55 protein-coding genes (2 of these 55 running past the window's edge) are annotated in these 56,854 nt (G+C 68.9%); 17 read left to right on the forward strand and 38 right to left on the reverse strand.

The window, feature by feature from the left end; genetic code table 11:
* The 3 genes from ACLJOO_RS14275 to ACLJOO_RS14285 form a co-directional block, all read right to left on the reverse strand.
* On the reverse strand, window positions 1-594 hold the 5' portion of the coding sequence (locus ACLJOO_RS14275) for an MBL fold metallo-hydrolase (RefSeq protein WP_410787530.1). It extends 168 nt beyond the left edge of the window; 594 of the gene's 762 nt are visible here — the first part of the coding sequence; the start codon lies at window positions 592-594; the stop codon falls past the left edge of the window.
* Window positions 595-615: 21 nt separating this feature from the next.
* Window positions 616-2,721, reverse strand: coding sequence for an alkaline phosphatase family protein (locus tag ACLJOO_RS14280; protein ID WP_410787532.1), 2,106 nt, complete (start codon window positions 2,719-2,721; stop codon window positions 616-618).
* Between the two features lie 68 nt (window positions 2,722-2,789).
* Window positions 2,790-4,088, reverse strand: coding sequence for a family 43 glycosylhydrolase (locus tag ACLJOO_RS14285; protein WP_410787534.1), 1,299 nt, complete (start codon window positions 4,086-4,088; stop codon window positions 2,790-2,792).
* A 214-nt stretch (window positions 4,089-4,302) separates the two neighbouring features.
* Here ACLJOO_RS14285 and dacB point away from each other — a divergent pair, with 214 nt between their 5' ends.
* The 5 genes from dacB (at window position 4,303) to ACLJOO_RS14310 (ending at window position 10,064) form a co-directional block, all read left to right on the forward strand.
* Window positions 4,303-5,790: a D-alanyl-D-alanine carboxypeptidase/D-alanyl-D-alanine-endopeptidase gene (gene dacB / locus ACLJOO_RS14290; protein ID WP_410787536.1), complete on the forward strand. Its 1,488-nt coding sequence runs from the start codon at window positions 4,303-4,305 to the stop codon at window positions 5,788-5,790.
* A 40-nt stretch (window positions 5,791-5,830) separates the two neighbouring features.
* The gene (locus ACLJOO_RS14295) at window positions 5,831-6,784 is read left to right on the forward strand and encodes a GNAT family N-acetyltransferase (RefSeq protein ID WP_410787538.1); all 954 of its coding nucleotides are present in this window, start codon (window positions 5,831-5,833) and stop codon (window positions 6,782-6,784) included.
* Between the two features lie 29 nt (window positions 6,785-6,813).
* Window positions 6,814-7,800: a GNAT family N-acetyltransferase gene (locus ACLJOO_RS14300; RefSeq protein WP_410787540.1), complete on the forward strand. Its 987-nt coding sequence runs from the start codon at window positions 6,814-6,816 to the stop codon at window positions 7,798-7,800.
* A 417-nt stretch (window positions 7,801-8,217) separates the two neighbouring features.
* The gene (locus ACLJOO_RS14305; protein WP_410787542.1) at window positions 8,218-8,805 is read left to right on the forward strand and encodes an ArsR/SmtB family transcription factor; all 588 of its coding nucleotides are present in this window, start codon (window positions 8,218-8,220) and stop codon (window positions 8,803-8,805) included.
* A gap of 2 nt (window positions 8,806-8,807) precedes the next feature.
* Window positions 8,808-10,064: an MFS transporter gene (locus ACLJOO_RS14310; protein WP_410787544.1), complete on the forward strand. Its 1,257-nt coding sequence runs from the start codon at window positions 8,808-8,810 to the stop codon at window positions 10,062-10,064.
* On the opposite strand, the gene ACLJOO_RS14315 is transcribed toward ACLJOO_RS14310, so the two are convergent.
* Both ACLJOO_RS14315 and ACLJOO_RS14320 read right to left on the reverse strand, forming a co-directional pair.
* Window positions 10,061-11,650: an MDR family MFS transporter gene (locus tag ACLJOO_RS14315; RefSeq protein ID WP_410787545.1), complete on the reverse strand. Its 1,590-nt coding sequence runs from the start codon at window positions 11,648-11,650 to the stop codon at window positions 10,061-10,063. The genes ACLJOO_RS14310 and ACLJOO_RS14315 overlap by 4 nt on opposite strands.
* Window positions 11,650-12,156, reverse strand: a complete 507-nt coding sequence (locus ACLJOO_RS14320) for a MarR family winged helix-turn-helix transcriptional regulator (protein ID WP_410787546.1) — start codon at window positions 12,154-12,156, stop codon at window positions 11,650-11,652. The genes ACLJOO_RS14315 and ACLJOO_RS14320 overlap by 1 nt, the downstream gene beginning before the upstream one ends.
* A 175-nt stretch (window positions 12,157-12,331) precedes the next feature.
* Here ACLJOO_RS14320 and ACLJOO_RS14325 point away from each other — a divergent pair, with 175 nt between their 5' ends.
* From ACLJOO_RS14325 to ACLJOO_RS14335, 3 genes are read left to right on the forward strand one after another with little or no spacing between them, the layout of a single operon-like run.
* Entirely contained in the window at window positions 12,332-13,942 is a 1,611-nt protein-coding gene (locus tag ACLJOO_RS14325; RefSeq protein WP_410787547.1) for an AAA family ATPase, read from the forward strand.
* Between the two features lie 6 nt (window positions 13,943-13,948).
* Entirely contained in the window at window positions 13,949-15,292 is a 1,344-nt protein-coding gene (locus ACLJOO_RS14330) for an O-antigen ligase family protein (RefSeq protein ID WP_410787549.1), read from the forward strand.
* On the forward strand, window positions 15,289-16,812 hold the full coding sequence (locus ACLJOO_RS14335) for a right-handed parallel beta-helix repeat-containing protein (protein ID WP_410787550.1): 1,524 nt from the start codon (window positions 15,289-15,291) through the stop codon (window positions 16,810-16,812). Before ACLJOO_RS14330 ends, ACLJOO_RS14335 begins: the two co-directional genes overlap by 4 nt.
* Window positions 16,813-16,814: 2 nt before the next feature.
* Here ACLJOO_RS14335 and ACLJOO_RS14340 read toward each other — a convergent pair whose 3' ends face one another.
* From ACLJOO_RS14340 to priA, 7 genes are all read right to left on the reverse strand, one after another.
* A complete protein-coding gene (locus ACLJOO_RS14340; protein ID WP_410787551.1) occupies window positions 16,815-17,303 on the reverse strand; it encodes a MarR family winged helix-turn-helix transcriptional regulator in 489 nt (162 codons plus the stop codon).
* Window positions 17,300-18,061, reverse strand: coding sequence for an imidazole glycerol phosphate synthase subunit HisF (gene hisF / locus ACLJOO_RS14345; RefSeq protein WP_410787552.1), 762 nt, complete (start codon window positions 18,059-18,061; stop codon window positions 17,300-17,302). The genes ACLJOO_RS14340 and hisF overlap by 4 nt, the downstream gene beginning before the upstream one ends.
* A 36-nt stretch (window positions 18,062-18,097) precedes the next feature.
* Window positions 18,098-19,030 carry a lysophospholipid acyltransferase family protein gene (locus tag ACLJOO_RS14350; protein ID WP_410787554.1) on the reverse strand — a complete coding sequence of 311 codons (933 nt, stop codon included), beginning with the start codon at window positions 19,028-19,030 and terminating at the stop codon, window positions 18,098-18,100.
* A complete protein-coding gene (locus ACLJOO_RS14355) occupies window positions 19,030-20,583 on the reverse strand; it encodes a lactate racemase domain-containing protein (protein WP_410787556.1) in 1,554 nt (517 codons plus the stop codon). Before ACLJOO_RS14355 ends, ACLJOO_RS14350 begins: the two co-directional genes overlap by 1 nt.
* Window positions 20,584-20,644: 61 nt before the next feature.
* Window positions 20,645-21,844, reverse strand: coding sequence for a zinc-dependent alcohol dehydrogenase (locus ACLJOO_RS14360; protein WP_410787557.1), 1,200 nt, complete (start codon window positions 21,842-21,844; stop codon window positions 20,645-20,647).
* Window positions 21,841-24,129 (reverse strand): HAD-IB family hydrolase, encoded by a 2,289-nt coding sequence (locus tag ACLJOO_RS14365; protein WP_410787559.1) that lies wholly within the window; start codon window positions 24,127-24,129, stop codon window positions 21,841-21,843. Before ACLJOO_RS14365 ends, ACLJOO_RS14360 begins: the two co-directional genes overlap by 4 nt.
* A complete protein-coding gene (gene priA, locus ACLJOO_RS14370) occupies window positions 24,126-24,863 on the reverse strand; it encodes a bifunctional 1-(5-phosphoribosyl)-5-((5-phosphoribosylamino)methylideneamino)imidazole-4-carboxamide isomerase/phosphoribosylanthranilate isomerase PriA (RefSeq protein ID WP_410787560.1) in 738 nt (245 codons plus the stop codon). Before priA ends, ACLJOO_RS14365 begins: the two co-directional genes overlap by 4 nt.
* Before the next feature lie 120 nt (window positions 24,864-24,983).
* Between priA and ACLJOO_RS14375 the strand changes: the two genes are divergently transcribed.
* Entirely contained in the window at window positions 24,984-26,117 is a 1,134-nt protein-coding gene (locus ACLJOO_RS14375; RefSeq protein ID WP_410787561.1) for a cytochrome P450, read from the forward strand.
* Here the strand turns inward: ACLJOO_RS14375 and ACLJOO_RS14380 are convergent.
* The 3 genes from ACLJOO_RS14380 to ACLJOO_RS14390 are packed head-to-tail and all read right to left on the reverse strand — an operon-like array spanning window position 26,101 to window position 28,132.
* Window positions 26,101-26,859 (reverse strand): class I SAM-dependent methyltransferase, encoded by a 759-nt coding sequence (locus tag ACLJOO_RS14380; RefSeq protein WP_410787562.1) that lies wholly within the window; start codon window positions 26,857-26,859, stop codon window positions 26,101-26,103. The genes ACLJOO_RS14375 and ACLJOO_RS14380 overlap by 17 nt on opposite strands.
* Before the next feature lie 9 nt (window positions 26,860-26,868).
* Window positions 26,869-27,315 carry a hypothetical protein gene (locus tag ACLJOO_RS14385; protein ID WP_410787563.1) on the reverse strand — a complete coding sequence of 149 codons (447 nt, stop codon included), beginning with the start codon at window positions 27,313-27,315 and terminating at the stop codon, window positions 26,869-26,871.
* 40 nt (window positions 27,316-27,355) lie between these two features.
* On the reverse strand, window positions 27,356-28,132 hold the full coding sequence (locus ACLJOO_RS14390; RefSeq protein WP_130379594.1) for a sulfite exporter TauE/SafE family protein: 777 nt from the start codon (window positions 28,130-28,132) through the stop codon (window positions 27,356-27,358).
* Between the two features lie 105 nt (window positions 28,133-28,237).
* Between ACLJOO_RS14390 and ACLJOO_RS14395 the strand changes: the two genes are divergently transcribed.
* Genes ACLJOO_RS14395 through ACLJOO_RS14405 form a run of 3 tightly spaced genes read left to right on the forward strand, consistent with a single transcriptional unit; the run spans window position 28,238 to window position 30,657 of the window.
* Window positions 28,238-29,038: a GNAT family N-acetyltransferase gene (locus ACLJOO_RS14395; RefSeq protein ID WP_410787564.1), complete on the forward strand. Its 801-nt coding sequence runs from the start codon at window positions 28,238-28,240 to the stop codon at window positions 29,036-29,038.
* Window positions 29,039-29,062: 24 nt separating this feature from the next.
* The gene (locus tag ACLJOO_RS14400; protein WP_410787565.1) at window positions 29,063-29,449 is read left to right on the forward strand and encodes a YciI family protein; all 387 of its coding nucleotides are present in this window, start codon (window positions 29,063-29,065) and stop codon (window positions 29,447-29,449) included.
* Window positions 29,446-30,657, forward strand: coding sequence for an RNA polymerase sigma factor (locus ACLJOO_RS14405; protein ID WP_410787566.1), 1,212 nt, complete (start codon window positions 29,446-29,448; stop codon window positions 30,655-30,657). Before ACLJOO_RS14400 ends, ACLJOO_RS14405 begins: the two co-directional genes overlap by 4 nt.
* On the opposite strand, the gene ACLJOO_RS14410 is transcribed toward ACLJOO_RS14405, so the two are convergent.
* The 8 genes from ACLJOO_RS14410 to ACLJOO_RS14445 form a co-directional block, all read right to left on the reverse strand.
* Window positions 30,621-31,997 (reverse strand): FAD-binding oxidoreductase, encoded by a 1,377-nt coding sequence (locus ACLJOO_RS14410; RefSeq protein ID WP_410787567.1) that lies wholly within the window; start codon window positions 31,995-31,997, stop codon window positions 30,621-30,623. The genes ACLJOO_RS14405 and ACLJOO_RS14410 overlap by 37 nt on opposite strands.
* Before the next feature lie 149 nt (window positions 31,998-32,146).
* On the reverse strand, window positions 32,147-33,910 hold the full coding sequence (locus ACLJOO_RS14415) for a proline--tRNA ligase (RefSeq protein ID WP_410787569.1): 1,764 nt from the start codon (window positions 33,908-33,910) through the stop codon (window positions 32,147-32,149).
* 147 nt (window positions 33,911-34,057) lie between these two features.
* Window positions 34,058-35,335 (reverse strand): M14 family zinc carboxypeptidase, encoded by a 1,278-nt coding sequence (locus tag ACLJOO_RS14420; RefSeq protein WP_410787570.1) that lies wholly within the window; start codon window positions 35,333-35,335, stop codon window positions 34,058-34,060.
* 43 nt (window positions 35,336-35,378) lie between these two features.
* Complete coding sequence (locus ACLJOO_RS14425) at window positions 35,379-36,203, reverse strand: GNAT family N-acetyltransferase (protein WP_410787571.1); 825 nt, start codon at window positions 36,201-36,203, stop codon at window positions 35,379-35,381.
* 106 nt (window positions 36,204-36,309) lie between these two features.
* Window positions 36,310-37,578: an MFS transporter gene (locus ACLJOO_RS14430; RefSeq protein ID WP_410787572.1), complete on the reverse strand. Its 1,269-nt coding sequence runs from the start codon at window positions 37,576-37,578 to the stop codon at window positions 36,310-36,312.
* An 18-nt stretch (window positions 37,579-37,596) separates the two neighbouring features.
* On the reverse strand, window positions 37,597-38,079 hold the full coding sequence (locus ACLJOO_RS14435) for a GNAT family N-acetyltransferase (RefSeq protein WP_410787574.1): 483 nt from the start codon (window positions 38,077-38,079) through the stop codon (window positions 37,597-37,599).
* Complete coding sequence (locus tag ACLJOO_RS14440) at window positions 38,076-38,711, reverse strand: VOC family protein (RefSeq protein WP_410787575.1); 636 nt, start codon at window positions 38,709-38,711, stop codon at window positions 38,076-38,078. Before ACLJOO_RS14440 ends, ACLJOO_RS14435 begins: the two co-directional genes overlap by 4 nt.
* Window positions 38,708-38,872 carry a CopG family transcriptional regulator gene (locus ACLJOO_RS14445; RefSeq protein WP_410787576.1) on the reverse strand — a complete coding sequence of 55 codons (165 nt, stop codon included), beginning with the start codon at window positions 38,870-38,872 and terminating at the stop codon, window positions 38,708-38,710. Before ACLJOO_RS14445 ends, ACLJOO_RS14440 begins: the two co-directional genes overlap by 4 nt.
* A gap of 55 nt (window positions 38,873-38,927) precedes the next feature.
* Between ACLJOO_RS14445 and ACLJOO_RS14450 the strand changes: the two genes are divergently transcribed.
* Complete coding sequence (locus ACLJOO_RS14450; protein WP_410787577.1) at window positions 38,928-39,290, forward strand: VOC family protein; 363 nt, start codon at window positions 38,928-38,930, stop codon at window positions 39,288-39,290.
* Window positions 39,291-39,381: 91 nt separating this feature from the next.
* Here the strand turns inward: ACLJOO_RS14450 and trxA are convergent, their stop codons facing one another.
* The 10 genes from trxA to ACLJOO_RS14500 all read right to left on the reverse strand — a co-directional run bounded on the left by trxA (window position 39,382) and on the right by ACLJOO_RS14500 (window position 48,051).
* The gene (gene trxA / locus ACLJOO_RS14455; RefSeq protein WP_410787578.1) at window positions 39,382-39,717 is read right to left on the reverse strand and encodes a thioredoxin; all 336 of its coding nucleotides are present in this window, start codon (window positions 39,715-39,717) and stop codon (window positions 39,382-39,384) included.
* A complete protein-coding gene (locus tag ACLJOO_RS14460; protein WP_410787579.1) occupies window positions 39,692-40,078 on the reverse strand; it encodes a MerR family transcriptional regulator in 387 nt (128 codons plus the stop codon). Before ACLJOO_RS14460 ends, trxA begins: the two co-directional genes overlap by 26 nt.
* A 72-nt stretch (window positions 40,079-40,150) precedes the next feature.
* Window positions 40,151-41,785, reverse strand: coding sequence for a thiamine pyrophosphate-binding protein (locus tag ACLJOO_RS14465; RefSeq protein ID WP_410787580.1), 1,635 nt, complete (start codon window positions 41,783-41,785; stop codon window positions 40,151-40,153).
* On the reverse strand, window positions 41,782-42,567 hold the full coding sequence (locus tag ACLJOO_RS14470) for a cyclase family protein (RefSeq protein ID WP_410787582.1): 786 nt from the start codon (window positions 42,565-42,567) through the stop codon (window positions 41,782-41,784). The genes ACLJOO_RS14465 and ACLJOO_RS14470 overlap by 4 nt, the downstream gene beginning before the upstream one ends.
* Window positions 42,568-42,639: 72 nt before the next feature.
* Complete coding sequence (locus ACLJOO_RS14475; protein WP_410787583.1) at window positions 42,640-43,188, reverse strand: nucleosidase; 549 nt, start codon at window positions 43,186-43,188, stop codon at window positions 42,640-42,642.
* Window positions 43,185-43,475: a type II toxin-antitoxin system VapB family antitoxin gene (locus ACLJOO_RS14480; protein WP_410787584.1), complete on the reverse strand. Its 291-nt coding sequence runs from the start codon at window positions 43,473-43,475 to the stop codon at window positions 43,185-43,187. Before ACLJOO_RS14480 ends, ACLJOO_RS14475 begins: the two co-directional genes overlap by 4 nt.
* A gap of 53 nt (window positions 43,476-43,528) precedes the next feature.
* Window positions 43,529-44,677, reverse strand: a complete 1,149-nt coding sequence (gene ispG / locus ACLJOO_RS14485) for a flavodoxin-dependent (E)-4-hydroxy-3-methylbut-2-enyl-diphosphate synthase (protein ID WP_410787586.1) — start codon at window positions 44,675-44,677, stop codon at window positions 43,529-43,531.
* 6 nt (window positions 44,678-44,683) lie between these two features.
* Window positions 44,684-45,991, reverse strand: a complete 1,308-nt coding sequence (locus ACLJOO_RS14490; RefSeq protein ID WP_410787587.1) for a M50 family metallopeptidase — start codon at window positions 45,989-45,991, stop codon at window positions 44,684-44,686.
* Entirely contained in the window at window positions 45,988-47,199 is a 1,212-nt protein-coding gene (gene dxr / locus ACLJOO_RS14495; protein WP_410787588.1) for a 1-deoxy-D-xylulose-5-phosphate reductoisomerase, read from the reverse strand. The genes ACLJOO_RS14490 and dxr overlap by 4 nt, the downstream gene beginning before the upstream one ends.
* 18 nt (window positions 47,200-47,217) lie before the next feature.
* Window positions 47,218-48,051: an FHA domain-containing protein gene (locus tag ACLJOO_RS14500; RefSeq protein WP_410787589.1), complete on the reverse strand. Its 834-nt coding sequence runs from the start codon at window positions 48,049-48,051 to the stop codon at window positions 47,218-47,220.
* An 80-nt stretch (window positions 48,052-48,131) separates the two neighbouring features.
* Between ACLJOO_RS14500 and ACLJOO_RS14505 the strand changes: the two genes are divergently transcribed.
* The 3 genes from ACLJOO_RS14505 to ACLJOO_RS14515 are packed head-to-tail and all read left to right on the forward strand — an operon-like array spanning window position 48,132 to window position 50,615.
* Window positions 48,132-48,824, forward strand: coding sequence for a type 1 glutamine amidotransferase (locus tag ACLJOO_RS14505; protein ID WP_410787590.1), 693 nt, complete (start codon window positions 48,132-48,134; stop codon window positions 48,822-48,824).
* Window positions 48,825-48,845: 21 nt separating this feature from the next.
* The gene (locus ACLJOO_RS14510; protein WP_410787591.1) at window positions 48,846-49,430 is read left to right on the forward strand and encodes a DUF1707 domain-containing protein; all 585 of its coding nucleotides are present in this window, start codon (window positions 48,846-48,848) and stop codon (window positions 49,428-49,430) included.
* A gap of 9 nt (window positions 49,431-49,439) precedes the next feature.
* Window positions 49,440-50,615, forward strand: coding sequence for an acyl-CoA dehydrogenase family protein (locus ACLJOO_RS14515; protein WP_410787592.1), 1,176 nt, complete (start codon window positions 49,440-49,442; stop codon window positions 50,613-50,615).
* A gap of 95 nt (window positions 50,616-50,710) precedes the next feature.
* Here ACLJOO_RS14515 and rny read toward each other — a convergent pair whose 3' ends face one another.
* The 4 genes from rny to ACLJOO_RS14535 form a co-directional block, all read right to left on the reverse strand.
* A complete protein-coding gene (gene rny / locus ACLJOO_RS14520; RefSeq protein WP_410787593.1) occupies window positions 50,711-52,417 on the reverse strand; it encodes a ribonuclease Y in 1,707 nt (568 codons plus the stop codon).
* Between the two features lie 687 nt (window positions 52,418-53,104).
* Window positions 53,105-53,527, reverse strand: a complete 423-nt coding sequence (locus ACLJOO_RS14525) for an Rv0909 family putative TA system antitoxin (protein ID WP_410787594.1) — start codon at window positions 53,525-53,527, stop codon at window positions 53,105-53,107.
* A 215-nt stretch (window positions 53,528-53,742) separates the two neighbouring features.
* The gene (locus ACLJOO_RS14530; protein ID WP_410788674.1) at window positions 53,743-54,420 is read right to left on the reverse strand and encodes an alkaline phosphatase family protein; all 678 of its coding nucleotides are present in this window, start codon (window positions 54,418-54,420) and stop codon (window positions 53,743-53,745) included.
* Window positions 54,421-54,437: 17 nt separating this feature from the next.
* Window positions 54,438-55,349, reverse strand: a complete 912-nt coding sequence (locus tag ACLJOO_RS14535; protein ID WP_410787595.1) for a regulatory protein RecX — start codon at window positions 55,347-55,349, stop codon at window positions 54,438-54,440.
* Window positions 55,350-55,698: 349 nt separating this feature from the next.
* On the opposite strand from ACLJOO_RS14535, the gene ACLJOO_RS14540 reads away from it, so the two are divergent.
* Window positions 55,699-55,860: a hypothetical protein gene (locus ACLJOO_RS14540; RefSeq protein WP_410787596.1), complete on the forward strand. Its 162-nt coding sequence runs from the start codon at window positions 55,699-55,701 to the stop codon at window positions 55,858-55,860.
* A gap of 720 nt (window positions 55,861-56,580) precedes the next feature.
* On the opposite strand, the gene recA is transcribed toward ACLJOO_RS14540, so the two are convergent.
* Window positions 56,581-56,854: the 3' end of a recombinase RecA gene (gene recA / locus ACLJOO_RS14545; RefSeq protein ID WP_410787598.1), read on the reverse strand. It continues 800 nt past the right edge of the window; only the last 274 of its 1,074 coding nucleotides appear in the window; its start codon lies beyond the right edge, outside the window; the stop codon is at window positions 56,581-56,583.

Raw genomic sequence — 56,854 nt, forward strand, 5'->3', positions numbered from 1 at the left:
CGCCGTCGACGCACCGACCCGCCGCACCGCCTCGGCGGCGCGGAGCGGGTCCAGATGCCCCGGCCCGAGCGACGGTCCCCATCCGCCCACGGGCACCAGCGCGAGATCGATCGCACCGGTCTCGGCCGCGAGGTCGTCGTACAGGTCGGTGTCCCCCGCGAACCAGACACTCGGCGAGCCGTCGACCCGGTACCCGAGCGGCTGCGCGGCGTACGACGACCACGGCAGCCGCCGCTCGTCGTGATGGGCCGTGACGGCGGTGATCTCGAGCGACCCGATCCGGACCTGATTGCCGGGAGCAACCTCGATGCAGCGGTCCGAGTACGCCGGCCCGCGGTCGGCGTGGATGAGCTTGGCCGCACCGCGTGGCACGATCAGCGCGGCGTCCGGCGCGACGAACGGCAGCGATGTGAGATGCAGGTGGTCGGCATGTAGATGCGAGATCAGGACCGCGTCGCACTGCCCCGCTTCGACGGCCGGCGTCGGGCCGCGGCGGCGCCGCAGGTGCGCGATCCGCGACGTCAGCACCGGGTCGGTCAGGAGCCGCGTGCCGTTCGCCTCGATCGTGGTGGTGGCGTGCCCCCACCATGTCACTCGCACGTCACTCGCACGCTTTCAGGCCTCCACCTTCGACTCGACCGGAAGGTCCTTGCGCTGCCCCAGCTTCTCCAGCCAGTCGATCAGCACTTCGTGGACCGCGTCGGAGCCTACGGGAGGCTCGTGCAGCACCCAGCGACTCGGGTGCACCAGGACCGCCTCGGTCTGCCAGCCGCCGATCCCGCCGTGGCATCCGACCAGCTCCTCGAACGCGGCCACCTCGTGCGTGTACTCGTCCATCCGGCTCACCACGACCAGGTCACCGTTGTGCGGCATCTCCGCCTGGCGCAGCAACGACGGCGCCGCAAGTTCGCCGTACGCCGCGAGCGGGTCCTCGCCCTCCACCCGGCCGGAACGCAGTACGTGGACCCCGGACCGCCCGATCGCGACCGGTCCCTCGGCGAGCGAGTCGACCACGACGAACCCGATCCCGGGATGGGTCGCGAGGCCCGGGATCAGCTTCGGGTGCAGCAGCTCGATCTCCTCCAGCGGGACCCGGCCGGGCGTCGTCGCGAGGTAGATCAGCGCCAGGTTGCCGGACGCGGTGACGACCATCTGCTCGTCCGCGGCGACCGGCGGCTCGCAGTCCTTCGGGCCCAGCTCGACCTCGCCGCTGCGGGCCTTGGCGTGTAATGCCTTCCGGGTGACGGTCCCGGCCACGCTGCGGCGCATGCTCAGCTCGGTGAGGAACGCGTTCACCGGGCCCCAGCCCTCGGACTTGCCGACCGCCGCGACCGGCTCCTTGGTGGTGTCGACGAGGTCGTCGACCACCTCGGCGAGCGTCCGGCCGTAGCGCTGCAGGAACGTCGAGCCCTGACTCTGGCCGTGGTCGGACAGCACGACGATCTCGTACGAATGCGGGAGGATCTCGATGATCCGTTGCAGCGCGCCGAGCACCCGGTCGAGACCCTCGAGGGTCTGCAGCGACTCCGGGCGGGTCGGGCCGGCGTGGTGCGCGACCTCGTCGTAGTCGACGAAGTCGCAGTAGATGACCGGCGTACCCTTCACCAGCTCGTCGGTGATCAGCGAGACGTTCAGGTCGCGGAGCAGGACGTTGCTGATCGCCCGCAGGAAGATGTACGACCCACCGCGCTTGACCCGCGGAACCAGGTGCCGGACCCGCTGTCGCCTGGCCTGGTGCAACTCCTTCACCATCTCGGCCACACACAGCACCAGGCCGCGCGCGGCGCCCTGCGGGCTGGTGAAGAACCGGACGTACCCGCGGCTGCGGCTGTCCGGCAGGGCGGCCCGGCTGAACACCAGCTCGCACCTGTCCGCGTCGCCGGACCAGTTGTTGCTGATGCTGACGCCGCCGTCCGCGAGCAGGCCGCGACCGGTGGACATCCGCGCCTCGATCTCCGCAGCGTCCCGGCCGCGGTTGGTGACCATCACCCGGCCGGTCTCCTTCTCGTACCACCGGAACGCCGGGATGTGCCGCGAGCCTCCGTGCAGGATCCCGGCCTGGCTGGCCGGGGTGGTGGCCGGTACGCCGGTGTGCCAGGCGAGCATCGAGTGCTTGCCGTCCCGGATCCAGCCGCCGAGGTTCGGCAGGTTGCCGGCCAGGACCATCCAGTTCAGCAGCGGCGCGGACAGGCCGTCGATCTGGACGATCAGCATCCCGGTCTTCGGCGCGGGCTGGATCCGCCGGGCGCGCCGGTGCACGACCCGCATCACCTCCGCGACGTACGCGTCGTCACTGCCCGCGTACGCGACCCAGCCGACGAAGGCGCTCACCGACGACATCACGATCGAGACCAGCAGCGGCGCCTCGACGCCGCCGTGCAGGTTCACGCCGGGATCGACGGTGATCGCGAGGTAGACGACTCCGAACTGCGACAGCAGGCCGCCGACCAGGACGCCGAGCGAGCCGATCAGCACCGCGATCCCGGCCAGGAACCAGCGCATCAGCACCGAGAACACCGCCAGCAGGACGACCAGCCGGAGGATCGGCAGCCGGCCGTCGCTACTGATCTGCGGCAGCGTCCAGAACGTGATCACCAGCGAGCTCAGTGACAGCAGGCCGCCGACGAACATCGCCTGCAGGCCGCGTCCGGTGCGGCGCAGGTCGAGCCACACCGGACGTCCTCGCCGGTTCTTCGACACCTGTTCTGGTGGTTTCGCCATCGCCTGCTTCTTGCTCCCCGTTCCATCTCGCCATGCCAGTACGAGAGTACGGGGTCGTGCAGACGGATTTACTGCACCTCGAGGTAGTCAACCTCTGTGTACAGGTCGCCCTTCGTCAGCCGGATCGTGTTCCAGCCGGCGTTCAGCGTGACGGAGACCGAACTCTGCTGCCAGTTGTCCCAGCCGGTGACCGGATAACTGACCGACCCGGCGTTGTTGCCGTTGACAACGAGACCGTGGCTCGCGGTGGACGCCGAACCGTTGGCGTACCCGACATGCAGCGTGTAGCCGCCCGCAACCGGCGCGAACACCGTGTTCTCCACCCACGAGTCGGCGTAGTCGATGTACGCCACCACCTTCCCGTCGGACGCGCCGGCCGCATTGGACCGTACGACGCAGTGGTTCAGCGTGCCGCGCTCCGCCTCGTACCGGACCCGGCTCCCGCGCACCACCGGGTAGTCGTTGGCATACCCGATGTCAGCGACGTACAGGTGCCGTCCGCCGTTCACCCAGCCGTGGACGAACACCTTGTCCCCGACGACGTCCGCGCCACCCGGCCCGCAGACGTGGCTGTCGAACGTCGCCGTCGTCATCAACGGCCGGTACGCCGTGGTCCACGGCCCGCTCAGACTCGTCGAGGTCGCGTACGACGTCAGGTAGTTGCAGTCGTTGTAGCCGCCGCCCGAGAAGAACAGGACGTACTGACTGCCGCGCTGAACGAGATCCGGCGCCTCGATCACGCCGCTCGACGTGAGCATCGCGGTGTTGCCGCCGACGAGGGTCTGACCGTTGTTCGCCGTCCGGATCAGCCAGAGCGTCGACGGCTGGCTGATCGCGTTGCCGTCGTTCTTCCAGACCAGGTACCGGGTGCCGTCGTTCGCCACGAACGTGTTCGCGTCGATCGCGCCGCCCAGGTCGAGCGGGCAGATCAACGGCGCCGTACCGACCGGCTGGAACGGGCCGAGCGGATTCGTGGCGGTGGCCACGCCGATGCACTGGCGACCCGAGGCTTTGTGCCAGGCGGTGTAGGTCAGGGTGTAGGTGCCGCCGGAGTTCGGGTAGACGTCCGGCGCCCAGGTACGGCCGGGCTGGGCCCAGGCATTGGAGGGGCCGCCGGGCATCGCGTCGCCGCGGACCGTCCACGGGCCGTTCGCGCTCGGCGCGGTCGCGACCGGGAGGGTGCCGCGGCTGCCGTTGGTCGCGTACGCGTACCAGGTGCCGTTCTGCTCGAAGACGTCCGGATCGGGGAAGTTCTCGCCGATCATCTCGCTCGGGAAGACCGCCGCCGTGGTCGCGGCGTGGACCGCGGGCGACAGGAAGGCGGAGAGGCTGAAGACGGCCAGCACGGCCGCCAGAAGTCGTCTCATGGGTGACTCCTCAGGTGGGGGCGGATACCTGTGAATCTCACTTTTACATCGATTCACCTGAAACGCGAGACCTCAATCCCTGGACCTGAGGGAATGCGAGGTGGAGACTCCCGCTAGTTGGTTTCCGCCTGGGTTGAGGGAGGGTCTCGTGAGTCGTTTACCGAGAGGGATGATCGCTGCGGTTGCCGCAGTGGCAGCCGCAGTGGGTGGAGTCGTGACACAGTCCGTCGCCGCGCCCACCGCCGTACAGACAACGGCTTTGCAGCAGCGGCTGGACGGTCTGCTGAACGACAGCCGGTACGACGGATCGCAGGTCGCGCTCGTGGTCCGCGACGCGACGACCGGCGAGACGCTGTACGACCGGAACGGCGCCCAGCGGATGCTGCCCGCGTCGAACACCAAGCTGTTCAGCTCGACCGCCGCGATGCACGTCCTCGGCCCGTCGTACCGCTTCCACACCGACGTACTCGCCGGCGCACCCGTCCGCGGTGGGCAACTGCTCGGCAACCTCTATCTCAAGGGGTACGGCGACCCGACCGCACTCGAGTCGGACTACGCGGCGCTGGCGAAGCAGCTCAAGACAGCCGGCGTACGGCGGGTGTACGGCGACCTGATCGCGGACGACACGTACTTCGACCACGTCCGCCTCGGCGACAGCTGGGCCTGGGACGACGAGCCGTTCTACTACAACGCCCAGATCTCCGCGCTCACGCTCGCCCCGGACACCGACTACGACTCCGGTACGGCGATCGTCGAGAGCCGCCCCGGTGCGGCCGCCGGCGCGCCGGTCAAGCTCGATCTGGTCCCGGCGAACGGTGTGATCAAGCTGGTCAACACGGCGACGACCGGCGCCGCGGGCTCGTCGAACACGCTGACCATCGAGCGTGACCACGGCACCAATATCGTCCGCGTGACAGGCTCGGTACCGCTCGGTGCTTCGACAGGTGAGGAGTGGGTGACCGTCTGGGAGCCCGAGCTGTACGCGGCCGACGTGTTCCGGCGCGCGCTGTCCGCCCAGGGAATCTCGGTCAGCGGCCGGATCAAGAACGCGGCCACCCCGGCGAGCGCGACGCGCCTGGCGCGGGACGAGTCGATGACGGTCGGCGAGCTGATGACGCCGTTCCTCAAACTCTCGAACAACATGCACGCCGAGACGCTGGTCAAGGCGATGGGCGCGGTCGTCGACGCGGACGGCAGCTGGCCGGCCGGGCTGGGCGTGGTCACCGACTACGCGAAGAGCATCGGCGTCGACACCAGCCGGATCCGCCTGTCCGACGGCTCCGGCCTGTCGCGCAAGGTGAACGTGACGGCCAACTCGATCACCGACATACTGATCGGTGCGCAGAAGGAGTCGTGGTGGAAGCAGTGGTACGACGCGCTGCCGATCGCGGGCAACCCGGAACGGTTCGTTGGCGGCACGCTGCGCAGCCGGATGCAGAACACACCGGCCGCCAACAACCTGCACGGCAAGACCGGCTCGCTCACCGGCGTCACCTCGCTGTCCGGGTACGTGACGAACAAGGACGGCCGCAAGCTGGTGTTCTCGATGATCAGCAACAACTACCTGGTCAGCCCGCGCTCGATCGAGGACGCGGTCGGCGTGACGCTCGCCTCCTGGTCCGACACGGCACCGCCTGCCGCTGCTTCGACTCTGCGGACCGCCCAGACCACGTGTGAGCTGGAGTGGGACAAGGCCTGTTAAAACCTTGGACAGTACGGCGGTCGTTCATCACCATGTGGGAATGACCGCCGTACTGCCTTCGTCGTACACCGTCCGCCCGCCACGGCTGGAGGACGCGCAGGCGGTCCTCGAGCTGGTCTCCGACTACAACACCTCGGTGGTCGGTTTCGCCGACTACACCCTGGACGACGCACAGGACGAGCTCTCCGAGCCCGGGTTCGACCCGGCGACCGACGGCTGGTTGGTGTTCGACGACGGCCGGCTGGTCGGGTACGGCTCGATCTTCGGCAAGGGCGATCATCACCAGCTCGACCTCGATGTCGTCACCACCGACCCCGTCGTGGAGCGTTTCCTGCTCGACCGGGTCGAGGCTCGCGCGGCCGAGCTCGCCGCGCAGCACGGGCACCCGGCGGTGCAGGTCGACATCGTCAACTACCAGGCCGACAAGGCCCGGGAGGAACGGCTGGCCGGGTACGGGTTCGAGCGCGGCACGATCTTCCACCGGATGCGGATCGACCACGACGGGACGGTGCCGGCGCCCGCGGTTCCGGCCGGTGTCACGGTACGGCGGGGCGCGCCGGACGAGGCGAGCCGCCGGGCGGCGCACGACGTACTGAATGCCAGCTTCGCGGGGCAGTTCGGGTTCTCGCCGCGCTCGTACGAGGAATGGCACGCTTCGCTGGAGAACTTCTCGGGGTTCGACTGGTCCCAGCAGACGGTGCTCGAACTGGACGGCGCGGTGGTCGCGATGCGGCTGTCCAACGACCAGTTCGTCGAGGACGAGAACTGCGGCTACATCGGCCGGCTCGGCGTCCTCGAGAAGGCTCGCGGGAAGGGCCTCGCGAAGTTCCTGCTCCGCGACCAGTTCGCGCTCGACGCGGCCGCCGGGCGGACCGGCACCATCCTGCACGTCGACACCAACAACCCGACACCCGCGCTCGGCGTGTACCTGTCGGTCGGCATGCAGCCGGTGCTCGTGATGGAGGTCTGGCGCCGCCCGGTCACCGCCGCGTGAACCTGCCAGCGGGTCACACCGTTCGTCCAATGGCCCTGACGGACGCCGAGCTAATCGCGAAGCGGTCTGCGAGCTATGCCTCGGCGCTACTCGGTTTCCCGAAACACAGCCCGGAGGACGTCGCCAACTACCTGCGAGATCCCGGGATCAACCTCGCAAGCGACGCCTGGGTGGTGCTCGACCCAGACGGCGCCTTCGCCGGCTCGGCCACAGCGGTCCCCATCACCGGCGGCACCCACCTGAACGTCGACATCCTCAGCACGAATCCGATCGTCCTCGACTGGCTACTAACGCAAGCGGAACACCGCGCCCGCGCCGTCGCGGCGGAGCGATCGCAGGCCCGCGCCGTCGGCCCAGAGGCGGGGCGATCTCAGACGCGCGAGGTCGACCAAGAGGCGAGGGCTGTGGGCGACGAGGTTGTGGTGAGGGTTGGGGTGATTCGACAGGATCGGGTGCTGCCGGGTGTTCTCGCGGCACACGGGTTCACGGTTGGTACGTCGACGCATCGGATGCGGATCACCTTCGACGGCCCGGTGCCGGCACCCGCCGTACCGGAGGGCGTCGTCGTACGGCGCGGCGCCCCGGACGAAGCGATCCGCCGGGCGGCGCACAGCGTACTGATGAAGGCTTTCGCGGACCAGCCCGGAACGCTGCCGCGGCCATTCGAGGACTGGGCCGCGTCGCGGGAGAGCCGGTCGACGTTCGACTGGTCGCAGGTAACGGTCGTCGAGGTCGACGGCCGGGCAGTCGGGATGACCGAGTGCAACCACAACTTCGTCACCACCGACAACTGCGGCTACGTCGGACGACTCGCCGTCATACCGTCCGCCCGCGGCCGCGGCCTGGCCAAGTTCCTGCTCCGGAACGCATTCGCAACCGACGCCGCCGCCGGCCGCACCGGCACCATCCTGCACGTAGACGCAGCCAACCCAACCCCAGCCGTAGCCCTCTACACACGTGCCGGCATGCACCCAGACCTAACCAGCGACATCTGGACCAAGACCATCCACCCCTGACCCGCGCAATCCCCTCACACACGGGGCGAGATATCCCTCGGCGTTAGGGCTTCTCCCCTCGCATGCCAACGGAGAACTCCCAACACGAGGGGATATCCGCCTCCCCGATCCGCTGACCCGGCATCCCGCCGCCGGAACGAGTGGTGGGTGGTGCCGTACCGCCTTACGCGCCGAGCCGGCGGCGACCGGGCGCCGCCGATGTGCACTCTCGACAGGTAGAGCACCCCGAGACACCGTACACATCCGAGGCCGACACGCTCAGGTGCACTACCCCGCCGCCCGATACCACCTGTCCAAATGCACACAGATCCGGGAGAGCCAGATATCCCGTCTCGTACTCGGGGGCGCGGCTGATCAATCCCTTCTGCCCCGACGTTGGGATTGCCTTCGGGAGATCTGAGAGATTACTCTCGAAACATGTCTCTCAGGAATCCGTACGGCGATTTCGAGATCACCGACCCGCAGGCGATGCGGGCGCTGGCTCACCCGGTCCGGCTTGCCGCCCTCAGCTATCTGCAGAAGAACGGGCCGGCGACGGCGACGCAGTTGTCCGAGCACGTCGGGGCCTCCCCCTCGGTGACCAGTTGGCACCTGAGGCACCTCGCGGGCTTCGGTCTGGTCGTCGACGGCCCGCCGCCGAGCGGGTCGGACCGGCGGCAGCGTTGGTGGAACGCGGTCGCCCGTGGGTTCCGGTACGAGATGCCGGACACCCCAGAAGGCGCCGAGGCCGGCCGGCTGCTCCGGACCGAACTGATGAACCAGGCGCTCGAGGCTGCTCAGCAATGGCTGGTCGAGACCGAGCCGCACCTCGACCCCGAGTGGAGCCGGCTGGCGGGTTCGGCGAACACCCTGCTCGCGCTCACGCCCGCCGAGGCCGAAGCACTCGAGTCCGCGATCGAGCAACTGATGGCGCCGTACATCCAGCGTCGCGACGCGGGCGAGACCCCCGCCGACGCCCACCCGGTGCGGTACCTGCGCATCTCCTTGCCTGAAGCAACGGAGTGACCATGAAGACGCTGCCCGCCACCAGCCTTTGGCGCGACCAACGGTTCCGGACGTTCTGGTCCGCGCAGACCGTCTCCGAGTTCGGCGATCGGATCACCGAGCTCGCGCTGCCGTTGATCGCCGTCACGATGCTCAACGCCTCCCCCAGCCAGGTCGGTTTCCTGACGGCAGCGGTCTGGCTGCCGAACCTCGCGTCGCTGTTCATCGGCACCTGGGTCGACCATCGCCGCGACAAACGCCCGCTGATGATCGCCGCCGACCTGGCCCGGACGATCCTGCTGCTGACCTTGCCGGTGGCCTACTGGTTCGACCTGCTGGCCCTCAGCCACCTGTACGTGATCGCGATCCTCGCCGGCACGGCACATGTCGTGTTCGGTACGGCGTACGCCTCGTTCTTCGTGCGGATCGTGGATCGGGAGCAGTTCCTCGAGGCGAACAGCAAACTGTCCGCGACCCGGTCGATCTCGTTCATGGGCGGACCGGCCGTTGGCGGTCTGCTGGTGCAGTGGCTGACCGCGCCGGTTGCGATCGTCGTCGACGCGCTGACGTTCGTGTTCTCGGCCATTCAGATCAGCCGATTGAAGGTCGAGCCGGGCGCATCTGAGGAGTCGAGCGAGCCGTTGCTCCGGCGGGCGGCCGCGGGGATGCGGTACGTGCTCAAGCATCCGTACCTCAGCCGCAGCCTGGGCTGCGCGACCACGGTGAACTTCTTCAACCTGATGAGCATGGCGCTGCTCGTGCTGTTCGCGAGCCGCATTCTCGGGTTGTCCGCGGGGGTCATCGGCGTGGCGTTCGGCATCGGCGCGTCCGGCGGCCTGCTCGGCGCGGTCACCGCGTCACCGCTCAGCCGCCGGTTCGGCGCCGGTCCGGTGATCGCGGCCGGCGCGATCATCTTCCCGGGCTCGATCGCGATCGCCGCGCTCGCAGACGGGCCGACGTGGCTCAAGGCGGTCGCGCTCGCGGGGGCCGAGTTCATCGGGGCGTTCGCGGTGATGTGCTTCGACGTACCGCTCAACTCGCTGCAGGCAGCGGTCGTCCACGACCACATGCGGAGCCGCGTCGCGGGCGCGTTCAGCAGTATCAACTACGGCATCAGGCCGCTCGGCGCGGTCGTCGGAGGATTCCTCGGCACCTGGATCGGTGTCCGAGAAACCCTCCTCGTCTCCGCCGCCGGCGGCCTACTCGCCGTCCTGTGGCTGATCGGCTCCCCGATCATCCGCACCCGCGAACTGACTGGCCTCGAGCCACCGGACCTCTAGTCCTCGACGAGCTCCTCGACCGGGTCGACCTTGTTGACGGTCGTGCGGAGGGGGACCTCCTTGATGAAGATGACCGCGAGCAGGCTGACCACCGCGCAGGCGGCGGCGATCAGGAAGATCCTCCCGGTGGCGTCGCCGTACGCGTGCCGGACCAGCTCCGCCAGCTGCGGCGGCAGGTGGTTGACGTCCAGAAGACTCGTGCCGGAACCACCCTCCTGCAGCTTGCGCGCCGCTTCGGCGCCGTTCGGGCCGGAGAGCACGCCGGCGATGATCAGGTCCTTCACGCGGGCCGCGAGTACCGCACCGAGAGCCGAGACGCCGACCGCGCCACCCAGGCTGCGGAAGAAGGCGACGGTCGCGGAGGACGCGCCGATCTGCGTGACGTCGACGGTGTTCTGTACGGCGAGCACCAGGTTCTGCATCGTCATCCCCATGCCGAGGCCCATCGCGAGCATGCCGAGCCCGACGAACCAGTACGGCGAGGTGTGGTCGATCGTGCCGAGGATCAGCAGACCACCGAGCAGCAGTACGCCGCCGGACACCAGGTACCGCTTCCACTTGCCGTAGCGGGTGATCAGCTGACCGGAGCCCGCCGAGCCGACGAACGAACCGAGCATCATCGGGATCGTCAGCAGGCCGGCCTCGGTCGGGCTGTAACCGCGGGCGATCTGGAAGTACTGACCGAGGAACAGCGCGCTGCCGAACATCGCGACACCGACCGCGAGGCTGGCGACGATCGCCAGCGCCGTGGTCCGCTCCCGGACGACCTTCAGCGGGACCAGCGGCTCGGCCACCCGGTTCTCCACCACGACGGCGAGGAAACCGAACAGCAAGGTGCCGCCGACGAACAGCGCGGACTGCCAGGACATCCAGGCGAAGTCCGAGCCGGCGAAGGTGACCCAGAGCAGCGGCAGGCTCGCCGTGATGCTGATCAGCACCGCGCCGAGGTAGTCGATGCGGACCTCACGCTTCAGCACCGGAAGGTGCAGGTACTTCTGCAGGATCACCAGGCTGACCACGGCCAGCGGGACGCAGACGTAGAAACACCAGCGCCAGCCGAGCCACGAGGTGTCGACGATGACGCCGCCGATGAGCGGGCCGCTGACGGTCGCGACCGCCATCACGGCGCCCATGTACCCGGAGTACCGGCCCCGCGACCGGGGTGGGATCGCGGCGCCGATGATGGCCTGGGCGAGCGCCATCAGACCGCCCATCGCGAGGCCCTGCAGCACCCGGGCGCCGATCAGGAATGTCACGTTGTGGGACAGACCGGCCAGCGCCGACCCGATCACGAAGATCGAGATCGCGAGCTGGACCAGCAGTTTCTTGCTCATCAGGTCCGAGAGCTTGCCCCAGATCGGGGTGGACACCGTGGTGGCCAGCAGGCTCGCGGTGAGGACCCAGGTGTACTGCGTCTGGGAGCCCTCGAGGTCGGCGATGATCGTCGGCAATGCGTTGCTGACGATCGTCGAGCTCAGCATTGCCGTGAACAGCGCGGCGAGCAGGCCGATCAGGATCTCGAGGATCTCGCGGTGGGTGAGTTCCGGCGCACTGGGCAGTTGGCGCCGGGTCTCGGTGACAGTCATCAGTCTCCAGTCTTGGGTGATCGCCTCACGACCCTGTTGGCCTCGGTGATCGCGTGGGCGACGCGCTGCATGGTGGCAGCGGCCGCGACCATCGCGTCGTCGTCGAGGTCCGCAAGGGCGGTTCTCAGTTGCCGGGTGTAGGACGAATAGAGCGCCTCGAGCTGGGCCTTGCCCTGGGACGAGAGGCTGACCAGCCCCACGCGGGCATCGGCCGGGTCAGGCCGACGGCTCACCAGTCCGTCGGCCTCCAGCGCGGTCAGCTGCCGGCTCACCACCGACGCGTCGACGCCGAGCTTGCCGGCGATCTCGCCGCCGCGCTGCTCGCCGTCCTTCATCAGCACCTTGAGCACACTCGCGTCGGAACGGCGCAGCCCGCCGTCGCCGGCCAGGTGCCGGTGCTCGATACACCGCACGGCGCGCACCAGTGAACTGACTCCTTCGAGCAGCTCCTGCGCGGCCGCATCCCGCTCTACCCCCGGGACGAGGGGTTGCTGAGCTAGTTGCATAACCCAACTATATACTAAAATGGTTGGTTTCCACAACCATATGCCGATCGTGTGGACCCGAGCTCACGCACAGCGAGACCGATGTGCCCCCGCCGGAACGGGGATACCATCTCGGAAGGGGGCGCACTCCGCTGCGGCGGTGCACCAAGGTCCAGTGGGCGACTGAGGTGAGGCCATGACGGCCACCACAAGTGAACAGGCGCGATTCGAGCCGACTGTCTTCGGGGCGGTGCGCCGGTACCCGGTCATGGTGCTGACGATCACGGTCCTCTGCATCGCGGCAGCGGTCGGATACATGCAGGCCTCCCCCGCGGTCTACGGAGCCGAGGCGACCGTCACGGTACCGCAGAGCTTGCTGACCCAGGATGATGCCGGCGAGCAGTACTTCGACAGCCAGGTCCTGCTCCTTCGGTCGCCACAGGTCGCCGAGCTCGCCGCCCGGATCGCCAACGCGACCCTGAACCAGAACCTGCTGTCCCTCCACGACTTCGCGGGCGAGAACAAGTCGCTGGAGATCACTCCGCCGCAGCAGGTCGCGCCGGGCGGTTTCGGTTCCAGCATCGTCACTGTGGCGTTCCGGTCGACGGACCCCAAGGTGGCTCAGGTCGGCGTCAACGCGGCCCTCCAGGCCTTCGACGAGGTGCGCGCGGCCGGCATCGTGGCTCAGGGCGAGGACGAGGTCGCCGCGATCGAACGAGCCATCCTCGACGCCCGGACGAGAGGCCAGCAGACCGACCTGCTGAAGCAGCGCACCCAGACCCTGGTCAACCTCCAGCTCGACCTCGCCACGCATCCTGCCATCGCCTGGGCGGCTGAACCGCTCGTCCCGCTCAACAACAGCTGGAAGAAATCCGCCGCCCTCGGACTGATCGCCGGATTCCTCCTGGGGGCCGGCCTGGCGTACGCGCGAGCCGCCCGGCACCGGTGCATCTACGACCGCCTGGACCCGGTGGCGATCTACGACGCTCCGCTGATCGGTGAGATCCCACCGACCCCGACGAACCGCGTCCTGCCCGGCCGAACGCTGCCGATGGCAGCCGATCCGCTCTCCCAGGTGGCCGAGGCCTTCCGGTTCACTGCGGGTTCGGTCGAGCGGATCCGCGCCGACCGCGCCGACCGGCTGGCCGTCGCGTTCGTCTCGGCGGGTACCGCCGCAGACCGCAGCTCGGTCGTGGCCAATGTCGCGCTCGCGATCGCTGAGAGTGGTACGCCGGTGCTGGCTGTCGATGCCGACACCCGCCGGGCCGTCCTGACCGGCCTCCTACTCCCCGGCAGTCCACCCGCCGAGGGCTTCGAGCAGGTGGTGGCCGGCCAGCGCAACATGGCCGACTGCATCGAGTCCAGCCCTTTCAACTCGGACGTCACGGTACTCCCGGCCGGCCCCGCCCGGGCGCAACGGACGACGGGTGCGGCGTACTCGGAGGCGGTGGAGAAGCTGATCACCGAGGCCAAGGCATCGTTCGACGTGGTACTGATCGACAGTCCGGCCGTGCTGACGGTGGCGAACGCGGTCGAGCTGGTGCGCGACTCGGATGCGGCCGTCGTCGTACTCGGTGCGGGTGACTCGGTGCAGGACCATGTCAGCGTGGTGCAACGACTGGACCAGGTCGATTCCGGCGTCGTCGGCTACGTCTATCGGCGACCGCCCCGCGGGCCGAGGTTCCTCCGCGAGATGTGGAAGCTGGCCGCCGGCCCGGCCCGTCCGCCGTCCGGCTCGCCGTCGCCCGCCTTCGGGTTCGCGTCCGTCAAGGAGCAACGGTCATCGGCCCGACTGCCACGGGGTTGATGCGGAATGTCGTCGTACCTGTTCGTGATGTACGGCCGTCTGCTCGCGTTCCTGCTGGCCGGCTACCTGTTCTTCGACCGGGCCTTCGCCTACCTTCACCTGCCAGGAAGCCCGGTGTTCATCGCGGAGATGGTGCTCGGGGTCGGCGTTCTGGCCGCGGTCATGTCGACCCGGTACCTCAAGGTGCCGATCCGGGACGAGCCCATCTTCGCGCTGCTGCTCGCGTTCGCTGTCTGGGGTCTGATCCGGACGCTGCCCGGCGTCGGCACCTACGGGCTGGACGCCGTACGGGATGCCGCGCTCTGGTACTACTGCCTCTTCACCTTCTTCGCCGCGGCCGCGCTCGCCCGGTCTCCGGAACTCCTCGACCGGATGATCGACGGGCTGAACCGGCTGACTCCCTGGCTGCTGCTGTGGCTGCCGCTCGCCATCGTGCTGATACCACTGGCTCCGAGTGTGCCCAAGGTGCCTTTCTCCGACGTGTCGGTCCTGTCGCACAAAGTCGGGAGCGCGACCATTGCGGCATTGCTGGCGCTCGGAGGTCTGTGGTTGCTCCCCTGGACCCGCAGCCATCGCAGCCGCGCTTGGTGGAGTGTGCTGGCCCTCGTGGCCATCGCGCTCGCCGCCACCCAGAACCGCGGCGGGCTGCTCGGTGCGCTGGCCGGCGGGGCGGTGGGACTGGCTTTCCTGCACAACCGGCTGGCCCTCGCCGCCCGGTTCGTCCTCATCATCGCGATCGGCCTCGGCCTGGCGTCGCTGCTGTCGCTGAGCGTGCCGGTCGCCGGGCTCCAGGGCCGGGACTATTCGGCGTCCCAGCTGATCGCCAACATCGCAAGCCTCGGCGGCCAGGACTCACCCGGCAACCTGGGCGGCACCGTCGAAGGCCGTGAACAGCTGTGGACACGGATCCTCGCCAAACAACGGGCGGACCACCATCTCGTCGACGGCTCCGGCTTCGGTCAGAACCTGGCGGCCGAGGTCGGCGTCCTGGACGAGGGCAAGGACACCTTGCGGAGCCCGCACAACTCACACCTGCACATCATGGCCAGGTTGGGACTCGTGGGCATCGGGCTGTGGATCGCGCTGTGGGCGGGCTGGTACTGGCGGCTGGTCGCCGGCTGCAGGCGTCTGGCACGGGAAGGTTCACACGTCCGCCGCCAGGTGGCGGTGCTCTCGATGATGGTCACCACGACGGTGCTGGTGTCGTGCTTCTTCGATCCCCAGCTGGAAGGCGCCCAGGTCGCGGCGCTGCTGTGGACCGCGTTCGGCATCGGCGTTGCGGTCACCACGGTCCGCCCCTGGTTCCCTGGTACGACGGACGCGCCCGCGCAGTCGGAGCAGCGACGGTGACGAGGTGGCGTCTGCTCGGGACCGGCAGCCTGCTGGTCCTGGCGTTGCTGCTGATCTCGTTGTCCTGGCACGGCGCCGGTGAGTCGACCGACCCGCCTCCCGCGAGCGGCATCGGCCCGACCGGTCCCGTCGGGCCGGTCGACAGGTCCTGTGAAGGAGTCTCGATCGCACCGGGCAACGACATCCAGTCCGTCATCGATGGGCACCCGCCCGGTACGACGTACTGCCTCTCCCCCGGCACCTACCGCATCGAGCAACCGCTGCGACCGAAGGAAGGCGATGCGCTGATCGGTCACCGGGGCGCCGTCATCAGTGGATCGAAGGTGCTGACCGACTGGCGGAAGAACGCCCATGGGTGGTCGGCGATCGGATTCCTGCCCACCGCACCGGGCGAGCACGGTGAGTGTCAGCCGGACGTTCCGACCTGCGCGTACGCCGAGGACGTCTTCGCCGACAAGCGGCGGCTGTCCCGGGTGGCGTCCTTGGACGCAGTGACTGCCGGAACAGTCCACGCCGACTACAGCTCGAACACGATCACGATCGGAGACGATCCTCAGCGCCACCTCGTCGAGCAGGCGCTCGCTCCCAGCCTGGTCAGCTCGACGGCGGACAACGTCACCGTGGCGAACCTCGTCCTCGAGGAGGCCGCCAACGAGGCCCAGACCGCCGCAGTCGAGAGCCGTCAGCCGCACGACGCCGGAACCAGCTGGCGAATCACCGCCAACGAAGTGCGCTTGCATCACGGCGTCGGCCTGGGGATCTCCGACGGAGCCGTTGTCACCGGCAACTATCTTCATCATCAGGGTCAGCTCGGGTACGGCGCGTGGGGCGCCGGATCGGTGATCCGCGACAACGAGATCGCGTTCAACGGTGTGGCCGGCTACTCGTGGGCCTGGGAGGCCGGTGGCGGCAAGAGCTGGCAGACCGAGCGACAGACGATCACGCACAACTACGTCCACGACAACCATGGCCCGGGGCTGTGGGACGACGGTGGCACCATCGACACCGAGTACTCCGCCAACCGAATCACCGGCAACTGGGGTGCCGGCATCCAGCACGAGCTCAGCTACGACGCCACGATCAAGGACAACGAGATCTCGGGCAACGGCGTACGCCACAAGGGGTGGGCCTGGGATGCCGGCATCCAGATCCAGTCGTCGGGCGGGACGCGGCTGATCGAGATCGCCGGGAACGCCGTGAGCGACAACGCCAACGGCATCGTGCTGATCGACAGCGGTCACCGGGTCGACGAGTCGCCGGCGCCGCACGGGCCGCATCTTGTGCGCAATGTGTGGGTCCATGACAATCGCGTCCGCATGGCCGCTGGGCAGACCACCGGGGCGGTGCAGGACATCGGGGACACTGCGGTGTTCAGCCGTAACCACAACCGGTTCGAGGGCAATACCTACTCGGTGCCGTCGCTCACCGAGCCGCAGTTCGCGTGGAACGACGGCGAGCTCGACTGGGGTGAGTGGCGCGGCCTGGGCAACGACGCCGACGGCCGGGCCGACCGCCGCTGACGCTAGCTCAGATCGTCGTTGAGGCGGGCCAGGAGGCGGCCGAGATCGGCGAGGTCGGTGGGGTTCCAGCGGTCGAGGATCGCGCGGAACTCGGTCTGGCGTTGGGTGCGCATGGCCTCGTAGCGCTCGGCGCCGGTGGTGGTCAGGCGGAGCAGGCGGGCGCGGCCGTCGTCGGGGTCGCCGACACGTTCGATCAGGCCGAGGGTCTCGAGCTGGGTGATGCCGCGGCTGACGGTGGACTTGTCGAGGCCGAGTACCTGGGCGACGTCGGAGGCGCGGACGCCGGCATTGCCACCGGTGCCCATCTCGATCTGGGAGATCAGCGCGTAGCCGGCCGCGTCCATTTCCGGGTGCACACGACGGGCCAGCCGCAGGGAGGCCGACCGTGACCGTCGGAACAGCGCCGACAACTCCTGCTCGATCGCCGCAACCATCTGCTCCGACCGCTCAGCTTGCTGGTTCGGTTGGTCGATCTCGGCGGGGGTGCTCACCGGACCACGATCCCGGCGTCGCGGAGGGCCTGCTTCACGTCGGCGATCCGGAAGTCGCCGAAGTGGAACACGCTCGCGGCGAGTACGGCGTCCGCGCCGGCCTGGACCGCGGGCGGGAAGTGTTCCGGCGCTCCCGCTCCCCCGCTGGCGATCAGGGGTACGTCGACCACCGCGCGGACCGCCTTGATCAGCTCGAGGTCGAACCCCTGCTTGGTCCCGTCGGCGTCCATCGAGTTCAGCAGGATCTCCCCCGCGCCCAGCTCACAGCCGCGCTGCGCCCACTCGATCGCGTCCAGCCCGGCCGATTTCCGGCCGCCGTGCGTGGTGACCTCGAACCCACTCGGCTGCTCCGCGGCCCGTCGTACGTCGAGGGACAGCACCAGCACCTGGTTGCCGAACCGGTGCGCGATCTCGTGGATCACGTCCGGCCGTGCGATCGCGCCGGTGTTGATCCCGACCTTGTCCGCACCGGCCCGCAGCAGCCGGTCCACGTCACCCACCTCGCGCACCCCGCCGCCGACGGTCAGCGGGATGAACACCTGCTCGGCAGTACGCCGGACCACGTCGTACGTCGTCTCGCGCGATCCCGACGACGCCGTGATGTCGAGGAAGGTCAGCTCGTCCGCACCCTCCGCGTCGTACACCTGCGCCATCTCGACCGGATCCCCGGCGTCCCGCAGATCCGCGAAGTTGACGCCCTTCACCACCCGCCCGGCATCAACGTCCAGACAGGGAATCACCCGCACAGCAAGACTCACGCGGCAAGCCTAGCGTTCACCCCGAACCGGCCCCGGCTACTTCCAGGCGCGGCGGCGGTTGTCGGTGGATTTCATGGGGCGGGTGGACTCCCAGACGCGGCGCCAGCGGGCTGCTTCGGGGCCGGTTTGGGAGGGGGAGGCGCCGATGGCGGCGCGGCGGCGGGACTCGTACCAGGTGGTGGACTCCTCGTCGAGGAGGGCCGAGACGGCGGCCGCGATCCGAGGTGCGAAGTCCCGGGCGCTCTCACCCTCAGCGGGCTTCAGCGGGTCGCCGTACCGGACGTGCACCGCAGGGCGGCCGGGGATCGGCCAGCCGCGGCCGCGCGGCATCGCGGCGAAGGAGCCCTTGATGCCGACCGGGATCACCGGTACGTCGTGCTCGACGGCCAGGTACGCCGCGCCCATCCGGAACCGCTGGATCCAGCCGTCCGGCGAGCGTGTGCCTTCCGGGAAGACGACGACGTTCCAGCCGTCGGCGAGCAGGTCGCCCGGCGTGGAGCTCATCTTGCCGCCGCGGCGCTCGATCGGGAACGTGTTGAACACGATCGCCGAACCGGCCGCCCGCCACCAGGTGTCGAAGAAGTAGTCCGCCGCGGCCGCGAAGGCCGTCTTGCGGCGCATCGCGTCCGGCAGCGACAGCAGCAGCAACGGGGTGTCGAGGTGCGACGAGTGGTTCGCCACGATGATCGCCGGGCCGTCGAGCTTGAGCAGCGAGTCCAGGCCGCTGACCCGCGGGCTGACCTCGAAGTTCAGGACGGCGTTCAGCGGACCCTTCTGGAGCAGGTCGCGGATCGCGATCGCGGCCGGCGTCCGGGCCCACTTGGTCGGGAAGACCGTGGACTCCTTCGGGATCACGTACGGCTCGGCGGACCGCGGCACCTGCGGCCGCCGGCCCCACCGCCACCCACGGGCGACCTGACGAACGTCGCGCGCGGTGTCCTTGCCGAACTTCACCAGACTGGTGCCCATCAGCGCACGTCCGCGAGCAGGTGCGGCGGGTTGTGCAGGTACGTGATCGACGGCGACCGGCCGACCGAGTGGCTGACCATCTCGAGCGCGTCCTGCAGCGTCGACGCGGACCGGAAGCCCATCCGCTCGACGGTCTTGCGGTTCGCGCCGACCCAGACGATGTCACCGCAGTGGTCCAGGGCGTGGGAGATCCAGTACCACATGTAGAACGGGTGTACGCCGTGGTACGCGTACGACGTCCGGTACAGGTGGATGTACCACGGGTCCTCGGCGTACTGCTTCTCGAACTTCGCCTCGATCGTCGCCGGGTCGGTCGACTCCGACAGCACTTCCTCGAAGAAGTCGACGTACGACGGGTGGTGCAGCTGGCTGAACTCGTAGTCCACCGGGTGGTACAGGATCACCGCGCCGTCCTTGCGGACGACCGGGTTGCCCCGGTACGAGTTGAAGTAGTAGCCCAGGCCCATGCAGGCGGCCAGGATCGGGTTCATCACCGAGTTCACGTTGTAGGGGCCGATGAACGGCACGCCCATGATCGCAACGTCGGACTGGCCCTGCACCTCGACCATGTGCTGGCGGTGCACGTTCTCCAGCGTCTTGTCGTGCACCGGCTCGATCTTGCCGGCGTGCACCCCGGTCAGCCCGTAGTTGGAGCGGGTGTCGGTGAAGATCTTGTGCCGCAGCTTGGCCGGCGCGGCGGCGAGCCCGCGCTTGGCAGCCAGGAAGGATCCCTGGTCCTTGATCGACCACTCCCACTCGCGCTTCTGCAGGAACTCCAGCGGACCGCCGAAGATGTCGTTGTTCAGCGTGGTCTCGATCTGGAAGACCTTGACGTGCTGGGTCAGGATCTCGCCCATCCGCCAGGCCGAGTGGTGCATCTTCGAGGCCTTGTGGTCCATGAAGGACCGGGAGTGGATCATCGTGTGGCTGTTGTGGTGGTGCTTCAGCGACTTGTACGACGCCAGTCCGATCGACGTCGACTTGTGGCCGCCGTCCATCGCCACCAGGTTCACGTTCACGTAGACCAGCAGGTCGGACTCGGCCGCCCGCTTGGAGATCTCGACGTCCTCGCCGTGCTTGGTCTGGCCCAGGTGGGTCAGGTTCGCGGTGTCCTCGGCGTCGAAGTTGTAGAGCTTGCCGTCCGGGAAGAACGACCGGAAGACCCGCTCGCCGACGATGTCGCGCAGTTCGTTCGGGGTGAGCCGGCGGTGCAGCGCGTTCGCCGAGATCAGCTCGACGTCGTCGACCCCCGCGTCGGCGGCCATCGTCAGGACGGCCTCGATGATCCGCTGCCGGATGTCCGGCTTCTTCATCGGCGGCAGCGGGATCGAGATGTCGTCGAACGCGATCGTCAGCCGCATCCCGGCGTGCAGCAGCTCCGGCAGCGGCTCGGACTCGAGCGGGTGCAGCAGCGCATTCTGGATCGCCTCCTCGACGTCCCGCACCGGCGGCAGCGCCTCCGGCGGGTACACCACCCGGGTACCGAGCGGGAACCGCTCCAGCAGGAAGCCCTCACCGTTGTGCACGAGCAGCGGCGGGGTCCGGTCGTCCACCTCAAGCACAAAACCTGGCCGAGACATGTTCAGAACCTCTCTCGTCGTACGTTCAGCGCCCTCATGAGGCCCTCACATCGAATGCGACCTTGACCGTGCCGAGTCGGCCGGCCGAATGCGCGTGGTCCAACGCCTCGCGCCAGCGGTAGAGCGGGTAGCGGGCGCCGACAATCCCGTCCAGCGGGGCCCGGCCGGCGAGTTCCAGCGCGGTCTCGAACGCCGGGCGGCCGTTCGGCTCCTCCCGCGCGGACGCGTACGTGCCGGTGACCTCGAGCTCGCGGAACCACACCGGCGACAGGTCGGCACCGCTGGCCGGCATCCCGGACAGCACCACCCGACCGCCGGCCTTGGTGACCCGAAGCACGGTGTCGATCGAGTCCTTGCTGCCGACCGCGTCGACGGCGACGTCGACACCGCCGAGCAGGAACTCGCCGCCGCTGAAGTCCTGCTTCAGCCGGAACGCACCGGTCGACCGCCGTACGCCGCGGAACACCTCGTCCGGCGCCACCACATCGCTGGCCCCGAACGCGCGCGCCAGCTCCCGCTGCTTCGCGTGCTTGGCGACCACCGTGATCCGTCCGGCCTGCGTCAGCTCGCGCAGAGCGAGCGTCGCGAACAGCCCGACCGCGCCGGCGCCGCTGACCAGCACCGACTGTCCCGGCTCGACCTTGGCCCGCAGCGCGGCGTGTACCGCACCCGCCAGCGGCTCGACCAGTACGGCGCGCTCGTCGGACATTCCGTCCGGTACGGCGTACAGCTGGCTGCGATGCGCGACCATCAGGTTGCCCCAGCCGCCGCCCGTGTCCCGGCAGAACCCGGTCTGCAGGCCCGGCGCGACATGGCCGACGGTGATCCGGTCGCACCTGTTGGTGTTTCCGGACGCGCAGCCCTCGCATGGCTCGACGCCGCGCGCCGCGCAGGTCAGGACGCTGTCCATGACCACGCGGGTGCCCTTCGGCAGGTCCTCGCAGTCGTCGAGCAGCTCGCCGACGATCTCGTGACCGGGGACGAACGGCATCGACACGACCGCGGAGAAGTACAGCTTCGTGGAGCCGGTCACCATGCCGAGGTCCGAGCCGCAGATGCCGGACAGGATCGGCCGGATCCGCGCCCAGCCCTCCCGCTCGGCCTTCGGCTCGTTGATGGTGACGAGGCGCAGCGGCGCGGCCGGTCCGGTCAGGATGCCGGGGATGCGGCCGCCGACCGCCTTGGCCGCCAGGTACTTGGCCGGCGACCGGTACATCTCGAGAGCGAGCATCATCGTGCATTCACCCCAGGAAGCTCGAGACGGGACGACGTGGACGGGGTCTTCCAGTCGACGATCTGCCAGCGCGCTGCCCGGGCAGCCCGGAACAGCGACACGTCCGGCGAGACCGCGACCGGGTTGCCGACCACCGACAGCATCGGCAGGTCCGAGTGGCTGTCGGCGTAGGCGTACGACTTGGACAGGTCGATGTTCGTCTGCCGCGCGTGGTGCTTGAGCCACGCGGCCCGCGACTCACCGACCAGCGGCGGACCGGACAGGAAGCCGGTGCAGCGGCCGCGGTCGTCGACGGCCAGCTCGGCGGCGACGATCTCGTCGAACAACGGCTCCAGCGGACGGGTCAGCGGCCGGACGGCGCCGGTGATCAGGATCGTCTTGTGCCCCGCGGCGCGGTGCTCGCGAATCCGTCGTACGGCGGCGCCGCTCAACCGTTCGAGCACGTGCTCGGCGAGGATCTCGTCGACGATCTGGTTCAGCTCCTCCAGATCCGCACCGGCGTACCGGCGGTAGATCGTCCGGAGGAACGTGCCGCGGTCCTTGCGCTCGGCGGCGATCAGCTTCGGGAGCTTGCGGAGCATCGCGCCGATCTCGCCGGCCCGCTGCGGGCCGTCCAGCTCGGGCAGCCGCATCCACAGGTAGGTCTCGATCACGTTCGACGACAGCAGCGTGCCGTCCATGTCGAACGCCGCGACCACCTTCGCCTCGGACGGCTCGACCTTCTTCAGTACGCCGGCGGACTCGGCGAGCGCCTTGTTCCGCTTCTTCCGGACGACGTCCAGTCGGCGCATCGACTCGGTGACGCTCGGGCAGTGCAGCTCCTGCAGGTAGTACTGCCAGTCGACGACCGCGGTGTCGCAGGCGAACTTCTCCTTGTCGTCGCCTTCGAGCGCATTGTGCAGCGCGAGCACGTTGTCGTCGATGAACTGCAGCTCCGCCTGCGCGTACTCGGAGTACAGGTCCATGTAGCGGCGCAGGAAGTCGAGGCGGCGCTTCTGGACGTCGAGCTCGCGGGCGTACTTCCGGGTCCGCTCGCCCCGCGGGATGGTGGTGATGATCTTGTCGGCGATCTTGTGCGCGCGCTCGCCGTACCGGAGCATCGTCTCGACCGAGTCGCCGCCTGGGAACTTCCACACCGGCAGCCGGACCGCGCCGCGCTCACCGAGGTCGAACGGGTGCTTGGAGAAGTACGCGCGGACGCCGGCGTACAGCTGCTCGAACGTCAGCGGGTTCCGGGAGCCGGAGCCGATGTGGTAGTACTCCGGCTTGCTCAGCTCGGGTTCGGTCGCCATCACCGCGCAGATCGCGCCGACGACGTGGTCGACCGGGATGATCTCGATCACCGAGTCCGGCGACGCCGGGAACTCGGGCAGCTCGCCGCGGCCGTACGCCAGGATCAGCGGCTCGGCCATCTTGAAGCCCTCGATCCAGCCCGGGTGCGGGCTCTGGAGCGCGGACTCGATGATGGCCGGCCGGACGATCGACGTCGGCAGCTTGCCGGAGAACTCCTCCACCACGCGCTCGCCGAGCGCCTTGGTGAACGTGTAGCAGTCGGTCCAGCCGAGGCTGCGGGCGCGCTCGGTGCCGGTCTCGACCAGCCGCTTCGCGACCCATTCGGTACGCCGTCGCTCGGTGTCGGCCGCGGCCGTCAGGTGACCGGCGCGCCGGTGCAGCTTCTCGGCCTCCTTGCGGAACTTGGCCAGCATCGGCGCGGACCGGGACTGCTCCTCGATCCGGGCCTTCATCGCCATCCCGGCCTCGGCCTCGGTCCGCCAGTCGACGAAGTGGTCGACCGAGGCCTCCGGGATCGCGCCGCGACGGCGGCCGGCCGTGTAGGCGGTGGAGATGTGCACGTAGTGGACCGGCTTACCGGTCTCCACGATCCGCTCCAGCAGGCTCTTGGTGCCGAGCACGTTGGTCGTGAACGCCTCGTGGATCGGCGGGTCGAAGCTCACGTCGCCGGCGCAGTGCACGACGATGTCGAGATCCTTCGGCAGCTCCGGTACGTCGGCCAGGTCGCCGTCGATCACCTGGATCCGGGCGGCCGACAGCGCCTCGGCGTCGGCGTACTCCGTGCCCTCGCCGTAGAACGGCTTGAAGATGTCCTTCTTCAGCAGCTGCGCCATCCGGTCGGTGCCGGTCAGCGAGCCCTTCGGGCGGATGATCGCGGCCACGGTGGTGCCGGGGAGCTCGCCGATGATCCGGTGCAGCAGCGCCTCACCGACGAATCCGGTGACGCCGGTGACCAGGACCTTCTTGTCCTTGAGCTTGTCGGCCAGACTCACTTGTCGCCTCCACGCGTGAGCTCGAGTGCCTCGGTCAGGGTGAACGCACCGGCGTACAGCGCCTTGCCGACGATCACGCCTTCCACGCCGTCCGGGACGAGCGTGCTCAGAGCCTTGAGATCGTCGAGGCTCGAGACGCCGCCGGAGGCGATGATCGGCTTGTCGGTGCGTGCGCACAGGTCGCGGTACAGGTCCAGGTTCGGCCCCTGGAGCATGCCGTCCTTGGTGACGTCGGTGACCACGTAGCGCTCGCAGCCGGCCGTCTCCAGCCGGGCGAGCACCTCGTACAGGTCGCCGCCTTCCTTGGTCCAGCCGCGGGCGGCCAGCGTGCGGCCGCGGACGTCCAGTCCGATCGCGACGCGGTCGCCGTACTGCTGGATGATCCGGTCGCACCACTCCGGGTCCTCGAGCGCGGCGGTGCCGATGTTGACCCGTCGGGCGCCGGTCTGCAGCGCGGCTTCGAGGGAGTCGTCGTCGCGGATGCCGCCGGACAGTTCGACCTGTACGTCGAGCTTGCCGGTCACCTCGGCGAGCAGCTCACGGTTGCTGCCGCGACCGAACGCCGCGTCCAGGTCGACCAGGTGGATCCACTCCGCACCCGCGTCCTGCCACGCCATCGCCGCCGCCAGCGGGTCGCCGTACGACGTCTCACTGCCGGCCTCGCCCTGCACCAGCCGAACCGCCTGACCGTCCGCCACATCGACGGCAGGCAGCAGCACCAGGTTCTCAGACATGGCCACACCCTAGAGGGCCTTGCTGAAGGATTCGTAACCCGGACGCCTCCTGAGTCGTTTGAATCCGATCTGTTTCAGCAATACCAGTATAGTCAGTGGTCTTATCACTAGGCTGGTCGGGTGGCGACCGTCGAAGAGCTCGAGACCGATCCGCATCCGACCCTCGCGCAGATCCGGCCGATCGGGTGGATCGAGGCGTTGAACAGTTGGGTCGTCACCTCCCGCGCGCTCGCGCTGACCGTCCTACGCGATCCGGACACGTTCACGGTCGACGATCCGCGGTTCTCCACAGCCCAGGTTGTCGGCCCGTCGATGCTGTCCCTGGACGGCAACCCGCACAAAGCACACCGCGACCCCTTCGAGTCCCCGTTCGGCCTGGCGGAAACCCGCCGCCGCTTCACCGGCCCGGTCCAGCAGACCGTCGACGAACTGATGGCCGCCGCGTCGCACTCCCCCGGCGCCACGCGCCCTTCTGCGGACCTTCGCACGGCGCTTGCCGGTCCGTTGTCTGTTGCGGTGGTTGCGTTGTCGCTTGGGTTGCCACCGGCGTCGGCCTCGACGGTGCTCGAGTGGTACACGGCGATCTCCGAATCCGTGACCGGTGTCTCGGCCGGACATCCGGTGACCGGCGAGGGTGCGGCGGCCTTCGCCGAGCTGCACAAACATGTTGCCGCGGGCATCGACTCGGCGGACTCGCTGATCGCGGCGGCCGCGCACGCCGGGCTCGGCGTGGACGAGGTGGTCGCCAACGCCGCCGTACTCATGTTCGGCGGGATCGAGACCACCGAGGGCATGATCACCAACGCGCTCTGGCATCTTCTGACGCATCGCGACCAGCTGGACCTGGTGCTGGCCGACCCGTCGCTGCTGCCGAACGCGATGGAGGAGTCACTCCGCCTCGAACCGGCCGCGGCAGTCGTCGACCGCTACGCCACCCGCGACATCGAACTCGCAGGCCGGGAGATCCGGCGCGGCGACATGGTCACCGTGTCATTGGCGGGTGCCGGTCGTGATCCCGAGGTGTTCGAGTCGCCGGACGATTTCGACGTACGCCGGGCCAACGCCCGTCGCCACCTCGCCTTCGCGAGCGGACCGCACATCTGTCTCGGCATGCACCTGACCCGCCTGGAAACGCTCGTCGCACTCGAAGCCGTTCTGAAACTGCCCGGTCTTCAACTGGCCGAGGACTCGCCTCCGCCGCGCGGGCTGGTCTTCCGCAAACCGTCGGCGCTCCGGGTCAGCTGGGCCGCGTGAGCACCAGCATCGTCGCGGAGTAGACCGGCATCGCCCGATCCGGATCCCGTTCCGCGTCCTCGGCGAACCTGGCGAACCCGGACTCGATCTCGTCCGCCGGCAGATGCTCGAACGTCGACAGCGCGCGATGACTGAGCCGCTCGTACCGCTCCCGCAGCGTGCGTGGCTCCTCGGCGGTGAGCTGTACGACGTCGCCGCCCGGCGTCAGCCCGGCCTCGACCGCGAGCGCCTGCGCCGCGGACAGCGAGATGTACATGCGCGCGTCGACCTCCCGCGCGGACGGGAAGTACTCGTACCAGAACAGGTCCGGCATCAGGTCCGCGAACTGCGTGCGCAGCAGCGCCACTCCCCCGGGCCGCAGCACCCGGCGTACCTCACGAAGTCCCTGCAGCGGATCCGGGAAGTGATGGAACGACAGGAACATCAACACCGCGTCGACCGATGCCTCAGGCAACGGAATGTCCTCGGCGGCGCCCTTCAGGTACGTCACACCCGGATGCGGCGCCTGCTCGGCCGCCGCACGCATCCGGTCCGACGGCTCCACGCCGTACACCTGGCCCTGGAACTGCGCGGCCAGACCCGGGGTGAGCCGACCGGTCCCGCTGCCCAGGTCGAGGACGTCCAACGGGCGCCGCTCCGGGAGGTACGTCGCGAACGCGCTGGTCCAACGCTCTACCTCAGCGGGCGACATCCCCCGACCCGCGACGTACACACTGCCCATCCGACCGTTGTAGTCGACCATGCTCAGAGGTTATCCGCCTTGGCCGAGCATCACCGCGAAGGACAAGAGTGCCGCTAGCAGTGCTAGGACTGCGGCGGCGTACGCCAGGATGGTCGTGGACCGCGCCAGCGTCGGGCTGCTGGTCTGGCGCCGTGCCTCCTCGCGGACCGCGTGGGCACAGCGCACCGCTGCGATGCCGACCAGCAGGCCCGGTATGGGTTGAAGAAGGAAACTGGGGGCCTCGAACGACGGATCCGAGGACAACAGGTCGTACATCGTCGTGAAGCCGCCCCAGATGGCCAGCGGCGTCGACAATGCGAGCAGAACGGCAGCCGGGGCAGCCGGCACCCAAAGCGGTCCGTCGGGCGTCGACGCACCCACCGACGGGCGGCGACGGCGGGTCGCGGCGAGCACCGCCGCGAGGCCGAGTGCGACCAACCCGATGAACGTCCACAGCGCGACGTTGTCCCGTTGCACGGTCCCCACCTCCCCCGCCATCTACGGTACAGACGCAGGCTCAGGCGAAGAAGACGTCGTACGCGAGGCGCAGGATCAGCGCCGAGACCACGACCAGGAAGATCACCCGGACGAACTTGCTGCCGCGCGCGACCGCCGTCCGGGCGCCGAGCAGGCCGCCGAGCATGTTGGCGGCCCCCATGATCAGGCCGAGCCTCCACAGCGGCGCGCCGTTCAGCGCGAACACCGCGATCGCGCCCAGGTTCGTGGCCACGTTGGCGATCTTGGCCTTCGCGCTCGCCTGCAGGAAGTTGTACCCGAGCAGACCGACCAGCGCGAAGATCAGGAACGACCCGGTTCCCGGTCCGACCGCACCGTCGTAGAAGCCGATCAGTACGCCGACGCCGCTCGCCGCGAGGTAGTGGTCGCGGCCGTCGAAGCGCAGCGCGGTGCGGGCGCCGAGGGACGGCTTCATCGCGGTGTAGATCGCGACCGCGACGAGCAGCACCAGGACGATCGGCTTGAACCACGACATCGGGATCCTGGTCGCCACCAGGGCACCGGCCGCGGCGCCGAGGCCGGCCAGGATCGCCATCGGGAGCACGGTTTTACGGTCCGGACGCACCTTCACACCGAACGTGACCGCACTGGTCGCCGTACCGAACAACGACGAGATCTTGTTGGTGGACAGGATCTGCGCCGGCGACGCGTTCGGCAGGCCGAGCAGCATCGCGGGCAGTTGCAGCAACCCGCCACCGCCGACCACGGCATCGATCCAGCCGGCCGCGAAGGCGGCGATCACCAGGAACAGCAACGTCAGCAACGAGACATCAGGCACAGCGGCAATTCCTCACGCCCCGATGATCCGGTAAGGGCGTAGTACGGCTCAACCCTTACACCGTCGAGTGAGAGACAAACCACGTCCGCGATGCGACAGTGAGCCATGGCGTCCTCGATCCTGCCGCCGGAGGGTGAGACCCTCGCCACCGGTTGGGAGCCGGACCTCGCGCCGGCCGATTCGCTGATTCGCCAGGCAGTGCTCGTGCACGCGTCCTGGGCGGTCGATGCCGCTCGCCGGGCGGGCAAGCCTTGGTACGAGAGCGACACGTGGGCCGGCGGGTTCGTCGGTGAGCGCGGTGCGTTGACGAACTGGGTCGTGCCGAAGCAGCCCGTCGATCCGGCCGGGATCGTCGCCGAGGTCACGCGGGAGCTGCCCGGCGACGCGCCGTACCTGTTCGTCAGCGCCTGGCCGACCGGCGACCTGCGCGGGTCCGGGCTCGCGCTGGCCGGGCATCCGCCGCTGATGCTGCGGCTCCCGCAGACCACGACGACTCCCCCGGCGACCGATCTCGACATCCGCCCGGTGACGGACGCCGACGGTCTGGCCGACGCCGAGCGGGTGCTCGTCGAGGGCTATCCGCTGCCGGAGCTGCAGCCGTTCCGCGCCGGCGCCCTCTACGTGCCGTCCTTCCTCGACGGGTCGGCTGTCTGGGTCGGGTACGACGGCGACGTGCCGCTGGCGACTGCGACGGCACACAGCGCGGCCGGGCTCACCGTCGTCGAGAACGTCGCCGTGATGCCCGCGGCCCGGGGTCGCGGCGCCGGTGCGGCCGTCACGTGGGCGGCGACCACGGCTTATCCCGACCAGCCGGCGGTCCTGATCGCGTCCGACGACGGGCAGCCCGTCTACCAACGTCTGGGGTATCTGCGGGTGGAGCGATGGACCGTGTGGGTGCGGCCCTGACACCTCGTCCGGGAGAATGGCGGGGTGAAGTTCCTACTGCTGATCCACAACAACCTCGAGGCGCTCAAAGGATTCACCGAGGACCAGCTGGTCGAGATGTCGGGCGGACGCGAGCACATCGCGACCCTCGCGCGCGACCTGCTGAAGACCGGTGAGCTGGTGTCGGTCCTCGGGCTGAACGAGCCCGGCGAAGAGAAGGACGTCCAGCTGGTCGCCGGTACGCCGGTGATCTCGGACCGGCCGTTCCTGGAGACGAAGGAGTACCTGGCGGGCGCGATGGTGCTGCACTGCGCGTCGGTGGAGCGGGCGCTGGAGCTCGCGGCGCTCATCCCACTGGCGCAGTTCCGTCGCGTCCAGCTGCGGGAGATCCGGCTCGACCAGGACGACTTCCTGGCGGACCTCGGCGAGTGAGTGAGCTCGAGGCGGCGATCCGGGCGGCGGCGCCGCGGGCGCTGGCCGTGCTCGTCCGGCGGTACGGCGTGTTCGACCAGTGCGAGGACGCGGTACAGGAGGCGCTGCTCGAAGCGTTCGTGCAGTGGCGTGCGAACGGCGTACCAGAGCAGCCGATCGGCTGGCTGATCAGCGTCGCGGCGCGGCGGATGATGGACGGCTGGCGGCGGGACAACGCGCGCCGGCAACGCGAGCTGAACGACTTCCTCCGTGCGCCGGATCCAGCTCCCGAGGATTACCACGAGGACTCCGACGACACCGTGCGGTTGCTCGTGCTCTGTTGTCATCCGGCGCTGACTCCGGCATCGCAGATCGCGCTCACGCTGCGCTCGGTCGGCGGTCTCACGACGGCCGAGGTGGCAGCCGCGTTACTGGTCAGCGAGACGACAGTGGCGCAGCGGATCAGCCGGGCGAAGCGGCAGATCGCGGGCGCCCGCTTCGAGCTGCCGACGGCCGATGAGTACGACGCGCGGCTGCGCGCCGTACTGCAGGTGCTCTACCTGATCTTCAACGAGGGGCACACGGCCAGCGCCGGCGAGTCGTTGCAGCGCGTTGACCTGGCGCAGGAGGCGTTGCGGATCACGCGGTTGCTGCAGCAGGCCGTCAGCGGCCCAGGTGAGGTGACCGGGCTGCTGGCGTTGATGATCCTCACGCACGCCCGCCGGGACGCGCGCACCGGGCCTGGCGGCAACCTCGTCCCCGCCGACCGTCAGGACCGCTCCCGCTGGTACGCCGAGGAGATCGCCGAAGGCACGCGCCTCGTCGAGGAGACGTTGCGCTCCGGCGCCGTCGGCCCGTACCAGCTGGAGGCGGCAATCGCGGCCGTGCACAGCGAGGCCGATTCGGTCGAGACCACCGACTGGGAACAGATCGCCGGGCTCTACCGGATCCTCGAGAAGATCGACCCGAGCCCGATGGTGACACTCGGGTCCGCCGTCGCCGTCGCGATGACCGACGGCCCGGACGCCGGCATCGCGATCGTCGAAAGCCTCGCCGACGACCGGTACCTCGGCGACCACCACCGCCGGCTGTCCGTCCTCGCCCATCTCCACGAGCTCGCCGGCCGCCCGGACCAGGCCCGCTCCAACTACCTCGCGGCACTGGAGCGGACCCGGAACACGGCCGAACAGAACTATCTCCGCGACCGCATCGCCCACCTCATCAGGTGACGGCGGCCGCCGGTCCACTCCGGGCGCGGCGGCACGCTCAGTGGACCGCGGAACACGTGCCCCGGGTCGACCGTCTGTTTGAGCGCGGCCAGCCGGGTGCGGTGCTGCTCCGGGAAGCAGCTGTCCAGGTCGGCGTCGGTCGGGTCGGAGATGAAGTTCAGGTACGCGCCGTTCGGTTTCATCGACCGCCACAGGGCGTCGAAGTCCTTGGGCTGCTGGGCGCCCTGCTGTTCGGGCGATCCCATCAGCACCGAGTTGACCATGAACCGCGCGTCACGGTGCGCGAACGCGGTCGCGTCCGCGGGCATCGCGCCGTACGCACCGCCGAGGGACCGGATCTCGATCGCGAGTCCGGGGATCCGCGGGCGGGCCTCCAGCAGGCGTTGGCTCAACTTCGGCGACCAGGTGTTGTAGAAGCCGTTGCGGATCCGCGGGCGCCAGTCCGCCGGCATCGACATGTCGGAGAACACCTCGGCGTACGGGACCTCGGCCACCTTCTCGGTGATCAGCGAGCCGAGGTGCCGCAACGGGTCGAGGGTCGCGAGGTCGGTCGCGCACACCTGGATGGCGACCGGGACCTGCCGGTCGGCCATCATCGTCGGCGCCAGCTGCAGCGACGACGTGAGCCCCTCGGGAGCGTCGTACGCCGCCCAGCCGTTGAGCACCTGCTTCGCCTGCGTCCACGGGTACAGCAGGGTGCCGAAGTGCACCGTCGGCTGATGGACAGCGGTGATGTCGTACGACGTGACAATGCCGAGGCTGCCCGCGGCGCCGCGTAGTCCCCAGAACAACTCGGGCTCCGTGGCCGCGTCGACCCGGCGTACCGAACCGTCCGCGGTGACCACCTCGGCCGAGACCACGTTGTCGATCGCCAGCCCGTGCTTGCGGACCATCCAGCCGATGCCGCCGCCCGCCATCAATCCGCCGACTCCGACGCTCGCCGTGTCGCCGGAGGAGATCGCCAGACCGACCTTGCCCAGCCGCTCGGCGACCCGCCCCCAGGTGGCGCCGGTGCCGATTCGCACCACGTCGTCCGGCAGCAACCTGACCTCGTCCATCGGCCGTACGTCGATCACGACCCCACCGTCGTTCGTGCCGAACCCGGCCGCGTGGTGCCCGCCGCTGCGGACCGCGATCGGTAGGTCGTGCGTCTCGGCGTACTTCAATGCCGCCACCACGTTGTTCGCGCCCGCACACCGCACGATCACCTGCGGCCGACCCTCGGCCGTCATCACCCGCCCGGCGTCCGGGTACCCCGCGTCCCCGTCCACGAGTACCTCCCCGAGCACGTCCGCCCTCAGCCCGTCGATCCCCCGTGCCGCCACCACAGATTCCGTCATCCCAACTCCCTCGATCCCGGCGCCCCCTCAGGCGCCACACCCCGGGATCGAAGCCAAACCACGTCTCTCGACATCCCTCGACAAGAAAGTTCGAGCGGAACAAGGCGGCCCCGCTCCTTCGGGGAGCGGGGCCGGACGGGAGTGCTGGGTCAGTTGCGGACGGTGGCGACCAGGTGGTCGACGACGTCTGCGACCGGGACGTCGGCGCGGTCGCCGGTGCGGCGGTTCTTGACCTCGATGGTGCCGTCGGCGAGGCCCTTGCCGACCACGGCGATGGTCGGTACGCCAATCAGCTCGGCGTCCTTGAACTTCACGCCGGGCGACACCTTCTCGCGGTCGTCGTAGATCACCGTCAGGCCGCGCGACTCCAGCTCGGCGGCGATCTCGGCCGCCTTCGCGAAGAGTTCCTTGTCCTTGCCGGTGGCAACCAGGTGCACGTCGGCCGGCGCGATCTCCCGCGGCCAGACCAGGCCGAGCTCGTCGTGGTTGCCCTCGGCGATCGCCGCCACCGCGCGGGTGACCCCGACGCCGTACGAACCCATGGTGACCGTGACGAGCTTGCCGTTCTGGTCGAGGACCTTCAGGTCGAGCGCGTCGGCGTACTTGCGGCCGAGCTGGAAGATGTGACCCATCTCGATACCGCGCGCCGCCTCCAGCGCACCCGAACCGTCCGGCGCCTGGTCGCCGTCGCGAACCTCGGCGGCCTGGATCGTCCCGTCCGCGGTGAAGTCCCGGCCGTGCACCAGGTTGACGACGTGGAACCCGGACTTGTCCGCACCGGTCACCCACGCCGACCCCTCGGCCACCCGCGGGTCGAGCAGGTACCGGATGCCGGAGGTGTTGTCCTTGCCGAGCACGCCCGGACCGATGTAGCCCTTCGCCAGCGACGGGTACTTCTCGAAGTCCGCCTCCTCGAACGCGACCACCTCGGCCGGCTCCACCTGCGCGCCGAGCCGCTTCTCGTCGATCGCGCGGTCCCCGGGGACGCCGATCGCAAGCGGCTCGCGGGCGCCGTCCGGGTGCACCAGCATCACGAGCACGTTCTTCAACGTGTCCGCGGCGGTCCACTCGCGGCCGTCGGTCCGCGCGTGCTTCGCGTTCATCGCGTCCACCAGCGTGTCGATGGTCGGCGTGTCCGGCGTGTCCACGACCTCGGCGGCCGGTACGCCGGACGCGTCGACGGGCGCCGACTGCGGCACCACGACCGCCTCGACGTTGGCGGCGTACCCGCCCGGCGAGCGGACGAAGGTGTCCTCGCCGTTCTCCGCGATCGCCAGGAACTCCTCGGACCGCGAGCCGCCCATCGCGCCGGACATCGCCTGCACGATGACGTAGTCGAACCCGAGCCGGTCGAAGATCTTGATGTACGCCTCGCGATGCTTCTCGTACGACGCGGCGAGGCCGTCGTCGTCGACGTCGAAGGAGTACGAGTCCTTCATCACGAACTCGCGCCCGCGCAGCACGCCGGCCCGCGGCCGCGCCTCGTCGCGGTACTTGTTCTGGATCTGGTAGATCGACAGCGGAAGGTCCTTGTACGACGAGTACAGGTCCTTCACGACCAGCGTGAACATCTCCTCGTGCGTCGGGCCGAGCAGCATGTCCGCGCCCTTGCGGTCCTTCAGCCGGAAGATGTTCGGCCCGTACTCCGTCCAGCGGCCGGTCGCTTCGTAGGGCTCGCGGGGCAGCAGCGCCGGGAACACCAGCTCCTGCGCGCCGATCGCGTCCATCTCCTCACGGACGATCCGCTCGACGTTCCGCAGTACCCGCAGGCCGAGCGGCAGCCAGGTGTAGATACCGGGCGCGGCCCGCCGGATGTACCCGGCGCGGACGAGCAGCTTGTGGCTCGGGACCTCCGCGTCCGCCGGGTCCTCGCGAAGGGTGCGGAGGAACAACGACGACATACGCAAAATCACGGGAGTCTCCAAGCGTGCAAAGTAGATAACCGGACGTCACAGAGAATATCGGTCCGGCGGACATGCTCTCACCACGTTATCCACAGGCCCACACCGGGAGACCACTGGTAGTCCGGGAAATCATGCGCGGAGCTTACCCGACGGTAATCACGGCAGTTGGCCGTACGGCGCCGCGGCGGCCCGAGCGGCGTACACCAACGCTGGTTTCAGCAACGGCCAGAACGTCGAGGAAACACAGGAGTACGCCGGGAGGAAGCCGGCACACCACCCGGTCCTCGGCCCGATCTCGAAGGTGTACGCCGGCACGCCGCGCGTCCCGTACAACCAGTCGCTGGTCGAACCCGGCGTGAAGTACCCGATCCCGCCGTCCCCGGTCGCCACCGGATAACCCGTGAACGCACTCATCTTGTTGCCTAGGGCCACCAACGCGGCCCGGTCCGGCGCGGCCTCCCGGGTGTAGCCCCACGGAGCCAGGATGTCGTTGCCGTAGCTGTGCAGCGTCAGGAACAGACCGGTCGTGCTCGCGGCAGCCGGGTCGTCCAGACCACCCTTGGTGTCGGGAAAGATCGTGTCCAGCAAGCCCTGGACCGCTGCGGTCTCCGGCTCGGACAACGCCTTCGCCCCCGGATAGGTCTCGGCGCACGGACCGCCCTGGGCCACATCCCAGTGGAACGACGAGTTCCGATTCAGGTCGACTCCAGCCGATGGCGCCGGGCAGGCATGGCCGTCGTCGTCGACGTTCTTCCGTTGCAGGACCGGTCGCGTCGGGTTCGAAGCGACCACATCCACTCCGTCCGGGTTCGCGATCGGCACCACCCACAGCTCGCGGGTGTTCAGCAGGGCGGTGATCTCGGGGTCGACGCCGTACGACGAGACGAGCAGGTCGATCCACCGGTACGCGATCTCGCCGGTCGCGATCTCGCGCGCGTGGATCTGCGCGTGCAGGACGAACTTGGGCTTCTTCCCGGTGCTGTTCAACGCGCAGTCGCCGGGCGCGAGCTTGGTGATGCAGAGGGCCTGGATGTCGTGCCCGCCCTGTCCCTGCGTCTTCTTCCACGAGTCGCCGATGTCGTAGAGCTTCACCAGGTCGGGGTGCGCCGCGGCGACGGCCGCGTTGTGCTCCTCGTGGCTCTTGGTCGTGTGATAGCCGCCGTAGTACGTCGCCTCGCTGGGCTCGGTCCGCGGCACCGGCTGATACACCTCACCGGTCTTCTCCAGTACGACGCCTCGCGCGCGCAACCGCCGCACCTCTGTCGGAGTCGCGACGACCGTTGCGGCGTGGTCGATGTCGTACCCGTCCCGGATCAAGTCCTGAATCGTCAGTCCGGCGGGCACGTGCAGCGAGTAGTAGGAGACATCCGGTGGATCGGCCGACGGGATCAGCGTCAGCGCGAAGCTGCACAGAAGAACGGCGAGCCTACGCACGCCGACCAGCCAACCATCGACGGATCACGGAGAGTACGCAGAATCAGAACAGAATCGTCGCGAACGTCTCGATCGTGCGGAACCCGACGCGCTCGTACGCCGCCCGCGCCGGCAAGTTGAACGCATTCACGTAAAGGGTCACCACCGGGCTGATCTGGCGGGCCAGTTCGACCACGGCCGCCATCCCGGGCGCGGCCAGTCCGCGGCCGCGGTACTCCGGATCCACCCAGACGCCCTGGATCTGGCACACACCCGATCCGACCGAACCGACCTCGGCCTTGAACACGACCCGCCCGTCCTCGATCCGCGCGAACGCGCGCCCGGCCCGGATCAGCTCGGCGACCCGCGACCGGTAGAACGTGCCGTCCGGCCCGGTCTGCGGCGGTACGCCGACCTCCTCGGTGTACATCGCCACGCACGCCGGGTACAGGATCGGCAGCTCGACTGGCTCGACCGCGCGGACCAGCGGATCCGGTGCGATCGACGGCGGCCCTTCGATCACCATGAACGGCTGGTCGTCGCGCACCTCACGGGCCGGTCCCCAGTGCGGCTCGAGAATGTTCCACAGCTGCTCGACCGCGCGGGCCTGCCCGAGGATCTGGAAGCAGTTCCGCCCCCGGCGCATCGCGTACGCCGCGAACGCCCGGAGCGCCGCGTCGTCGGCGGCGACCGGAACCATGTTCCCGCCCGCGTGGCACAGGGCCTCGAGCGCGCCCTTCTCGACGTACCCCCAGACCTCCGCACCGCGCCGCGGGTCGAGTCCGGACGCCTGCACGAGACTGTCGACGAACACGTTGATGACCGGATCGCGGGCGATGACCGCGCGCGCCGCCGCGAGGTCACGAGGACCGAGAACCCGTACGCCCACGCGCAGAACCTAGCGGATGATCGACACCTCCGTGTGCAATGGGCCGCGATTCCGGACCTGCGCCACTCACCAACCCGGCTCTACCGGCACCGGCTGAGCGTGCCGCCTAGGGGACGTCGGCGGTTGGTGAGTACTCCAGGTCCGCGGCGATCCGCCGCAGCGGCGAGGTCCAGGCGACGACCACTCCCGCGAAGCCGCACAGGCCCATCACGACCATCCCGGTCCGCGACCCGAAGGCGTTGCCGAGCAGTCCGCCGACGACCGATCCGAACGTCCACCCGACACCCCAGGACAGCATCCGGCCCGCTGTGTTGACCCGGCCGAGCAGGTTCTCCGGCGTCACCTGCTGCCGGTACGACACCGCGTTCACGATCACCAGCACGTACGCCGAACCCCACACCAGCAGTGCCAGCGAGGCCACGATCCAGTTCGGCGACAACGGCGAGAGCACCCCGAGCAGCGCTGACACCGGCAGCGCGTAGAGCGTGATCGCCGCGGGCGGCATCCGCTTCAACAGCCGCGGGAGGCTGAGCGCGGCGATCAGCCCGCCGATCCCCCACACGCCCCAGACCAGTCCGAAGCGGACTCCCGACGTACCGATGTCCAGGACGCGGTCGCACCACACCACGATCAGCGCCATGAACCCGCCGCCGGCGAACGACTGCACGCTGCCGATGATCGTCATCGTGCGAACCCCCGCGTGCCGGATCAGGAACCGCAGGCCGTCACCGATGTCGTTCAGGACCACCTTCGGCCGCAACGGCGGCTGCCCGTCGCGGGACTCGGACATCGCCCGCACGATCCCGCGGACGGCGAACGCGGACGCCGCGAAGCTGAGCGCGTCGAGCGTAAGCAGACTGGCGGGATCGAGTACGGCGAGGAGCAGACCGGTCGCCGGCGGGACGAGCAACTCGATCAGGCTCGACGCCGTCCAGACCGCGGAATTCGCCTGGGCCACCCGTGCGCGGCCGACGAGGACGGGCAGCGCGCCGAAGTTCGCGCCGTCGAAGAACGTATAGACGGCCTGCACGGTGAACGCGACGATCAGCACCTGTACGACGGTCAGCACACCGAGCAGATGCGCGACCGGCACCGACCCCACCAGGACCGCATTGATCGCGTCCGCGGTCACCATCGTGCGCCGCCGGTTCCAGCGATCCGCGAGCGCGCCGGCGAACAGACCGGCCAGCAGGTACGGCGCGGACTCGAGCGCGGTCACCACTGCGGTCAGCACCGTCGATCCGCTCAGCCGGTAGACGAGCACCGGCAACGCGATCGCCGTCACCATCGACCCGGTGATCGACAGGCTGCGCGCCAACCAGTACCGCCGGAAATCCGGATCGTCCCGCAGCCGCACAGAGGGCATCGTCGTCATGCGGGGAAGCCTGCAACTTCAGGTCCGGTCGAGGTCAAGACTCATCCACATCAATTCGACACCGAGATCCCGGTCTGGCGTGCGCTTGGACTCTGTGAATCCTTGCGAGCGGTAGAAGCCGATCGCCTGCTCGTTCGCCACGAGCACGTCCAGCAAGAGTTCCGGCGTACCTGCCGGCAGCGCCGCGACCGCCGCGTCGAGGAGCGCCTTGCCGACGCCCTTGCCCTGATGATCAGGCAGCACGTAGAGCTTCCACATCACCCAGAAGTCGGCCTCGCGGCCGAGCCCGGTCATGCCGACGAGTTCATCGCCGTCGACCGCGACCAGCGTGATGCCCTTGCTGATCCCGCGTTCGACCGCCTCCGTCGACCACCATTGGGCGAGGCCGTCGGTGATGAACTCGTCGGACACCAGCCCGCCGTACGCGACCGGCCACGTGGTGAGGCCGATGTGCCTGATCGCGTCCACATCGCCTTGCGTGGCACGGCGTACGGCGATCATCCGTGGACCACTACGAGTTGGCCGTCCGGGTCCTGGATCTCCAGGCCGGACTCGGTCCGCGATCCGCCGACGCGGGCCTGCACGTCGTCGAGGTCCTCGGTGGTCGTGAGGTCGAGCCGTACGGCGAAGTCGCCGTCCGCCGGCCCGAAGTGGACCGGCGTCTGCACACCGAGCGCGCCCAGGAACCGCTGCCACGGTGCCTCATCCGCTCCGGTCAGGTACGGCGTGACAGACCAACGATCGTCCGGGCTGGCGTCGTGCAGCTTGTACCCGTACAGATCGTCGCTGCGCTCGTCGACCCAGATCACCACGCCTTCGGGCCCGCTGACCGACAGCACTCGCCCGTACGCCTCGTCGAAGACCGTCGCGTCGACGAACCCCACCTGCTCCAGCCGTTCCTTCAGCTCGTCGAGCTTGTCCGCCTCGAACGACAAGTTCGTCTGCCCCGGCTGACCGCCCGTCGAGCTCGACGCCGCGTCGTGCAGCGCGACCATCCCGCGACCGGTCAGCATGTCGACCCATCCCCCGCGCTCGGACTCGATCCGCGACCGCAGCCCCAGCGTCTCCAGGAACGCCCGCATCGCCGCCACGTCCGCCGTGAACCGCAGCGGCCTCATCACCACGTCACTCATCCCCGGGCCTCCCCATGGTTGTCGAGGTACTCCCCCAGCGCCTGCTCGACGAGCGCGGACAGACTCGCCCCGTCGTCGATCGCCTTGTGCTTCACCCGCCGGACCAGCTCCGGCGGCAGATACACGTTGAACTGCACCTTCTTGCCGCCTGCTTCCGCCATGGCTATATTGCTAGCATCCTAGAACACCAACCGTCAATCTTCAGGGAGTCCGACGATGAACCTCCGCTTCGACCACCTCGGCCTGCTGACGGACAGTCGCGAGAAGAACCAGGACATCGCCGACTTCTTCACCGGCGTACTCGGCCTGGAAGTCTCCGGCAACGCCGGCGAGGGGTACGCCGAGGTGAAGGCCGGCGCGATGACGATCGCCCTGCACACCGGCGCGATGATCGACAACTTCGGCGCCCATGGCGGGACGCTCCTCCAGTTCAGCAGCGACGACGTCCGCGCCGACATCGAGGAGATCCGCACCCGCGGCGGCAAGATCGCCCTCGAACCCACCGAAGCCGACTGGGGCACGATCGCCTACGTCGCCGGCCCGCACGGCGTACTACTCGAGCTCTGCACCTCGCGCTAGCAGATCGCCAGGCCATCACAATTCGCGTCCCGCGGGACGCGTCACGCTCAGGCGCGTCGGCCAGGGGTAATTGTGATGGCCTGGGGATCGGTCACACCGCGGTGAGGAGCGCGTCGTCCAGTTCCTTCAGGAGTTTGGCCTTCGGTCGGGCGCCGACGACGGACCAGATCGTTTCGCCGCGGTGGAAGAGGATCAGGGTGGGCAGCGCCATCACCCGGTAGCGGGCGGAGATCGCCGGGTTCTCGTCGGAGTTCAGCTTCACCACGGTCAGCTGTTCGTTGCGTTCGGCACCGATCTGGGCGAGGACCGGGGCGATCTGGTGGCATGGCGGGCACCACTGCGCCCAGAAGTCCACCAGCACCGGCTTCTCGGATCGCAGCACCACCTCGGTGAAGGTGTTCTCATCCACACTCAGCAGGTCGGTCATCGTTCGTCCTCCAACTCTCGGCATCGGTCAGGAGGTCGGTCAGCCGCGCCCGCAGATCGGTCAGTTCGGCGATCCGCCGGTCCACTTCCTCGATCCGGGTCCGGTACGCCGTCAGCGACGCGGGGCACACGTCCGCACGCGCGTTCCCGGCCCGCAGGCACTCGATGAACGGGTACGTCTGCTCCGCGGTCAGCCCGAGGCTCAGCAATGCCTTCACCTCACGCACCACGACCACGTCGTCCGGCTCGTACGACCGGTACCCGTTGGCCTCCCGCCGCGGCTTGAGCAGTCCCTGCGCCTCGTAGTACCGCACCGCCTTGACCGTCACACCGGCCTCGGCCGCCAGATCACTGATCCGCATCCCGCCTCCTTCACCCCGACGCTAAACCTTGCCCCCAGGGTCAAGGTCAAGCCAGGATATGCCGGGCCCCTTTCAGTGCCCGCGGAACGCCTCCTCCAGCCACCACGACGGATGCTCCGCGACGACCTTCGCGTCCACCAGCATCGGCGCCGCACGTGCTCCGTTCACCCAGTCCTTGACTGCGGTGAGATCTTTGGCGGTCCGCACGGTCACTGCCTCGAAGCCGTACCCCCGCCCGATCGCGGCAATGTCGGTCGGCGGGAACGTCACCGTCTCCAGCGCATGCCCGCCCGGACCGAAGTGGTGCACCTCGGCGCCGTACGCGTCGTCGTTGTACACGACCACGAGCATCGGCAGGCCCAGCCGGCGTACGGTATCGAGCTCGACGGCGCTCATCAGCGCACCGCCGTCACCCAGTACGGCGACCGGTAGGCGGTCCGGCTGCGCCAGCGCGGCACCGATCGCGGTGGCAAGCCCCAGCCCGATCGACTGGAACGCCTGGGTGAAGCAGAAGCCGTTCTCGTCCGGCACCGACAAGCAGACGCTCGGGTAGCCCATGAAGTTTCCGGAGTCGACGGCGATCACGCGTTCGGCCGGGAGCAGGTCGTCGAGCGCGATGCTCAACGTCCGTGGGTCGATCCGCTCCTCGGTGCTCTCGTCCTCGAACGCGACGTCCCTCCACCGCACGCTCCCGAGCTCGGCGGTGCGATAGCCCACGTGCTGCTCGCCGTACGCCTCGACCGCGAGCGTGGCAGTGAGCTCGACGTCGCCGGTGACACCCAGCTGGATCTCACGATGCACGCCGAGCGCGGACGCGTCGTCGTCGACCTGCACCACGGTCGCGTCGGGTCCGATCAGTTGACCGTGCCGCATCGTCCACATGTTCAGCGCGCATCCCCAGCCCACGATGAGGTCGGCGTCGCGGATCAGTTCGGCGGTACGGGGCGACGCGAAGCCGCCGGAGATGCCGAGATCCCAGGGGTTGCCGTGGAACAAGCCGTGCGCGACGGCCGAGGTCGCGAGCAGTGCGCCACAGCGTTCCGCCAACGCTTCGAGCGGCTGTCGAAGACCGCGACCTCCGCGCCCGGCGACGAAGACCGGCCGCTCGGCCCGCCGCAACAGATCGACCAAGGCCGCGACGTCGGCGTCGTCCGGCACGACCGCGTCCCGCGACGCCCGCTCCGCGGTGCCTGGTGCAGGCCGCTCCGCGGCGGCGGCCGACGGAACCTCCAGCGCCTGCACGGGAAGCGGAGCATTCAGCAGCACTGTCCGCCGTTCGCCTACGGCGGTTGCCACCGCTTCCTGCGCCTCCGCCACCGCGGTCTCCGCCGAGGTGATCCGCATCGGCACCGCGCCCACCGCACGAGCCAGCGCCTCCTGGTCGACGTAGAAGTTCGATTGCGGCTCAAGCACCTCCGCCGCGACGACGACCATCGGCGTACGGCTCTTCGCCGCCTCGGCGATGCCCGTCATCGCGTTCGTCAGACCGCAGCCCTGGTGGACCGACAGCGCGGCGACCGTACCGCTCATCCGTGAGTACGCGTCCGCCATCGTGGCCGCACCGCCCTCGTGCCGCGCGGCGACGAACCGCGCGCCGGCGGCCACCATCGCGTTCGTCAGGTGGAAGTTGCCGGACCCGACCACGCCGAACACCTGGCGGACGCCCGCAGCCGTCAAGGCCCGACCGACGGCGACCGCGACCTTCATCCGCGTTCGACCAAGGCGAGCACCCGGGCGGGCGAGCCGGAGCCGCCGACGATCGGCAGTGGACCGGCGATGACGACGGCGCCGGTCGGCGGCAGTTCGGCGAGGTTCTGCAGCTGCGTCAGCCCGTACTTGTCACTGCCCATCAGGTAGGAGTGGCACGGGAACGGCGGGTCGAACGAGTGCGCCTTGCCGGCGTCGGTCCCGACGGTCTCGACACCCAGACCGAGTACGGGCGACTCCTGCGCGACCCATCGCGCGCACTCGGGCGACAGGCCCGGCGTGTGCGGTCCGTTCTCGTCAGCGTTGAGGAAGGCCTCCTGCGAGTGCGATCGCGCGTCCCATCCCGTGCGTACGAACAACCAGCCACCGGCGGGCAGCGGGACGTTCTCCGCCTCCCACGCCTTGAGGTGGTCGACCTCGACGAGGAAGTCGGGGTTCTTCTCGACCTCGGCGGTGAAGTCGAGGACGACGGCCGGCGCGATCAGCCGACCTGCCGGCACCGACGCCACGTCCGCGAGGTCCTTGCCGGTGACCCAGTGGTTCGGTGCGTCGAAGTGGGTGCCGGTGTGCTCGCCGCTGGTGAAGTTGTTCCAGTACCACGCCGGCCCGCGGTCGTCGTACCTGCTGATCTCCGCCAACGCGAACGGCGCCGTCTGCCCGAACTCCGGCGGCAACTGAATCACCGGCGTCGACGCCGACAGCGGCGACGTCAGATCCACCACCTCGACCGATCCATCGGCGAGCGCCGCGACAAGTGCCGACAGAAGCGACGAACCGCTCATACGAACCTCCAGGCAAGTGGCAGACAGATCCCTGACGCTAGGACCCCAACCCTGCCCTCGTCCAGGAATGGCTCAGCGGGCGTTCTCGCTGACCCACTCCCCCAGGACCTTCGCGCTCGCGTCGACCAGCGCCGGCCAGTCGAGTGCTGCCTCATCGGCTGAGTCCGACACATGCTTGACGACCCGCACAGGTACGCCGTACGCCTGGCACGCGTACACCACGCCGTACGCCTCCATGTCCACCAAGTGCGCCCGTTCCGCCAACCGCGCCCGTACGACGGGATCCGTCACGAACACGTCCCCCGACGCCAGCACCGTCCCGTCCCCACCCGCGACCTGCAACTCGTCCTGCGGATCCAGCCCGATCGCTCGGACCGCCTCCGCGTTCACATCGTGATTGATCACAACACTCGGCAGAAACAACCCAGCCAACCCATCCCGCAACGCCCCAGTGGTCCCGACGTTGAGCACGACAAGCTCGCTGACATCCCGCCCCGCCAGAGCTCGACTGACGGCAACGGCGGCAGCAGTCTTACCAACCCCCGTCACGACGACCGGAACCCCGTCCGGCACATACCGAGCCTCACCAGCAACCGCACTGACAACCAAATACTCAGTCACCCACGAAGGCTATCCGTTCCACCTTCGATGTCACTCGTTGCAGCTCCGTCGCGCGCGTTCTCTGCCAACCGACTCAGGTCCCGGCCACCGCCGTACCGCCATGCATCCGCTGACCCGGTGAAATCCATCTCCACCGCGTTGAGCGTCTCAATTAGTCGCTGCGCGCGGCGCCAACGCACGAACTGGCTCAGAGCCGCGTTAATCGTTTCCTCGTCGCCGCTCGTGCCGAGTTCGGCCCGAGCCGCCGCCAGCCACTCGTCATTGACGTCCAGATCGATACGCGCCACCAGGCTGTTCTACATCGTGCAGCCGTGATCGCACGTCCTCCGCGCCGGAAGCTTCAGCTGACGCTGACGGTGGGTTCGCCGGGTTGGGTGGTTTCCATGGTTTCGGCGATGCGCATGGCTTCTTCGATGAGGGTTTCGACGATGGCGGATTCCGGGACGGTCTTGATGACCTCGCCCTTGACGAAGATCTGGCCTTTGCCGTTGCCGGAGGCGACGCCGAGGTCGGCTTCGCGGGCTTCGCCGGGGCCGTTCACGACGCAGCCCATGACGGCGACGCGGAGCGGAACCTCCATGCCCTCGAGGCCGGCGGTGACCTGCTCGGCGAGGGTGTAGACGTCTACCTGGGCGCGGCCGCAGGACGGGCAGGAGACGATCTCGAGCTTGCGCTCCCGCAGGTTCAGCGACTGCAGGATCTGCAGGCCGACCTTGACCTCCTCGACCGGCGGCGCGGACAACGAGACCCGGATCGTGTCGCCGATGCCCTTCGACAGCAGCGCGCCGAACGCGACCGACGACTTGATCGTGCCCTGGAACGCCGGCCCGGCCTCGGTGACCCCGAGGTGCAGCGGCCAGTCGCCGCGCTCGGCAAGCATCTCGTACGCCTGCACCATCACGACCGGGTCGTTGTGCTTGACCGAGATCTTGAAGTCGTGGAAGTCGTGCTCCTCGAACAGCGACGCCTCCCAGACGGCCGACTCTACGAGCGCCTCGGGCGTCGCCTTGCCGTACTTCTCCAGCAGCCGCTTGTCCAGCGAGCCCGCGTTCACGCCGATCCGCAGCGACGTACCGTGGTCCCTCGCGGCCTGCGCGATCTGCTTGACCTGGTCGTCGAACTTGCGGATGTTGCCCGGGTTCACCCGTACGGCGGCGCAACCGGCCTCGATCGCCGCGAACACGTAGCCCGGCTGGAAGTGGATGTCGGCGATCACCGGGATCTGCGAGTGCTGCGCGATCTCCGCGAGCGCGTCGGCGTCCTCCTGCCGCGGGCACGCGACCCGGACGATGTCGCAGCCCGCCGCGGTCAGCTCGGCGATCTGCTGCAGCGTCGTGTTCACGTCGTGCGTCTTCGTCGTCGTCATCGACTGCACCGAGACGGGCGCGTCGCCGCCGACGAGCACCTTGCCGACCTTGATCTGGCGGGTCTTGCGGCGCGGAGCGAGGGTAGGAGGCGGCAGCGCGGGCATGCCGAGGTTGATGCTCATGTGTCCTTATCCGTTGAACAGCTTGATGGGGTTCACGATGTCGGCGATGACGAGCAGCACGCCCATCACCACGATCACACTGGCCGCGACGTACGCGATCGGGAGCAGCTTGGCCACGTCGACGTACCCGGGGTCCGGCCGGCCGAACAGCTTGGCGAGGCCGCGCCGGATGCCTTCCCAGATCGCGCCGATCATGTGACCGCCGTCCAGCGGCAGCAGCGGGATGAAGTTGAACAGGGCGAGGAACAGGTTCAGCGAGGCGAGCAGCATGATCAGGCTCGCGAACTTCGCGCCGACGTCCAGGTCGCTGGAGGCGATCTCACCCGCGACCCTGCTCGCGCCGACGACGCTCATCGGGCTGTCCTGGTCGCGCTCGCCGCCGACGATCGACTTCGCGACGCCGACCAGCTTCTCCGGGAACCGGCCGAGCGCCTGCACCGTGGCGACCGTGTAGGTGCCCATCTGATCGAACGCGTAGCCGACGCTCTGCCGCTCGAGCTTGTTGTCCGGCGAGACGCCGAGGAACCCGACCGAGACGTACTTGTCCGATCCCGGCTTGTCCAGGACCTGGTTGACGATCGTGCTGGTGTGCAGGGTGAGCTGCTGGCCGTTGCGCTCGACAACGATCGTGGCGGCCTTGTCGGTGTTCGCCCGGATCAGCGGCGTCAACTGGTCCCAACTGTCGATTGTGGTGCCGTTGAACGCGACGATCTTGTCACCGACCTGGAACCCGGCCTGCTTGGCCGGCGACTCCTTGTCGCTGTCCAGGCACTTGCGGTCCGCGGATGCCTGGTCGGCCGGGATCACACAGTCGGTGACGGTGGAGATCGTGGTCTGCGGAACCCTGGCGCCGTACAGCGTGAAGAGACCGGTGAAGAGCACGGCGGCGATCAGCACGTTGACCAGTGGCCCGGACGCCATCACGATCAGCTTCTTCCACCACACCTTCTGGTAGAAGAGCCGGCCGTTGTCCTCGGGCGAGATCGTCTCGTATTCCGCCGTACGGGCGTTCTCGACCATCGACTGGATCGGGCCGGTGTTGGCCTTGCGCACCTTCGTCGGGTCCTGGCCCTTGGCGGGCGGCATCATGCCGATGATCCGGACGAAACCGCCGGCCGGGATCGCCTTGATGCCGTACTCCGTCTCGCCGCGCTTCACCGACCAGATGGTCCGCCCGAAGCCGACGAAGAACTGCGTGACCTTCATCCCGAACGCCTTGGCCGGGAGCATATGGCCCAGCTCGTGCAGCGCCACGGAGATCAGCACCCCGACAACGAACAGCACGATGCCGAGGGTGGTCAGAAGCACACTCATGCCTGCCGGTTCTCCTGTACGCCGGTGATCTCACGGGCTCGGGTTCGGGCCCACGCGTCCGCCGCGAGCACGTCGTCGACGGACAGTTCCTCATACGAGGGTACGTCGTGATCGGTCACCACCCGGGCCACCGTGTCGACGATCCCCGTGAACGGCAGCCGGCCGTCCCGGAAGGCCTGGACGCAGACCTCGTTCGCCGCGTTGAAGACGGCCGGAGCGGTCCCGCCCCGGGTCCCCGCCTCGCGGGCCAGCTGGACCGCCGGGAACGCCGCGTGGTCGACCGGCTGGAACGTCCAGGTGCTCGCTTCGGCCCAGTTCCACGGCGGCGACGCGTCCGGTATCCGGTCGGGCCAGCCCAGCGCGAGCGCGATCGGCACCGTCATCGTCGGTACGCCGACCTGCGCGATCGTGGAGCCGTCGAAGAACTCGACCATCGAGTGGATCGCCTGCTGCCGGTGGATGACCACGTCGATCCGGTCCATCGGGATCCCGAACAGCAGGTGCGCCTCGATCAGTTCGAGGCCCTTGTTGACCAGTGTGGCCGAGTTGATCGTGACGACCGGCCCCATCGCGAAGTTCGGGTGATCCAGGGCCTGCTCGACGGTCACGTTCTGCAGTTCGCTCCGCGGCCGGCCGAGGAACGGGCCGCCGCTTGCGGTCAGCAGGAGCTTGCGGACCTCGTCCGGCGTACCGCCACGCAGGCACTGGGCGATCGCGCTGTGCTCGGAGTCGACCGCGACGATCTGCCCCGGTTTCGCGCGCCGGGTGACGATCGGCCCGCCGATCACCAGCGACTCCTTGTTGGCGAGCGCCAGCGTGTTCCCGGCGTCCAGCGCGGCCAGCGTCGCGTGCAGACCGACCGACCCGTTGATGCCGTTGAGTACTACGTCACACGGCAGCGCAGCGAGCTCGCTGGAGGCGTCCGGGCCGGTGATGATCTTCGGGATCCGGAACTCGCCCTGCGCGTACCCCTTCCGCTGCGCCTCGGCGTAGAACGCCAGCTGCAGGTCCTGCGCGACCGTCGCCTTGGCCACCGCCACGACCTCGACCGCGAACTCGAGCGCCTGCTCCGCGAGCAGCGCGACGTTGTCGCCGCCGGCGGACAGGGCCAGGACGTGGAAGCGGCCCCGGTTCCGTCCGATCAGCTCGAGCGCCTGAGTACCGATCGAGCCGGTCGAGCCGAGGATGACGACGCTACGCGGGTTCACGGCCGCCATTGTTCCAGGTCAGCCCAGTAGTAGCCGGAACGGGAGCGCTCCGAGCCTGATCTCGTCGCCGTGGCTGACCAGCGCGGTCTCGATCGGCACACCGTTCACCAGTGTCCCGTTGGTCGACCCAAGGTCCCGCAGCTCGTAGCTGGTCGCGTCGATGCGCAGCAGCTCCGCGTGATGCCGGCTGACCTCTGGGCGGTCGATGATCAGGTCACAGTCCGGTGCGCGGCCGATCCGGGCCAGGTCGAGCAGCGGTACGACGTCCCCGCCCGTCCCGACCAGTGCGGGCTGCGGTCCGGTTTCCAGGGCGTCTGCGATCTCCGTCACACCAGCGGTCCGGATCGACAACGAGACGATCAGATCGTCGCCCTTGTCCACATGCAGGTTGTGCTGAGCGCCGTACCCCTGCAGCAGGTCGCCGTACTCGTCGATGACGACAGCGGACACGTGGTAGTACCCCGGCGGCAGCTGTGCGTACGCCGCTGCGCCGAGGGACGTGGTCAGTACTACGGCGTCGTACTCGCGGTGAGTGACGTCGGTGATCGTGATGAGGACAGGGCTGTTAGCGGTGAGATGTGCCTCGGCGCCGGTGTCACCCGGGGTGAACTCGACTGTGATCAGCGGCGCCGGCCGGAACTCGTCCAGCCCGACCAGGCGGCCCACCGCGGGCACCGTGCCGGTCGGAATGGACAGCGGGACGTACTGACCGTGTGACCGCACCAATACGTCGAGCTGCGGTCGCGGCCACCCGTTGCGGCGGGCGAGCAGGTACGCGCTGACCATGCCCTTGCTGAAGATGAAGGCCACATCTCCGACAACAGCCCGCACGAATCCGCTGACAGGTTCCATCGACACCCCCAGTGCATCAGTATCCCGGAATCCCTACTCCGGTACGCCGCAGCTCGGTGTGCCGCCGTAGCGTTGCCCGGGTGACTTCTGTGCTCATCATCGAGAACGACCGGGACAGCGGACCTGGCCGGCTGGTCGACTGGCTGGACGAGCGCGGGCTCGCTCCGGTCGTCGTACGGGCCTGGGACGGCGAACCCGTACCCGGGAGCGTGGACGGTCATGCGGCGCTCATCATGCTCGGCGGCGGCATGCTGCCGGACGAGGACGAGCGGTCGCCGTGGCTGCCGGCGGAGCGTTCGCTGCTGCGCGACGCGCATGGGCGGGTGCCGGTGCTCGGGATCTGCCTCGGTGCGCAGTTGCTGGCGCACACGTTGGGCGGTGAGGTGCAGGGGAAGTACGGGCAGCCGGAGAAGGGTGTGACCTCGTTGACGGTGCTGCCGGCCGGTGCGGACGACGTACTGCTGGCTGGGCTGCCGTCGACGGTGCGGGCCGTGGAGAGTCACCAGGACCAGATCACGCGGCTGCCGGAGGATGCGGTGCTGCTGATGTCCAGTGAGCGGTGCACGAACCAGATGCTGCGCATCGGGCAGAGCTGGGGTGTGCAGTTCCATCCGGAGGTCGAGGCAGAGCGGGTACGGCGGTGGAAGCCGGAGCGACTGCGGTCGCTCGGGTTCGACCCGGACGCCGTAGTGGCGGATGCGGAACGGTACGCCGTCGAACTGGAGAAGACCTGGTCGACGGTGGTGGGCCGGTTCCTGTCACTCGTCGGCTGATGCGGCGCTACCTTATGGGGCATGAGCCTGGAGCAGCCGCCGCCCAACCGCCGGGCATCCGACAACGACCGTGAGCGTGCCGCCGCCGTGGTCCAGGAGGCGCACACCGACGGGCGGCTGGACTTCGAGGAGCTCGACGAGCGACTCACCCAGATCTACTCGGCCAAGACCCAGTTGGAGCTCCGCAACGCGACCGCAGACCTGATGCCCGTCTCCCACGGCAGCTCCCAGGACCTGACGCTCCGGGCCCGGCACAGCGCGCAGAAGCGCGAGGGCGCGTGGGTTGTCCCCGAGCGGCTGACCGCGATCGCGGAGCACTCCTCGGTCAAACTCGACTTCACCGAAGCTGTCGTGCACTGGTCCGACATCCACGTCGACGCACAAGCCATCCACAGCTCCGTGGTGATGGTGATCCCCGAAGGCTGGAGCGTCGATATCGACCAGGTCGAGGCGAACCACAGCAGCGCCAAGAACAAGGCCGTAGCCCCCCGCCCCGGCGGCGTCCGCCTCCACGTCACCGGTAAGGCCCACCACGCCAGGCGTCATAGTCCGCCACCCCCGCAAACGCCGCTGGTGGTGGCCCTGGTACCGCAAGTGACCAGCTAGCGTGAGCGCATGACCGTTTCGCTGGATCTTGTGGATGTCGACTCGCTGCTGACCGCGGAGGAGGTCGACGTACGGGGGGCTGCGCGGCGGTTTGCGGATGAGCGGTTGCGGCCGTCCTTGCCGGAGTGGTTCGAGGCGGGGGCGATTCCGGCGCGGGAGCTGGCGAAGGAGCTCGGGGCGCTCGGGTTCCTGGGGATGCACCTGACCGGGTACGGGTGCGCCGGACTCGGACCGGTCGCGTACGGGCTGGCTTGTCTCGAGATCGAGGCGGCCGACTCGGGTATGCGATCGCTGGTGTCCGTGCAGGGCTCACTGGCGATGTACGCGATCTGGAAGTACGGCAGCGAGGAGCAGAAGTCGGAGTGGCTTCCCCGGATGTCCGCGGGTGAGGCGATCGGCTGCTTCGGGCTGACCGAACCGGACTTCGGCTCGAACCCGGGCGGTATGCGTACCAGCGCCCGCCGCGACGGTTCCAGCGACGGTGACGACTGGATCCTGAACGGCTCGAAGATGTGGATCACCAACGGCTCCGTCGCCGACGTCGCGGTGGTCTGGGCCCGGACGGACGACGGCGTCCGCGGCTTCGTCGTACCGACGTCGACGCCCGGTTTCTCGGCGCCTGAGATCAAGCAGAAGATGTCGCTGCGCGCATCCGTCACGTCGGAGCTGGTGCTGGACGACGTACGGCTGCCGGCGTCCGCGATGCTGCCCGAGGCCCGTGGTCTGTCCGGTCCGCTCGGCTGCCTGAACGAGGCCAGGTTCGGCATCATCTTCGGCGCGATGGGCGCGGCGCGGGACTGCCTGGAGACCGCGATCGCGTACGCCGGCGAGCGGATCGTGTTCGACAAGCCGCTGACGGCGTACCAGCTGACACAGGCGAAACTCGCCGACATGGCGGTCGAGCTGAACAAGGGCATCCTGCTCGCGGTCCACCTCGGCCGGCTGAAGGAGAAGGGCACGCTGCGGCCCGAGCAGGTGTCGGTCGGCAAGCTGAACAACGTGCGTGAGGCGATCGCGATCGCCCGCGAGTGCCGCACGATCCTGGCGGCGAACGGCATCAGCGGCGAGTACCCGATCATGCGGCACGCCAACAATCTCGAGTCCGTCCTCACGTACGAGGGGACGTCCGAGGTCCACCAGCTTGTGATCGGTCAGGCGCTGACCGGGCAGTCCGCGTTCCGCTGACGTCTGTATCCGCTCTGCCTGGGCGCGGCTAGGCTGCCGCGGGTGAATGCGCGGGCTTCACCGCCTCAGCCGCCAGCGTCAGCTAGAAGGTCTTGCTATTTCGCGACCTCAGTCGCGCGCGACTCCCGTACGACGGTCACGCGGATCTGACCCGGATAGGTGAGCTCCTCCTCGACCTGCTTCGCGATGTCGCGGGCCATCACCTGCGCCGCGATGTCGTCGACCGCGTCCGGCAGCACCATCACGCGGATCTCCCGGCCGGCCTGCATCGCGAACACCTTCTCCACGCCCTCGTGGTGCATCGCGATCTCCTCGAGCCGTTCGAGCCGCTGCACGTACGCCTCCAGCGACTCCCGCCGCGCACCCGGCCGGCCACCGCTCACCGCGTCCGCCGCCTGCGTCAGCACGGCCTCGACGGTACGGACCTCGACCTCGTTGTGGTGCGCCTCGATGCAGTGCACGACGTCGTCGTTCTCGCCGTACTTCCGCGCCAGCTCCGCACCGACGATCGCGTGACTGCCCTCGGACTCGTGCGTGAGCGCCTTCCCGATGTCGTGCAGGAACGCGCCGCGCTTGCACAGCTTCGGATCCAGCCCGAGCTCGGCCGCCATCATCCCGGCGATGTGCGCCGACTCGACCAGATGCTTCAGCACGTTCTGCCCGTACGACGTCCGGTAGCGCAGCAGCCCCATCGTCCGGACCAGCTCCGGATGGAGATCGGTGATCCCGACGTCAGCCATCGCGTCCTCGGCCGCCCGCTCGCACAGCTCGGCGACCTCGCCCTTGCTGCGCTCGTAGATCTCCTCGATCCGGCTCGGGTGGATCCGGCCGTCGAGCACCAGCGAGTCCAGGGTCAGCCGCGCGGTCTCCCGCCGTACCGGATCGAAGCACGACAGAAGCACGGCTTCCGGGGTGTCGTCGATGATCAGGTTCACGCCGGTCGTCTGCTCGAACGACCGGATGTTGCGACCCTCGCGCCCGATGATCCGGCCCTTCATGTCGTCACTCGGCAGGTGGACGACGGACACGACCGACTCACTCGTCTGCTCGGACGCCAGCCGCTGCACCGCGCCGGTGATGATCTTGCGGGCCTTCGTCTCGCCCTCGTCGAGCGCCTGCCGCTCGATGTCGCGGACGATAGTGTGCGCGTGCCGCTTCGCCTCGTCCTCGATCGCCGCGACCAGCTCGGCCTTGGCCTGCTCGGTGGTCAGGTTCGCGACGCCTTCGAGGATCCGGCGGCGCTCGTCCTCGAGATCCTTGATCTCCTGCTTGCGCTGATCCAGCTCCGCCAGCTGGGCGGTCAGCTCGTTGTGCCGTTCCTCGATCCCGCGGTGCTGCTCGTCGAGCCGCTCCTCGCGTTCGGTCAGCCGGTGGTCGCGGCGCTCCATCTCGAGCCGCTGCTCACGCAGATCGTCCCGGATCGACTGCGCCTCCGCCTCGGCCTCCCGGCGTACGTCGGACGCCCGCTGCTCGGCGTCCCGCCGTACCTCGGACGCCCGGTCCTCCGCGGCGCGGCGGATCTCCTCGGCGCGCTGCTCAGCGGCCTCGGCACGCGTCCGCAGTACGGCGGCGTCCTCCTCGGCCTGCCGACGTACCAGCTCCGCCGCGGACTTCGCGCCCGCGGCGAGCTGCGCGGCCTCGAGTTGAGCGGCCTCGAGCTGTGCGGACTCGAGCTGGGTGGCCTGCTGTTGGGAGGTTGCGGCGTCCACAGCCTTCCGGCGGGAGAGAGTGAGGCCGATCCAAGCCAGTAATCCGGCGATCAGCAATCCGATCAGGGCCAGGCCAACGGACATCCCGGTCATCGGCGTCTCCCCTCTCCTTCGAGTCCCACGCGGGAACTGTGGCCATCGGTCGAAGGGATGAGCCAGCCGGCCGTTCGGTAAGGCGTCTCCGGGGTACGGCGGTGCCGGCGCCACCTCTGCTGAGGCGGTACCGGTGCTGCCACTTCCGGCTGTGCCGACGGTGCTGCTGCGCACTCGCTGCTGATGTGCTGCCCAGCCTGCTCGCGGTCCGCGAACCCCCGTCCGCCGACTGCAGGGACGCCGCATCCGCGGCCGCCCAGCGTTGCTTGCTCACCGTGCGTCGCCGGTCGAACCCTCGGAGACCACGATGGCCCCGCTCGTGTCCTGTCAGGTCGCTGCCGTTCAGGTATTACGTGCGGTGCCGTCTATCCGACAGCGTTTGCACGACGCCGTCGTCCTTCCTTCAGCTCGGTCGAGCGTGGTTGCGTTTTCCCGGCCGGCCGACAGCTTCGCCAACCCGCCGTTCCACATATCCGCCACCGTTCCGGTGGATTCATCCCTTCCTGATGCCGAGGCTAGGCGCGCCCCACCACCCGGTCAAGACGGACACTCACCGACGCCACCGTCGATCTCCACAAGACCACCCACCAACGTGGTCTACTCCAGATCTCGCCGCCGCACATGAGCCGTGCGGGACCAACCGTGCCGCACGGCCGAGCGCGGTGACCGTTCAGGGTCGTAGCGGGGCTAGCTGCGTGTGCTGCTGCCCTGGGACCCGGCTGCCCCTTCCGACGCACCGGACGTGTCAGCCGCCGACTCGCCAGGGGCTGGTTCGGTCGTGCCTGCCGGGGCCCCACCGGGGGATTCGGAACCCGTCTCGGTGGACTCGGACGCGGCCGCGGTGGGTTCGGATGTGGCGGCTTCTGTGGGCTCAGGCGGCGCTGCGGGCGCGGATTCTGCTCCCGGCTGGCTCGGGGTCTCGTCGGAGGTCTGCTTGTCGACGAAGCCGCCGACCTTCTGCTGGACTGCGTCGACCTTCTCCGCGTACTTCCCGCCGGTTTGCTTGTCGATCAGGTCGCCGGCCTTCTCGACGCCGGCCTTGATCTTGTCCGGGTTCTGCTTGACGACATTCCGGAGCCAGTTCTTCGCCTGTTCCTGGAAATCGTTCATTGCACCCTCCGCGGTGTCTGGGGCGGATCGACGGAAAATCCCAGCCTACGGACCGGAACAAATACCGGCCCTACCTCGGATAACACACCGTCACGGCGCACCCGTCAACGCCCCTCGCCGCAGCCCACCCCCCGAACCCACGTCACCCTCCGTAACCCCACCCCCACAAGCCCCCAATCAGCACCCGGCTTCGGGGTGGTGACTCGGATTGCGGGCTATCTGTTTCCGAGGTGTGCCTTGGCGACGTCGGCCGGTGCGTGCACCAACCAAGCGTCGAGTAGTGCTTCCTCCAGGACGGCCTCCGACACCTCGTCGAGCTGAACAAGCACCGCGGCGTACCCGTTGAAATGCGGAATCGTGAAGAACCCGTCCCCCGCCCGCGCCTGCAGCACGGCCTCCTTCTCCGCAAGATCCTCAACGACCAGCGCGACGATCGGCCCACCCGGCGGCGTCTCGTCCCCGAACCGCTTCACATCCGCCTTACTGAACGGCCGCTCCCACGCATACCCCTTGCCACCAACCGCCCACGTCCGCATACCGTGCCGGGTCGTCTCCACGGTCTCCGGCAACTGGCCAACCAACCGCTCAACGTCCTCGAAGCTCGCCATGCAGCAGACGCTACTCCCGCAGCCGCGGGACGGCCGGGCAATCAGTTGGGCACCAGTCTCAGGTAGCGCCGGCGGCTTGCTGATGTGGTCGTGGCGGAACACCGAGGTCAGGTCACCGAACGTCTTGCGACGCCACTGGCTGATGTTCGGCTCCCGGACACCGGTGAGCTTCTCGAGGAACTGAACCACCGACGTGTGATCGAACTTCTGGCTGCTCACCCGCCCACCGGCGGTCCACGGCGACACCACGATGCACGGCACCCGAAACCCGCCACCTATCGGCAGGCCGAGCGTGTGGGGCGCTACTCGGGTCCGAGACCGGACTCGTCGACTAGTGGGAACTCATCGTGCGACGCGTCCAGTTCCTGTTTCACGATGCTCATCGCCATGCCTCCGGGGTAGCCCTTGCGGGCGAGCATGCCCAGGAGCCGCCGCATCGCGACCTGCCGCTCCAGCGAACGCATCGACCGCAGCTTCCGCCGTACCAGCTCGCGCGCCTTCTCCTCTTCCTGCTCAGGCTGCAGCTCCTCGAGCGCATCCCGTGCCAACTGGTCGTCCACCCCGCGCCGTCGGAGCTCCTGCGCCAGCGCCCGCTTCCCCAGCCCGCGCCCGCGATGCCGCGACTCCACCCACGCATTCGCGAACGCCGCATCATCGATCAACCCGACGTCGGTAAACCGATCCAGCACCGCATCGGCCACCTCATCCGGAATGTCCCGCTCAGCCAACAGATCAGCCAACTCGGCCCGGGTCCGCGGCTGCCCTGTCAACTTGTCCAACAAGATCGTCCGAGCCACCGAGTACGGGTCCGCGTCCGCCCCATCGAACCCCGGATCCCCCGTCCCCTGCGGCTCATCCCCAACCGGCCGCTTCCCTCGCCGCCCAAACCCCCCACCAACCCGCCGCCGAGCACTCCCCCGCCCAGCCCCACCCCGCCCCGAGCCACTCCCACCACCTGCGGAACCCGCCCCACCACTCCCAGACCCCGCCCCGCCCCGCGCAGCACCCACCCCGGCACTCCCGGAGCCCGCTCCGGTCCCCGCAGAGCCCACCCGGGCACTCGCGGAACCCGCACCGCCCGGCCAGCTGTCCTCGCCGGCGCTCGCAGAATCCACGGCGTCGAGTCGGACGCCGTCACCCGCCGAGCCACCTGCGCCCGCCGAGGCCGGCGGCGTGTTGTCTGCGGAGACTGGTTCCGAGCCGCTCGTCGACACGGGTCCAACGACCGGGTCCGACCACGGATCGACGCTCGGACTCAGCGTGCCTTCGACTCGCCCGGTGGGCGCTTCAAGAGGTACGCCGTTGCCGGATACGTCGGCGGGTTCGTCCGTCGGTCCGCCAGTGCGAGCGTCGGCTGGTACGTCGCTGGACGCGGAGGCAGCTGTCTCGTCGGATGCTGCCGTTGGCGTGCTGGGGACAGGTTGGTCCGTATGGCGGATGGAAGCGCGTGATGTGGTGACGCTCGTGGCGGCAGGCGATGGGTCGTCGACAGAGGTATCGACTGGATCTGACCACGGGTCGAAGACGTCGGCTGGGCCGAGGTCGTCGCGCGAGGCTGACGTCGTGGGGTCAGCTATCGGCGCGGGCGTCGAGTCGCTGGCCTCGGTGGTGTGGGGACCGCTCGAGGTGCTGCGATTCGCGCTGTCACCCAGCGGGGCAGGGGCATCGTCGGCGAAGGCTTGGGCCTCGGCTCGGCGCGCGGTGGCCTGGGTCTCGAACGTCTGAGCGGTTCGTTTGTCCTCGTCGCCCCAGGGGTCAATCGGATTCGCGATTGAGTCACGTCGCGACGTGGTCCGACGAGCTGTCGACGGAGTCTGTTCCGCAGCTGACTCCGGGCGAGCGCGTGTCTTGCGAGGACGTGACTCCCGCTCACCCGAGTCATGAGCCTCAGGTGAAGGCTCGTCCCAGGGGTCCACGGTGCCAGCGGTTCGCCTGATGGAGCTGGTGCGTCGTCCCGTTGTGCTCCGCTCCGACTCGCCGCTGTCCAGGAAGTCGTCGGGGTCTTCCCACGGGTCGGCAGCGCTCGCTCCACGACCCCGAGTACGACGACTTCCTCGCCTCGAACCAGCGGACGAACCGTCGCCGTCACCAGACCCACCACCTGCGCCGCCTGCACTACCCGGACCACCGTCGCCCGACGAGCCCGACGTAGGCGCGGATCGCGCCGAATCGCGCTCCGCGGACACCTGCTGAGCCGACGTACGCCGGTACGACGTGCGCTCGGCGGCCGTCGGCTCTATGGCAGCTGGCCCTGTGACAACCGACTCTGTGGCAGTTGGCTCTGTGGTGAGCGGCTCTGCCGTGTTCGCGGACGCGGTCGTCCCTTCGGCCAGGAGTTTGCGGGCCAGGGCGAGGCGTTCGTCGTGAGGTAGAGACAGCGCCGCGGGGGCAGCGTCGTCGGCGGCCGATGGCTGCCGGGAGACGCTGCCGCCCGCGGAGGGTCGGTCAGAAGTCGACATCGACCTCGGCCGCGGCCTCGCCGGCCGGCTGGTCAAGGGTCGGGCCGATGCCCATCTTCTCCTTGATCTTCTTCTCCAGCTCGTTGGCCAGATCGGGGTTGTCGCGCAGGAAGTTCCGCGCGTTCTCCCGGCCCTGGCCGAGCTGGTCGCTCTCGTACGTGAACCAGGCGCCGGCCTTGCGGACGAAGCCCTGATCCACACCGAGGTCGAGCAGGCTGCCCTCGCGGCTGATGCCCTGGCCGTAGATGATGTCGAACTCG

Source organism: Kribbella sp. C-35, from assembly GCF_046549195.1.
In the GTDB taxonomy this organism is placed as follows: Bacteria; Actinomycetota; Actinomycetes; order Propionibacteriales; family Kribbellaceae; genus Kribbella.

Excerpts from the sequence above, each read along its gene's own strand:
- ACLJOO_RS14280 (WP_410787532.1), bottom strand. The coding sequence starts at position 2,721 with ATGGCGAAACCACCAGAACAGGTGTCGAAGAACCGGCGAGGACGTCCG.
- ACLJOO_RS14285 (WP_410787534.1), bottom strand. The coding sequence starts at position 4,088 with ATGAGACGACTTCTGGCGGCCGTGCTGGCCGTCTTCAGCCTCTCCGCC.
- ACLJOO_RS14295 (WP_410787538.1), top strand. The coding sequence starts at position 5,831 with ATGACCGCCGTACTGCCTTCGTCGTACACCGTCCGCCCGCCACGGCTG.
- ACLJOO_RS14300 (WP_410787540.1), top strand. The coding sequence starts at position 6,814 with ATGGCCCTGACGGACGCCGAGCTAATCGCGAAGCGGTCTGCGAGCTAT.
- ACLJOO_RS14305 (WP_410787542.1), top strand. The coding sequence starts at position 8,218 with ATGTCTCTCAGGAATCCGTACGGCGATTTCGAGATCACCGACCCGCAG.
- ACLJOO_RS14310 (WP_410787544.1), top strand. The coding sequence starts at position 8,808 with ATGAAGACGCTGCCCGCCACCAGCCTTTGGCGCGACCAACGGTTCCGG.
- ACLJOO_RS14315 (WP_410787545.1), bottom strand. The coding sequence starts at position 11,650 with ATGACTGTCACCGAGACCCGGCGCCAACTGCCCAGTGCGCCGGAACTC.
- ACLJOO_RS14320 (WP_410787546.1), bottom strand. The coding sequence starts at position 12,156 with ATGCAACTAGCTCAGCAACCCCTCGTCCCGGGGGTAGAGCGGGATGCG.
- ACLJOO_RS14325 (WP_410787547.1), top strand. The coding sequence starts at position 12,332 with ATGACGGCCACCACAAGTGAACAGGCGCGATTCGAGCCGACTGTCTTC.
- ACLJOO_RS14330 (WP_410787549.1), top strand. The coding sequence starts at position 13,949 with ATGTCGTCGTACCTGTTCGTGATGTACGGCCGTCTGCTCGCGTTCCTG.
- ACLJOO_RS14350 (WP_410787554.1), bottom strand. The coding sequence starts at position 19,030 with ATGGGCACCAGTCTGGTGAAGTTCGGCAAGGACACCGCGCGCGACGTT.
- ACLJOO_RS14360 (WP_410787557.1), bottom strand. The coding sequence starts at position 21,844 with ATGATGCTCGCTCTCGAGATGTACCGGTCGCCGGCCAAGTACCTGGCG.
- priA (WP_410787560.1), bottom strand. The coding sequence starts at position 24,863 with ATGTCTGAGAACCTGGTGCTGCTGCCTGCCGTCGATGTGGCGGACGGT.
- ACLJOO_RS14380 (WP_410787562.1), bottom strand. The coding sequence starts at position 26,859 with ATGGTCGACTACAACGGTCGGATGGGCAGTGTGTACGTCGCGGGTCGG.
- ACLJOO_RS14395 (WP_410787564.1), top strand. The coding sequence starts at position 28,238 with ATGGCGTCCTCGATCCTGCCGCCGGAGGGTGAGACCCTCGCCACCGGT.
- ACLJOO_RS14410 (WP_410787567.1), bottom strand. The coding sequence starts at position 31,997 with ATGACGGAATCTGTGGTGGCGGCACGGGGGATCGACGGGCTGAGGGCG.
- ACLJOO_RS14430 (WP_410787572.1), bottom strand. The coding sequence starts at position 37,578 with ATGACGACGATGCCCTCTGTGCGGCTGCGGGACGATCCGGATTTCCGG.
- ACLJOO_RS14435 (WP_410787574.1), bottom strand. The coding sequence starts at position 38,079 with ATGATCGCCGTACGCCGTGCCACGCAAGGCGATGTGGACGCGATCAGG.
- ACLJOO_RS14440 (WP_410787575.1), bottom strand. The coding sequence starts at position 38,711 with ATGAGTGACGTGGTGATGAGGCCGCTGCGGTTCACGGCGGACGTGGCG.
- ACLJOO_RS14445 (WP_410787576.1), bottom strand. The coding sequence starts at position 38,872 with ATGGCGGAAGCAGGCGGCAAGAAGGTGCAGTTCAACGTGTATCTGCCG.
- ACLJOO_RS14450 (WP_410787577.1), top strand. The coding sequence starts at position 38,928 with ATGAACCTCCGCTTCGACCACCTCGGCCTGCTGACGGACAGTCGCGAG.
- trxA (WP_410787578.1), bottom strand. The coding sequence starts at position 39,717 with ATGACCGACCTGCTGAGTGTGGATGAGAACACCTTCACCGAGGTGGTG.
- ACLJOO_RS14460 (WP_410787579.1), bottom strand. The coding sequence starts at position 40,078 with ATGCGGATCAGTGATCTGGCGGCCGAGGCCGGTGTGACGGTCAAGGCG.
- ACLJOO_RS14465 (WP_410787580.1), bottom strand. The coding sequence starts at position 41,785 with ATGAAGGTCGCGGTCGCCGTCGGTCGGGCCTTGACGGCTGCGGGCGTC.
- ACLJOO_RS14470 (WP_410787582.1), bottom strand. The coding sequence starts at position 42,567 with ATGAGCGGTTCGTCGCTTCTGTCGGCACTTGTCGCGGCGCTCGCCGAT.
- ispG (WP_410787586.1), bottom strand. The coding sequence starts at position 44,677 with ATGAGCATCAACCTCGGCATGCCCGCGCTGCCGCCTCCTACCCTCGCT.
- ACLJOO_RS14490 (WP_410787587.1), bottom strand. The coding sequence starts at position 45,991 with ATGAGTGTGCTTCTGACCACCCTCGGCATCGTGCTGTTCGTTGTCGGG.
- ACLJOO_RS14500 (WP_410787589.1), bottom strand. The coding sequence starts at position 48,051 with ATGGAACCTGTCAGCGGATTCGTGCGGGCTGTTGTCGGAGATGTGGCC.
- ACLJOO_RS14510 (WP_410787591.1), top strand. The coding sequence starts at position 48,846 with ATGAGCCTGGAGCAGCCGCCGCCCAACCGCCGGGCATCCGACAACGAC.
- ACLJOO_RS14515 (WP_410787592.1), top strand. The coding sequence starts at position 49,440 with ATGACCGTTTCGCTGGATCTTGTGGATGTCGACTCGCTGCTGACCGCG.
- rny (WP_410787593.1), bottom strand. The coding sequence starts at position 52,417 with ATGACCGGGATGTCCGTTGGCCTGGCCCTGATCGGATTGCTGATCGCC.
- ACLJOO_RS14525 (WP_410787594.1), bottom strand. The coding sequence starts at position 53,527 with ATGAACGATTTCCAGGAACAGGCGAAGAACTGGCTCCGGAATGTCGTC.